Raw genomic sequence first — 57671 nt, forward strand, 5'->3', positions numbered from 1 at the left:
GAGGCTGACCCGGAAGGCTTCACCAAGAAGGCCCAGGCATCGATGGCCAAGCACGTCCAGGCCATGGTCGAATTCCAGGACGCCGGCGCCGAGGTGTTCGACTACGGAAACTCCATCCGCGACGAGGCCCGCAAGGGCGGCTACAGCCGTGCATTCGAGTTCCCCGGCTTCGTCCCGGCCTACATCCGCCCGCTGTTCTGCGAGGGCCTGGGCCCGTTCCGCTGGGTGGCGCTCTCCGGCGACCCTGAGGACATCGCTGTCACCGACACCGCCATCAAGGAGTTGTTCCCGGAGAACCAGCATCTGCACCGCTGGATCGACGCCGCCGCCGAGCGAGTCGAATTCGAAGGACTTCCGGCTCGCATTTGCTGGCTGGGCTACGGCGAACGCGCCAAGGCAGGTCTGCTCTTCAACCAGCTGGTCAAGGAAGGCAAGGTCAAGGCCCCCATCGTGATCGGCCGCGACCACCTGGACTCCGGCTCCGTCGCCTCCCCGTACCGGGAGACCGAAGCCATGGCCGACGGCTCCGACGCCATCGCCGACTGGCCCCTGCTCAATGCCCTCCTCAACACCGCCTCCGGCGCCACCTGGGTTTCCATCCACCACGGCGGGGGAGTAGGCATCGGCCGCTCCATCCACGCCGGCCAGGTCTCCGTTGCCGACGGCACCGATCTCGCCGCGCAGAAGCTTGAGCGGCTCCTCACCAACGATCCCGGCATGGGCGTGATCCGGCATGTCGACGCCGGCTATGACCGCGCCGTCGACGTCGCCAAGGAACGCGGCGTCCGAATCCCCATGCAGGAACAGCGCTGAGGTATCCGCTGATCGAGCTTGTCGAGATCAAGGTTTCGACAAGCTCACGGCAGGCTCAACCGGAGAACAGGCTCAACCGGCGAATAGGCTCAACCACCAGAAGTAGGAACACTCCAATGACACTTACCACCCACGAACCGCTCACTGTTACTCTCGGTGCCAGCGGTGCCACGCCCGAGGACCTCGTCGCCGTCGCACGCCATGACGCCAAGGTGACCATCTCCCAGGACGCCTTGGACACCGTCGCAAAGGTCCGCGCACACATCGACGAACTGGCCCACAGCGACGTGCCCGCGTACGGCATCTCCACTGGCTTCGGCGCGCTGGCCAACCGCCACATTCCCGGCGAGCTGCGCACCCAGCTGCAGAAGTCGCTGATCCGCAGCCACGCCGCAGGCATGGGCCCCGCGGTGGAACGCGAAGTGGTCCGCGGCATCATGTTCCTGCGCGCCAAGACCCTCGCCTCGGGCCGCACCGGCGTCAGGCCCGTGGTCCTGCAGACCATGGTGGATGTGCTCAACGCCGGCATCACGCCGGTGGTCCGGGAGTTCGGTTCGCTGGGCTGCTCGGGCGACCTCGCACCGCTGTCCCACTGCGCCCTGGTCCTCATGGGCGAAGGCGAGGCGGCCGGACCCGACGGCGAACTGTACGGCGGCGCCGGCCAAAGGACGGTCGCTGAATTGCTCGCCGCGCACGGCATCGAACCGGTGACCCTTGCCGAGAAGGAAGGGCTGGCGCTGGTCAACGGCACCGAGGGCATGCTGGGCATGCTCCTGATGGCCATCGCTGACCTGCGGCAACTGCTGACGACGGCGGACATCACCGCCGCGCTCAGCGTCGAGGCGCTGCTCGGCACCGACCAGGTGTTCCGGCCCGAGCTGCACGCCGCACTCCGGCCGCACCCCGGTCAGGCGGCCAGTGCCGACAATATGCTCCGTGTGCTGTCCGACTCGGCGATCGTGGCCTCGCACCGCGTGGGCGATTCCCGCGTCCAGGATGCCTACTCCCTGCGCTGCGCACCCCAGGTTGCGGGCGCCGTCCGGGACACGGTCGACCACGCCGAACTGGTGGCTTCCCGTGAACTCGCTGCCGCCATCGACAACCCCGTGGTCCTGCCCGACGGCCGGGTCAGCTCCAACGGCAACTTCCACGGCGCCCCGGTGGCGTACGTGCTCGACTACCTGGCCATCGCCGTCGCGGACCTCAGCTCCATCGCCGAACGGCGGACGGACCGCATGCTGGACCCGGCCCGCTCCCATGGCCTGCCGGCGTTCCTGGCCGCCGATCCAGGTGTGGACTCGGGCCTCATGATTGCCCAGTACACGCAGGCCGGGCTGGTCTCGGACAACAAGCGGCTCGCGGTGCCCGCCTCCGTCGACTCCATCCCCAGCTCTGCCATGCAGGAGGACCACGTGTCCATGGGATGGCACGCTGCCCGCAAGCTACGGAAAGCCGTGGAGAACCTGCGCCGCGTTCTCGCGATCGAACTCGTGACGTCGGCCCGGGCAATTGACATGCGCATCCAGCTCTCCGGCGGTGAGCTGGCGCCTGGCCCCGCAGGGGCAGCCGTCCTCGAAGCGCTGCGCACCGTCGTCGGCGGTCCGGGCACGGACAGGTTCCTCTCACCCGAGCTCGAAGCGGCCGACCGGCTGGTCGCCTCCGGTGCGGTGCGGGCGGCAGCCGAATCCGCCGTCGGAAACCTTGCCTAAAGGTGAATGATGTGCACCGCCGGCAGACATTTGCCGGCGGTGCCGAAATACTCTGCAACGCGCCACACACAGGGCGAAGAGTGTAGTAGAACTGAAGGTGTAGTGAAAGTCACATCAAAGAGGCTGTGGCGGAAGAAGAACATCCACAAAGGGGTAGAAGTTCAAATGAAAGCACGCGGGACAGTCCTGTCCAGGCGCATTGCACACGCAGCTACGGTTTCCAACTGGGGATCGCTGCACGTGGGCGAGCGGGTCGAGATCATCAAGCATGCTCATGTCATTGCGGCAGGCGAGGTGGAGGAAGTCTCACGGAGCGGAAACGTGTTGTGGCTTATCTGCGGCGGAGCGGCGGAATCGCAGCTCTTCATGAAGTCTGACGGCGTGCAGGTGCGCCGGATGTAATCCGGCGGGCTGAGCTCGCGCGGTAGGACGCGCAACGGAAAATTGAAAGCCCCCGACCTTGGATCATTCGGCCGTTCGGCCAGAACGAGTCCAGGGTCGGGGGCTTTTTTTCGCGTGTTACGCTGCGATGTCCTCGTGTGTTTCACCGAAGGGGACAGACTCGTCGAGGGCCACCGTGTAACGGCCTGGCTCAAGGCGTGTGACCTTGATGCCGCAGTTGCCTTCCTGGGCAGCCGTTTCGATCAGCGTCTCCACCGCGCTTTCCAGGCCGTCGTGGACCTGGTCGGCACTGGTGAACGCCAGGTCGATGGACCGGGCATCCGCGGAGCGTGCGTCGCTCGTAGGAGCGGTTGGGCGCTCCATAGTTGCTGTGCTCATGTACTGACTTTCTGTGGTTCTTGCCGGGGGGCAATAGACCATCCTACCGGTAATCGGCTCAAAGGTAAGATGACTGTCATTTGACAAGCATCTTGACGGTAGTTGTCTCGTCAACCATTCTTTCGACGCCGGGCCGGTACAGAGACCCTTCGCGTCCGCCGAAAGCCCACCAGCGGCGCTCCGACCGCTAGTGTTGGTCAGGTCTGAGAGGCCGACGGCGCAGGAGGCGACCGTGTTTGAAGGTGCCAGCATCATGTTCGCCGCGGCGGGCGTAGCCGTCTTTGTTGCCGCCATCCTGCCCAAGGCGCTGCGCAATGCTCCGATCTCCATGCCCATGGTGTTCCTGGGCGCCGGCGCGGCCGCCTTCGGCCTCCTTCCCAACCTTCCGGACCCGAACCCGGTCCAGCACCCCGAGCTGACGCTGCATCTGACCGAGATCTGCGTGATCATCTCGCTGATGGGAGCCGGGCTGGCGCTCGACCGTTCGGTCGGGCGGCGGACCTGGGCAACCACCTGGCGGATGCTCGGTATTGCCATGCCCCTGTGCATGCTAGGCCTGACGCTCCTGGGACTCTGGCTGCTGGGCCTGGGACTCGCTGCCGCGCTCCTCGTGGCCGCCGCATTGGCACCCACGGATCCGGTCCTGGCTTCCGAAGTGCAGGTGGGCGAGCCGGCCGACGAGGAGGAGGGCACCGACCAGGAGGACGAGGTCAGGTTCGCGCTGACCTCGGAGGCTGGACTGAATGACGGGCTGGCCTTTCCCTTTGTGTACCTCGCCATCGCCATGAGCCTCGTGGGGACGGCGCCGTCGGCCTGGTTCCCGGAGTGGTTCGGCGTGGACGTACTGTGGCGCATCGGAATGGGCGTGCTGCTGGGCTACGGCACGGGCAAGGCGCTGGCCCGGCTTTTCTTCTCCGCCCGGCACGACAGCATCCGGCTGTCCAACCACTCCGAGGGTTTCGTAGCGCTGGCCGCCACCTTCCTGGCGTACGGGGTGACCGAAATGATCGAGGGCTACGGCTTCATCGCGGTGTTCGTCTGTGCGGTGACTATCAGGGCTGCGGAACGCACCCACGGCTACCACCGCATTCTTCACTCCTACGTGGAACAACTCGAGCGGCTGATGACAGTGGTCATCCTGGTCCTTCTGGGCGGAGCGATCGCGCGGGGCCTGCTGGCCGACGTCGGTTGGGCCGATGTGGGCGTGGCGCTGGCCTTCCTGGTCCTGGTCCGTCCGCTGTCCGGCTGGCTGGCGCTGGCCCGCGGCAAGACCGGTCCCCGGGAACGGATCGCCATTTCGTTCTTCGGCATCCGGGGCATCGGGTCGCTGTATTACCTTGCCTACGCGCTGGGCCAAGGTGGCTTCGGGGACCAGGAGGAGTACCTCTGGAGCATCGTTGGACTCGTCGTGGCTATGTCCGTGGTGCTGCACGGCGCCACCACGGCGCCGGTCATGAAGCGCCTGGACCGGCTCCGCGAACGCAGGGCAGCCGAGAAATTCGGCGACGAGGGAAAGGCGCCGCACACGCCGGTCTGACGCTGCGGAGCACGGACCATGGCGGGAGCGGCGAATATTCTGCTTTCCGTGCGATCGTGTGGTGAGCTTGGATCATGGCAGGCAAAAAGTTGGTATCCCGTATGGCTCTCGGCCTGGCAAAGTTGCTGGGGTTCGTGATTGTCAGCTGCCTCTGCGGGGTCCTCGCGGCCAGTTTCCTGGTGCCCGGAGCTGCCCTCGCCGGCACCTCGGTCAGCAGGTCGATTTCCTACTTCAACAGCCTGCCCACCGAACTCGCGGTGCCCGCACCGTCGCAGACCACCCGCATGCTGACGGCGGACGGCAAGCTCATCGCCACGTTCTATTCCGAGAACCGCGTCCGCGTGCCCCTGAAGCAGATGTCCCCGTTCATCCGGAAGGCCGCCATCGCCATCGAGGACAGCCGCTTTTATGAACACAGCGGCGTCGACACTCAGGGCATCCTGCGCGCGCTGACCAGCAACCTGACCCGCGGCGACCGGCAGGGCGCCTCCACCCTCACCCAGCAGTACGTCACCAACATTGTGAACGAGTCCCTGATTTCCGAGGGCCGTGAGGATCAGGTGGTCCTCAGCGGGCAGAAGACCATGGGGGACAAGCTGCGCGAGATGCGGCTCGCCATGGCACTGGAAAAGAAGTTCACCAAGGACCAGATCCTCGAGGGCTACCTGAACATCGTCTTCTTCAACCGCAGCGCCTACGGCATTGAGGCGGCGTCCCAGTATTTCTTCAGCGTTCCGGCCAGCAAGCTGACCCTGCCCCAGTCGGCGCTGCTCGCGGGCCTAGTCAACAGCCCCAGCTTCTACGATCCCGTCACCAACCCCAAGAACTCGCTGACACGCCGCAACCAGGTCCTCGGCGAAATGCTCAAGCAGAAGATGATCTCCAAGAAGGAGCATGACGCCGCTGTGGCCTCCGGTGTCGGTTTGAAGGTGAGGCCCTCGCTGCAGGGTTGCGCTGCTGCCACCATGGCCCCGTACTTCTGTGACTATGTGACCCGGCTCTTCCTCAACAACCCGGCCTACGGTGCGGACACTGAGGCGCGCGAAAAGCGGCTCTTCCGCGGCGGGCTGACCATCACCACCACCCTGGACAGCCGGCTGCAGGCCAAGGCCCAGGCACAGGTGAACGCCACGGCCGGCGCCAATCCGGACAGGTGGGGCGCCTCGCTGGTCACGGTCCAGCCGGGCACCGGCCGGGTCCTGGCGATGGCGCAGAACACGGTGTACTTGCCCGGGCCCGGAAAGTTCGACACCCAGCTGAACTTCAACGTGGACGCCAAGGACGCGAACGGCAACGATCTCAACGGCGCCGGCGGGTTCCAGCCAGGCTCCACCATGAAGCCCTTCACCTTCGCCGAGTGGCTGCACCAGGGCAAGACCATGACCACGGTGGTGGACGCCTCGAAGCGCGAGTACCCGCTGGGCTTCCGCTGGCGGTCCTCCTGCGGCAAGGTGGCGGGAGGCTACAGCACGAAGCAGCGCAGGGCAGGACTCGAAGCGGCTGACGACCTGCAGAACGCCTCGGAGGGCTACTACCGCAAGATGCCGGCCGACTACGGGCTCTACAACTCCATCAACACGGCCACCTTCGCCGAGGCCGCGCAGCTGGACTTCTGCGGGATCCAGAAGATGGTCAACGCCGTCGGGCTCCGCAGCGGGCTGGACGGGACGCCGGTGAACATGCACCAGCTGGGTAACCTCCTGGGCGGCACCGGGGTAGCGCCCTTGACCATGGCCAACGCCTTTGCCACCTTCGCCGCCGACGGCCGGTACTGCGTGCCGGTGGCCCTGGCCGGGGTGGCGGACATGGCGGGCAAGAAGCTTCCGGCGGAGGCCCAGCAATGCAGCGAAACCGTGGACAAGAACGTGGTCCGCGGCGTGAACAAGGCGCTCCAGGACATGCTCAACAAGGGCTCCGGCATTTACATCAACCCCAAGGTGCAGAAGAGTGTGCCGGTGGCGGCCAAAACGGGCACCAACAACAGTAACGGCGCCACCTGGGTGCTGGGCTACACCACCGGCATGGCGACGGCCTCGTTCTTCGGGGACGCCCTGGAGGGCCAGCAGCGACCTGGCCGGAATCTCACTGTCAACGGCAAGCACTACGACCGCATTGACGGCTACATGATCGCGGGCCCGCAGTGGGCGAACTACATGCTCCAGGTGGCGCGGCTCTATCCTGCGGCCGCCTTCCCCAAGCCGCCGGCATCGATCGTCAGCAAGCCGGCGGCCAAGCCCAAGGCGCCCGCCCGGCCAGCCCCGAAGCCAAAGGGCTAGCAGCTGCTTAGCCCAGCAGGATGCTGACCAGCCGCGCGGCTACCCGGGCCGTCCGGTTGTCGATGTCGAAGGCCGGGTTCAGCTCGGCCACGTCCGCGTGCAGCAGCTTGCCGCTGGCCGCCACCTGACGGCAGACGGCACTGATCACCGGCAGCGGAACGCCGTACGCCGCCGGGGCGCTGACTCCGGGAGCCACCGCCGCCGGCAGCACGTCAAGGTCGATGGTCAGGTACAGGACATCAATCCCGCTGAGGAAATCCGCCACAAAGGCCTCCGCGGCCCCGGCGGTGCAGTCCTCATCCAGCAGATACTTCACCCCCAGCTCCTCGGCGGTGCTGAACAGCGCCCGCGTGTTGTTGGGTTCGGAAATTCCGACGACGGCGTACTTCAGTTTGCGCCCTGCGGCCGCTTCCGCATGGGCCATCTGGAGGAACGGCGTGCCCGAACTGGGGGCGGCCTCGTCCCGGAGGTCGAAGTGGGCGTCAAGGTTGAGCACGCCCAGCCGCTGGCCATCGCGGACCGCCCGGGACCCTGCCACGCCGAGGTAGCTCGCGTACGCGGTTTCGTGGCCGCCGCCCAGCAGCAAGGTGAGGTGGCCGCCGTCGAGCAGCGCGGACACGGCAAGGCCTGCGCGGGCCTGTCCGGCCTCCAGCTCGCCGTGGCGGACCACCACGTCGCCGGCGTCGGTGGCGGCCCGCTCCGAGTGGTAGGCCAGGGGGCCCAGCGCACTGCGGATGGCCGCAGGGGCGGCCGCGGCTCCGGTCCTGCCCTTGTTCCGGCGCACGCCCTCATCGCTGCAGAAGCCGAGGATCACGGCAGGGCGGCCGGGGGTGACGGGAGCCTGCGGGGCGGCAGCGTTTTCCGTAGCCGGTGTCACGGCCTGCCACCACCGCCGGTGGGCTTCGCCGTCGCCGTCGTAACGGCCTGTCCAGGGGCGGGGTTCAGCGTCAACGGAGAGCGCGGGAAAGTCCATGCTTCAAGCTCACCGCACAGACACAGCGAAAGCCAGCAGCGCCGCCGTCGTGATGTCTGAAATACCGGAACCCGCTTAAGCGCGAAATGGCACTTGGCGGCAGTGTCACTGAGGAACACTGCCGCCAAATGCCATCTCGGGGCGGGGAAGCGGAAGCTACTACATGCCGAGTCCTTGTTCGATCGGGCCAATGGCGAAGAACAGGACGAAAGCTGCCGCGACGGCCCACATCAGCGGGTGCACTTCGCGGGCGCGGCCCTGGAAGGTGCGGATGAGGACGTAGGAGATGAAGCCGGCGCCCAGGCCGTTGGCGATCGAATAGGTGAACGGCATCAGCGTGAACGTGAGGAAGGCGGGCAGGGCGATGCCCCAGTCCTGCCAGTGGATCTTGCCGACCTGGGCCACCATCATGAAGCCGACCACCACCAACGCCGGGGCCACGGCCTCGAACGGCACCAGGTTGATCAACGGGGTGAAGAACATGGCCACCAGGAACAGCAGGCCGGTCACGATCGAGGCCAGGCCCGTCCGCGCGCCCTCGCCGATGCCCGCGCCGGACTCGACGTAGATCTGGTTGGAGGACACGGAGGCTCCGCCGCCAACGATGGCGCCCAGGGCGTCCACCTGCAGCACGCGGTCAACGTTGGGGATGTTGCCGTCCTTGTCCACCGTTCCAGCCTCGTTAGCCAGGCCCACCATGGTGCCCATCGCGTCGAAGAAGATGCTGAGCAGGATCACGAAGGCGAGCAGCGCCGCGGCCACAACGCCCAGATGTCCGAAGGCGCCGATAGGGTTGGCCTTGCCGATCAGGGAGAGGTCGGGAGCCGCCCATTCAGTGAACTTGGGGGCAACCAGGGACCAGCCCTGCGGGTTGAAGTTCTTGCCGTCGAAGCTGGGGCCTATGTGCAGCGTGAACTCAAGGATGACGGCCAGGATGGTGGAGGCGACGATGCCGATCAGGATGGCACCCTTGACGTTGCGCACCAGCAGGGCGATGGTCAGGATCAGGCCGAAGACGAACACCAGGGTTGGCCACCCCAGGAGCTTGCCGTCGAAGCCGAGGCCCACCGGAACCGTGGTCCCGGCCGCGTCCGGAACGCGCCGGACGAATCCGGCGTTGACCAGGCCGATGAGGGCGATGAACAGGCCGATACCAACCACGATTGCGGTCTTGAGCCCGTCCGGAACGGCCCGGAACACGGCGGTCCGGAATCCGGTAAGGACCAGGATCATCATGGTGACGCCGGAGAGGACCACCAGCCCCATCATGTCTGGCCAGGTCAGCCCCGGGTTGGTGGCCACCGTGACGGCCACGAAGGCGTTGACGCCCAGGCCCGTGGCCATGGCAAACGGGTGCTTGGCCCACGCGCCCATGAGGATGGTCAGGATGCCGGCAACAAAGGCGGTGACCGCAGCAACGGCCTGGAAACCGAGTGTGGCGCCGGAGGAGTCCGCAACGGACAGGATCAGGGGGTTCAGCACCACGATGTAGCTCATGGCGAAGAAGGTGGCAAAACCGCCCCGGATCTCGCGGGAGAGGTTGGACCCCCGTTCGGATATCTTGAAGTACCGGTCCAGTGCAGAGCCCTGCTTGAGCATTAGTCCTCCGGTGAGAGTGTGGGGGTTACTTGAATCCTAGTAGGTTGCCGGATGCCGTCCCGGCAAATTCGCCTAGTCTGTAAGGAAGTCAACACTAGGAGTAGTCCGCCCATGCGTTTCACCCGCCAGCTGCTGTCCGCCCTCCTTGGTGCGCTCACGCTCGTCGCCCTGCTCCTTACGGCGGGTCCCGCTTCCGCGCACGACGCCGCCGAATCCAGCAGCCCGGCCGACGGCGCCACCGTGGCGACAGCGCCCGCCAAAGTCTCGATAACCTTCAACAACACGCCGCTGGGGCTCGGTTCCCAGGTCAAGGTGACGGATGCCGCCGGAACCGACTGGGCCGACGGCAAGGTGGAGATCGTGGACAACGTCGCTACGCAGAACTTGCGGGAAGGTGCGCCTGCCGGAAAGTACGCGGTCGTGTGGCGGGTGGTGAGCTCGGACTCCCATCCGATTGAGGGGACGTTCTCCTTTACTGCCGCGGCGGCTGTGGCGGGGGCAACGGCGGCGCCGGTTCCGACCGTCGGTACGCCGCAGCCGGGGGCGACCCAGGCAACGGGGACAGCCCCGGATTCCTCGGAACCTTTCCCATGGAGCATCGTGGTCTTCGCAGCCGTGGCCCTCGGCCTGCTCATCACCCTGGGTGTGCTGGCCCGCCGGCGGCTCGGCGTCAGTGACGAGCCCGACGGCGACGGGAACTAACGACCGCTTCAGGCAGCCGTGACTTCAGAGTGCCGCGTCTTCAGAGTGCCCCGGCGGGCAGCGCCGGGAAACTTCCGGTCAGCACCGACGGCACGCTGTCCGGATAGACCTTCGCCGAGATGGCCTGGCCCACCACCTTGGCCTGGCGCAGGACTTCCTTCGGCGTGGGCGTGATGAGCTCGCCGACGCCCACCAGGTAAATGCCGATGGCGCGCATGGCCGCTACGAGGTTGGTGCCAATGGAGATGCCGAGGTCCTTGAGCATGCGCCGCAGCTGGCTGTGGGCACAGCGCGTGAGCACGATGTGGTCGGCCAGCAGCACGCCGTTCGGGGTGTGTACGGCCCAGCGGTGGAGTGAGGCTTCCGCCCCCGGACCCATCTTGTCGAGCAACACGGCAGACGTGTCGCTACGGATGTCCAGCTGGTGGCTCGACGCGTAGTTGCGCAGGTGCCGGAGGATTTCGTTCCGCTCCTGGAGCGAGGCCGCCTCGGCATCGTCGCACCGCTGCGGCGCGGATTTCTGGAACGACTGGCCGCCCCCCGGGGATTCCAGCCTGCTGACGATGATTGAATCGACGCCCCGACGCCGGAGTTCCGTGGCGATTGCCAAACCGGGAAGTCCGGTGCCGATGACCACAGTGGTGGTCCGTTCTGCGCCGCTGAGACCAGGCATGCGTGACACTACAACTTCCTCCTCGAGAATTTCGAAGCGCAGGGCATCATTGCCCGTGCGCCGTCCACTGCCCCAGCAAGCAGACACCAGCCATCCCCGGATGTGCGGTGGAGCACAATCCGGATCGATAGTGCCTCGACATTACAGAATTTTTCGGTCGGTGGATACCCCACCCGAAACATTGGTTGCAGGGCTTTGCGCGGCGTTACCAGCGCACCCCGAGCAGTGCCGATAGGGCACCCGGAGCCGTGCCAGAAGAGCACCCGGAACGGGCAGGAAACAGCCTTCCGAAAGGACCCGAAAAGCCGCGTGGGCCCGCTTGCTAAGAGATCGCGGACCGAGAATAGTTGGACTTAAGCGCAGGCTGTACGTAACCGGGAACCGGACGGCCTGCCGGTGCCGGCTAGACAGGCTGCTTCTGGCAGAATAGCCGCATCATCAGGCAGTATCGCGAGGAGGCGGACCAAATGGACGCACACGAATTGCATCCCGACCCGGCACGGGATGGCGGTGCCCGGCACGCGAGACCCGAAGGAATCGTGGTCGGCGTCGATGGTTCGGACCATGGCCAGTGCGCCCTCGTGTGGGCTGCCCGTGAAGCCGAACGCCGCCGTAGTCCGCTCCATATTGTCACCGCCTACTCGGTGCCCATTTTTGCCGCCTCCGGACTCGACGGCGGCTATGCCACCGTGGACGACTCGGTGATCCGCGAGGGCGCCGAGGCCATCCTGCAGCACGCAGTGGACAAGGTGGCCGGCTACAACATCAACGTCAGCTCCTCGGTCGAGAACGGGGACGCTTCGGGCGTACTCCTCGACCTGTCCGAAACCGCCGAGCTGCTGGTCTTCGGCACACGCGGTCGGGGTGGCTTTGTAGGACGGCTCCTCGGCTCCGTGAGCAGCGCGCTTCCCGCCCACGCCAAGTGCCCTACGGTGACAGTTCCGCTGATCTGTTCCGACCGCTTGGGCGAGACCACCCAGGACAAACACATCCGGGCGGAACAGGCCAAGGCCGGCCACGGCCCCGTGGAAAAAGCTGTCGTGGTGGGGGTGGACGGGTCCGAGCAGGCCCGCGTCGCCGTCCTGGAAGCCGCGGAGGAGGCCGAACGGCTGGGTGCGCCGCTGCGCGTGATCTGCGCCGTGCCGCAATACAGCGGATCCCTTGCCTGGGTTCCGGCCCCGCTGGACAGGGAAGCGCTGTTCGCCGATATCCAGGTCCAGCTGAAGGCCGGAGTGGCCTGGCTGCAGAGCCACTTCCCTCGGCTGGCCATCGAGACCCGGCTGCTGGATGGGTCGCCCGTGGATGTGCTGGTGGAGGCCAGCCGGCATGTTGAGCTGATAGTCGTGGGTACCCGCGGCCGAGGCGGCTTCACCGGCATGCTCCTGGGATCGACGTCGGACGGCGTCCTGCACCATGCCAAGAGCCCAGTGATGGTGGTGCCGGACCGGGAGGACCCCCGGCTCGCCGACCGCGCCAGCTTCGGACCCATGCTTGGCGCCTCTTAGCGCATGAACGGCCTGGTGCTCGGTCTCGGGGACCTCAGCGCCTCCATGCTGCCGGAGGTTGGCGGCAAGGCTGCCAACCTCGGCGAGCTGATCACGGCCGGCCTCCCGGTGCCGGACGGGTTCTGCCTCACCACCGAGGCCTACATCCAGGCCGTGGAGCCACTGGGCCTCGCAGACGTGCACCGTGCCCTCCAGGACACCCCGGCCGATGATCTCGAAGCCCTCGCCAGCCTGGCTGCCATGGCCCGCAGCCTGATCACCTCGGCAGAATTGCCGACGGCGATCGCCGGGGAGGTGCTTACGGCCTACCGGACGCTGGACGGCGTTCCGGTCGCAGTGAGGTCCTCGGCCACGGCCGAGGACCTTCCCTTCGCCAGCTTTGCCGGCCAGCAGGACACGTACCTGAACGTCATTGACGCCGTGGCGCTGCTGGACGCCGTCCGGAAGTGCTGGGCCTCGCTGTGGACAGACCGGGCGGTGGCATACCGCGCCAGCCGGAACATTGACCCGGTAACGGTGGCCCTCGCCGTCGTCGTCCAGCGGATGGTGGACGCCGACGCGGCGGGCGTGATGTTCACCGCGAATCCGGTCACCGGCAGGCGCCGGGAGGCTGTGATTGACGCCAGTCCCGGGCTTGGCGAGGCAGTGGTGTCGGGCGCCGTCAATCCGGACCATTTCGTGGTGGACACCGCATCCGGTGCCATCCGGCAGCGCCGGCTGGGGGACAAACGGACGGCTGTCCGGCCGCTGCCCGCGGGAGGCACCGAATTCGTCGAGCAGACGGCAGGCGACCAGGGTGTGCAGAACCAGCCCTGCCTGACCGACGCGCAGATCCGGGAGCTCACGGCGCTGGGGAGCAAGGCGGAGGCCCACTTCGGCGCCCCGCAGGACACCGAGTGGGCGCTCGACGGCGACGGAAAGGTTTGGCTGACCCAGTCGAGGCCCATCACCACGCTTTACCCGCTGCCGGAGAAGGTCCCGGAGCGGCCCGGCCCGGGGGAGGACCTGCGTGTCTACCTGTGCTTCAGCCTCGCCCAGGGCCTGACCCGGCCGCTGACCCCGATGGGACTTGCCGCCCTTCGGCGGATCGGTTCATCAGTTGCTGCCGCGGCCGGCTTCGAGGTTCCGGATCCCCGCAGCGGGCCGCCGCCGAATGTCGAAGCCGGACAGCGCATCTTTATCGACCTGACCGCCGCCGCCCGGAGCACCGTGGGCCGCCGGATTATTCCCAAGGTCTTTGACGTCATGGAGGCACGCTCCGCAAAAGTCCTGCGCAGCGTGTTCGATGACCCGCGCCTGTCCATCACCCGCCGCACCCCCTGGGACCTCCTCAAGCACGTGGTCCCCTTAGCTGCCCGGGCGCGCGTGCCGGAAGCAGCGATCCGGGCGCTGGTCCGTCCCGAGGTGGCCCTCAAACGCCTGAACCGCTTCACCACGGAGTTCAACGCGACGCTGGAACTGCCCCAGGGTGCTTCCCCGCGCGCGCGGCTTGACCATGCCGAGGGGATACTGTCGCGGCTCTTCCCCAACCTGCCGGCCGTGCTCCCGCTTGCCGGCCTGGGCTTCGCCATGCTCGGCCTCGCCGGGAAACTCCTGGGTGCCGGCAAACTCTTTGGTGCTGGCGAGGGCGGTGCCGGCGAGGGCGGTGCCGGCAAGCTCATGGGGGCCGGCAAGGACGGCGGCCCCCGGGGAAGCAGAAACACAGACCTGCAGCCTGTCCTCCGCGGCCTGCCCAACAATGTGACCACCGAGATGGACCTCGAGCTGTGGCGGGTTGCCACGGCGATCAAGGCCGACGCGGCATCGTTGGCCGTGCTGACGGCTCATCCGCCCGCGGTGCTGGCGCAGCGCTTCGTCGCGGGCGGGTTGCCGGCCGCGGCCCAGACGGGCGTGGCAGGGTTCCTGGCGAGGTACGGGCACCGGGCTGTCGCCGAGATCGACGTCGGCATGCCCCGCTGGCGGGACGACCCCACCCATATTCTTGGCGTCCTGGCCAACTACCTCCGGCTGGAGGACGCGGAACGGGCCCCCGACCGCCAGTTCAGCAAGGCAGCAGCCGAAGCGGATGCACAAATTGAGCGGCTGGTGGCCGAGGCCCGTTCGAGGGGACGCCTTCGCGCCGTGGCCGTCCGGGCGGCGTTGCGGCGGGCGCGGCTCTTCGCCGGGCTGCGCGAACTTCCCAAGTTCCAGATCGTCCTGGCGCTGGCGGAAGTCCGGAAGCAGCTGGCCGAAGTCGGCGCCGTCCTGGCGGAACAGGGACGGCTCGCCCTGGCAGAGGACATTTTTTTCCTGGACTTCGCCGAAACAAACCAGGCGCTGGATGGTGCGGACATGCAGGATCTCGTGGCGCAGCGGCAGGGGGCCTATTACCTGGAACTGGAGCGGCGCCACATTCCGCGGATGCTGCTGTCGGACGGAACGGAACCGGAAACGCTGCTTACCGCCTTCGGAACCGCCGCCGGGGCACTGTCCGGGAGCCCGGCGTCGGCGGGAACGGTGACAGCGCCCGCACGTGTGATCCTCGAACCCGTGGGCGCCCACCTGGAACCGGGGGAAGTCCTTGTGGCGCCGTCCACCGATCCAGGCTGGACCCCGCTGTTCCTCACGGCAGGTGGCCTGGTGATGGAGATGGGCGGCCCCAACTCCCACGGCGCTGTGGTGGCCCGGGAGTATGGCATCCCCGCCGTGGTTGGCGTGGCTGACGCCACCTCGCTGCTCAGGACGGGCCAGGAAGTGACGGTCGACGGCGGCGCCGGCACCGTGCTGCCCGGCGCCTGAGGGCAGCGGCTGCTGCCGGCGGTGGCTGCTCAGGCCCGTGGCTACTGCCGGTCCTGTGCCGGCTTCCCGCGCCGGATGTGCCGGACCACGAGCCAGACAACGCAGATGGCCAGGGCGGCGTAGACGGCGTAGTTGAGGTAGCGGGAGTACTGCTCCACCATCGCGTACTGCCGGCCCAGCAGTACGCCGAAGCCGATCAGCGCGCTGTTCCAGACGGCGGTGCCGGCAATGGTGAAAATGCTGAAGGTGCCCAGGTGCATCCTCTCGGCGCCCGCCGGCAACGAAATGAGGCTCCTCACGCCGGGCAGCAGCCGGCCGAAGAAAATCGCCGACCTGCCGTGGCGGCGGAACCAGACGTCCGCGCGCTCGAAGTCCTCCCGGTCCACCAGAGGCAGCTTGGACAGCCAGCGGATCGAACGCTCCAGTCCCACCTTCGCGCCGAGGAAATACAGCGCAAGGGCGCCAAGATACGCCCCCAATGTGCTGGTTACAAAGACCAAGGCCAGGTTGAGGGACCCCTGCCGGGTCAGGAACCCGGCCAGCGGAAGAATCACTTCGCTGGGAATCGGCGGGAACACCGTCTCGAGGAAGGTGAAGAGGCCCACACCCCATTCCCCGAGCGAATCGATCGCCTGGGCGGCGAAGCCCACGATGCCTGTCAGTTCGTCGGCGGGACTGGATGTGGCACCGGGAATGCGCATTGGCTACGGCTCCTGGACTGGAAAACGGCGTCCCACCCAGTCTGGCCCACCCGCCGGTACAGGGAAAGCGGACAGCCCGGCCGGGGGCTGCCACATAGGAGGCCGAGGCGTACCCTGAGGGTATGAGCTGCGACGTCGGAGCGGAGTCGACATGACTGCCATCTGGCTGCGGTGGACACCCGCCGTGGCCGTACCTGCTGTGATAGCTGCCGGAGTCCTGGCGGGGTCCTTGCCCGCGAGCGCCCGGGATCCGTTGCCAGAGAAGACACCTGCCCAGGTGCTGGCGATGATCGGACAACACCAGACCAAGTCCTTCTCCGGCACGGTGGAGCAATCCTCCGAACTCGGCCTGCCCGATGTCCCCCAGGTAGGACCCACCTCGGGTGCAGGGACGGGTTCCCTCGCCGAGCTGCTGACCGGCCCACACAGCGCCCGCGTCTACATCGACGGACCAACCAAGGCCCGCATCCAAGTGATGGACCGGATGGCCGAACGCGACGCCGTCCGGCAGGGCAATGAGCTGTGGCTGTACAACTCCAAGGACAACACGGCCACGCACGTCACGCTTCCCGCCGCTGCCTCGAAGGAATCCCGCAGCCATGACATGCCGGCGGGTGTGGCAACGCCGGAGGAACTGGCCGCGAAGATGCTTGACAAGCTGGACGGCAGCACCGACGTGGCGGTGGCCGAAGATACCGAGGTGGCAGGCAGGGCGGCATACAACCTGGTCCTCACGCCGCGGTCGGCCGTGACCCTGGTGGGCTCCGTGGCCGTGGCCGTGGATGGTGAGAACGGCATGCCGCTGAGCGTGGAGGTACGGGCCCGCGGTCAGCAGGAGCCTGCGTTCCGGACGGCGTTCTCCAGCCTGACGCTGGGCGCTCCTGACGCAGCCCTGTTCAACTTCTCGCCGCCGCCGGGTGCCTCGGTGAAGGAACTTGCGGTGCCGGCAAAGCCCAACGGCACGAAGGGCCAGGCCGACAAGAACCGGACCGGCAAGGATCTGGCCGACAGGAACACCGACAATAAGGACCTGCACGGGCACACCCCCGCCGTCACGGGCTCCGGCTGGGAACGGATCGTCGGCATCCCGGCCCCCGTCCGCTGCCGCCCCATCCGCTTCCCGTGAGTCCGGAAAGCAATCAGTCGACAGGCTGCTCAATGATCCCCTGCTTCGCCAGGCGACCATGACTGTCCAGGGCGGGCGGGCCATCTCCACATCACTGGTCAATGTTCTGCTGACCGACGACGGCCGGACGTTCGTTGGTTCCGTGCCCCTGGAGCGGCTCCAGGCCGCCGCAGCCGCGAGGTGACAGCCGCTGGCCGCGCTCTTGCGCTAGAGACACAGGGGCTGAGCAAGCGGTTCGGCCACCAGCTGGCGGTCAACAGCATAGATCTGGCCGTGCCCAGGGGTTCTGTCTTCGGCTTCCTCGGGCCCAACGGATCCGGCAAGACCACCACCATCCGCATGATGCTCGGCCTCGCCGCGCCGACCGCGGGCGAGGTCAGGGTCCTCGGGATGGACATGCCGCGGCAGCTGGATGAGGTCCTGCCCAGGGTCGGTGCGCTGGTGGAGGGGCCGGCTTTCTACCCTTTCCTCTCGGGTGCGGCGAATCTGCACCGCTTTGATGCAGCGGATCGGCACGCTGCGCCGTCCACCCGCCGCGCGCGGGTGGACGAAGCACTGGAACGGGTGGGGCTTTCCCATGCCGCCCGCAAGAAGGTGCGGGCCTACTCTCTCGGCATGAAGCAGCGGCTGGGAATCGCCAACGCGCTGCTGGCACGCCGCGAACTGCTGGTCCTGGACGAACCGACCAACGGGCTGGATCCCCAGGGCACGCGGGAGGTGCGGAACCTGGTCCGGTCCCTCGCCGCTGACGGCGCCACCGTGTTCGTCTCCAGCCACCTGTTGGCCGAAGTGGAGCAGATCTGCACCCATGCGGCCATCATGAGCGCCGGCAGGCTGGTGGCCCAGGGGCCCCTGGCCGAACTCCGCGAGTCGGGCACCGCGCAGCTCCGCCTCGTGACGCCCGACGCCGGTACGGCCTCGAGCGTTTTGGTGCGGTTCGGGCTGTCCCCCATTGTGGGTCATCCAGACGGAGTGGATGCCGTCATTACGTCCAGCCTGCCTATTGGGGCGGGGTCTGACCGTACAGCAAAGCTCTCCGGTGGCGCAGGGTTTGACGGCACGGCGGGACTCCCAGCCGCCAACGGAGGCGTGGCACCGGAGACGATCGTCGCTGCCCTCGTGGCGGACGGCGTGCGGGTCCGCGGGTTCACGGTGGAGCGTGGCAGCCTGGAAGACCGCTTTGTGGCTTTGACGGGGGAGGGCTTCGATGTCGCACAGTGATCGGCCGCCAGTGCAGGAACCTGTTGCGCAGGAGCCGGCGGCGGGGGAACCGGAAGCTCAGGCGCCCGCAGGGCAGGAACCGGATGGACATGGGCCGGCGGCGCGGGAACCGGCAGTGCAGCGGCTCGCCGTGCAAAACAGCCCGGCGCCGGGTACCAGGCGCCGGCCGTCCAGCGGTTCTCTGCTCGCCTCGGAGCTGAAGCAGCTGTTCCGCCGCCGCAGGACCCAGGCCATGCTCCTGGCGCTGGCCGCCATCCCGGTGGTGATCGCCGTCGTCGTCCACGTTTCCTCGGCTGTTCCTCCGGGGAGGGGGCCGGCGTTCCTGGACCGGATCAGCCAGAACGGCCTGTTCGTGGCCGTCACCGCGATGCTGGTTTCCGTTCCGCTGTTCCTCCCGCTGACCATTGGCGTGGTCGCGGGGGACACCATTGCCGGGGAAGCCGGACTGGGCACGCTGCGGTACCTGCTGGTGGCTCCGGCCGGCCGGGTGCGCCTGCTGCTGGTCAAGTATGCCGGGGCCGCTGTGTTTTGTCTTTCCGCCCCACTGGCTGTGGCGCTCGCCGGCGCGGGCATCGGCTGGGTACTCTTCCCGGTGGGACCGGTGGCATTGCTCTCGGGCGACCTTGTGGAACCGGACGAGGCGCTTGTCAGGATGCTGCTAATCGCCGCTTATCAGGCCGTGTCGCTGCTCGGTTTATCGGCCATCGGGCTGTTTCTGTCCACGCTGACCGACGTGCCTGTCGGCGCCATGGCCGCAACAATCGTCCTGTCCGTCGTTTCCCAGGTGCTCGACCAACTGCCCCAGCTGGAGTGGCTACACCCGTGGTTGTTCACGCACAACTGGTTCGGCTTCGCAGACCTGCTTCGCCAACCCATCGGCTGGGATTCGTTCGCTGACAATGCGCTCCTGCAGGCGGGCTACATCGCAGTGTTCGGCGCGCTCGCGTACGGCAGGTTCGTGAGCAAGGACGTACTGTCCTAGGCGATTCCGCTATCGGGGTCCTTGTGGCGGGGTGCTAGTGGCGGGCCGAGCTAGTACCGTGCAGCGACCGGGTGGAGCTGCATGCCGGCCATCATGCTCAGATCCGTCACGGTGATGCCCGCGGACGGGTTCAGCGCCTGGACCACCCTGCCGCCGCCCAGGTAGATCGCCACATGGTAGAAACCGGGCGCCGATCCCCAGACCAGCAGATCACCGGGCTGCGCCTGGGACAGGGGCACGTGGACGGGCGCCTGGGCGAACTGCTCCGCAGCCGTGCGCGGAAGTTGCTTCCCGATGGCCGCGAACGCGTTCTGGACCAGGCCCGAACAGTCGAAGCCGTACGCGCCAGTGCCGCCATATTGATAGAAGTACGGGGACCCCACCTTGCCCATGGCCACCGAGATGGCAGCCATGTTGGAACCGCCGGGAGACGGGGCAGGCTGGACCGGGGCGGGTGCCGGCTGTGCTGGCGCACGTGCGGGGGCTGGTGCCGGCGGTACTGGCGCAGGCTGTGCTGGCGCGGGAGCCGGGCGGGCCGGAGCAGGCGCCGGGCGGACCGGCGCGGGAGCTGGCGGAGCCGGAGCCGCCTGTGGAGGAGCGGCCGGAGCTGCCTGTGAAGGAGCGGTTTGGGCAGGCGTCCGGGATGGCGCGGAAGCGGACTCCTCCGCCGAGGCAGCACTCGCGCTGCCTGCCGCCGCAGCGTTCGCTGCCGCTGCTTTGTCTGTGGCCGCCTGGGCCGCGGCGGCACCTTCAGCTGCCGCAGTTACGGCGGCGAGACGGGCCTGCTGGCGTTGGCGCTCCAGGCCGTCCACGCGGGCGGACTCGAGCGCTGCCGTAGTGTTCCGCAACGAGGCAAGCTGCCCCACGAGGACAGTCCGCTGCGCCTTGGCGTCCGCCACCGCCTTTACCTGGGCTGCATTGGCATGGTCTGCCTCTGCCTTGAGCGTCTCGGCGGTTTTCGCGGCGTCATCTGCCGCGCGGCGGGCGTCGGCGGCGGCAGCCGTGAGCGATTCGGCGGCCGCGGCGGTGGTTTCTGCGGCGGTGAAGGCCCTGCTCCGGCCGGCGGTAAGTGCCTGCAGCGTTGCCGCTTTGGCGAGGACATCGCCAGTGCCCGTGACCAGGCCGCTCAGCTCCGGATTAAGGCCACCGTTCCGGTACAGGTCCCCGGCCAGCTGCCCCACGGCCTTACGGCTCTTGGACTGTTCCTTGTCCGCGGCGGAAGCCCTGGCCGTGGCCACCGCGGCCGCGTCCGATCTCGTGTCCAGCTCCACGAGGGCATTGCTGTAAGCGTTGTTGGCTTCGAGCGTCCGTGCGAATGTGACCTCCTGGGCCGTGGCGGCGTCGGCCAAGATGCCCTCAATGTCGGCGACCTTTGCCGCCGTCGCACTTTCACTGGACTTGGCGGCAGCGATGTCCGCGGGGGAGGGAACTTCCGGCGACGCCGGTACCGTCAGGGCTGTTGCCAGAAGACCTGCGGTGGGCGACATCTTCGTAATGGCCCGGTCAGCGGTCGCAGGTGCCGCGAGGGTTCCGCAGAGGACGACGGCGGTGCAGAAGACTGCCGCTGTGCGGCCGGGGCCGGTCAAACTCATTCATAACCTCGCAAGTCAGGGCGGGGCGAACGAGTCGGGAGGCAGCACGGAAGTGCTCCTCTGAAGATGCCCAGCCCTCTGAGGTTAGGGCCAGGTTGCCACTTTGGCAACACTAGTCACATCAATAACATAAACAACATCAGTGTCATGTGGATGGAGATGCTGGGCGCGTGTCGCGCCACCCGGAGGCAACGAAACCGGACCATGACGCCGTCAGGCGTGCTGACGCGATTCGTGCTCGTAGTGGCTGGCCGGTTCCAGTTGGAAGGTGCAGTGCTCGGTATCGAAATGCGAGCCCAGGCAGGTCGTGAGTTTGTCCAGGACCTGGTCCGCACCCTTCGCACTCAGCATCTCGTCCTGCACCACCACGTGGGCGGAAAACACCGGCACGCCGGACGTGATCGTCCAGATGTGGATGTCGTGGACGGCAACCACGCCCGCCACGGAGAGGATGTGTTCGCGGATCATGCTGACTTCCACACCCTTTGGGGTGGCCTCCAGCAGGACATCGACCACCTCGCGGAGCAGGTGCCAGGCTCTCGGCAGGATCATCAGCGCGATGATTACGGATGCGATGGTGTCCGCCGCCAGGTAACCGGTGAATTTGATGACCAGCGCAGCGGCGATGACGGCGAACGAGCCGAGGAGATCGCCCAGCACCTCCAGGTAGGCGCCGCGGACGTTCAGGCTTTCCTGCTGGGCCTTTCGCAGGATCAGCAGCGAGACGAAGTTGGCGGCCGCACCCAGGATTGCGGCGGACAGCATGATGTCGGTGTGCACCTCGGGCGCGGAGCCAATGCGGCGGGTGGCTTCGGTGAAGATGACAGCCGCTACCACCACCAGGATCAGGGCGTTGGCGAGGGCAGCCAGGACTTCCGCGCGCTGGTAGCCATACGTCCGTAGATCGCTGGCCGGCAGTGCAGCGATCCATGCAGCCATCAGGGCGATGAAGACGCCGGCTGCGTCGGAGAGCATGTGGCCCGCATCGGCCAGCAGGGCAAGGGAGCCGGAGAGCAGGGAGCCGATCACCTGGATGAGCATCACGGACAGGGTGATGGCCAGAACCGCAATCAGCCTGCCGCGATGCCTACCCGTTGCCGTGAGGCCGTGGTTGTGGTCGTGTCCCATGCCTACAAGGCTAGTCCCACCCGAGTTCGTGAAGCCGCTGGTCGTCGATTCCGAAGTGGTGCGCAATCTCGTGGATCACCGTCACCGCCACCTCCTCCACCACGTCCTCGCGCGAGGAGCAGATGTCCAGGATGGGCTGGCGGTAGATGGTGATGCGGTCCGGAAGCGATCCGGCATCCCACCAGGAATCACGCTCGGTCAGCGGAACGCCCTCGTACAGTCCCAGGAGCACCGTGTCCGGGTCCTCGCCGGGCTGGGGGACGTAATCGTCGTCGATGAACACGGCCACGTTGTCCATGGCCCGCGCCACCTCGGCGGGAAGTTGGTCCAGGGCGTCGCTGACGGCGGCTTCGAAGTCGGCTTCGGACATGTCGAAGCCGGAGGGGTCGCCGGCTCCGTCCGGCACTATCGGGAGGCCGGGCGGCAGGTTAGCGGGCATACCCAAACTTTAGCGGGATCTCCGCCGGGTCAGCCCCACGCCGAGGAGGCAGATGGCGCCGCCGACGAGTCCCCAGACCGTCGGGATTTCGCTGAGCACCAGCCATGAGATCAGCACCGTCGTGCCCGGCACCAGGTACGTGGTTGCAGCCAGTTTGCCGGCATCGATCAGCGAAAGGGCGTAGGCCCACGTGGTGAAGGCGATCGCAGTGGGGAAGATGCCCAGGTAGACCAGGCCAAGGGTGGCTGGCAACGGCGCCGCCTGCAGCTCCTGCCCCAGCTGGCCTGCGAAAGGCAGGCAGCAGACCAAGCCCACGATGATCCCGAACCACGTGGCCTGCCCCGCCGGAAACTTCCGCAGCACGGGCTTCTGGATGATGACGCTCACTGCGGCGAGTGCAGCAGCGAGGAGGCAAAGCAGCACGCCTGCCACGTCCGCCGTCGAACGCGTCCCCGATCCCAGCGCAATGACTCCCACGCCCCCGAACGCCACCAGGCTGCCGATAATCAGCCAGCGCGGAAAACCCTCTTTGAGGATGATGCCCGCCATCACGGCCACCAGGATCGGGTTCACGTTGATGAGCAGCGCGCTGGTTCCGGCGTCGAGCGCATGCTCCGCGGCGTTGAGTGCCACGTTGTACCCGGCGAACCACATGACGCCATAGGCGAGAATCGGCCACCACTCCCGGCCCCGCGGCAGCGCCCGGAGTTTGGGAAGCACCACCGCGCCAAGCACGACGGCGGCAATCGCCAACCGCCCCAGCGTCAGTGCTCCGGGGGAGAAGCTTGGGCCAACGGCGCGGATGCCCACGAAGGCGGACGCCCAAAGCACCACCGTCACCACGACGGCGGCGACGCCGAGCGCGTTCATGGAGGGTGCGGGTTTCTGGGGAGCGGGCCCTTCCGGCACCGATCCTCCAGAGGAGGGGCCGTCGGGGGAGCGGGGCTGAAGTGGGCTGGTGCCGGCGGTGGATGCCATGGTGCCAATCTAGCTCCGTTCTCCACGCGGCGGCTGGCGGAAATCGGCCATGTCTCGCCAAGAAACTGCCAATGTGGCGGGCTTCGATTTGCGTGCCGTTTGCGTGTCCACCGGGCCGATTTTGGATATTCCGGGGAGAGGCTCTATAGTTTTACAGGTCCAGTTCGGAGGAACGCGAAAGGACAAGAACGAAAGGCTTCGGCCCTTTATTTTTGCCCTTGTTCAACCAAATTGAGTCCAGGCCCCCATCGTCTAGCGGCCTAGGACACCGCCCTTTCACGGCGGCGGCACGGGTTCGAATCCCGTTGGGGGTACGCAGGGAAGTGGTCAAAGCAGGCAAGAAAGTCTGGTAGGCTGGAGTCCTTGAAAAAACGCAGTAGCAATACTGCGGACAGCAAGAAATAGCAAGGCCCTGTAGCGCAGTTGGTTAGCGCGCCGCCCTGTCACGGCGGAGGTCGCGGGTTCAAGTCCCGTCAGGGTCGCTTTGATTGCCGGAAGAGATTCCGGCATTCATGGTGACATGTCACCTAGGCTCTGTAGCTCAGTTGGTAGAGCGTTCGACTGAAAATCGAAAGGTCACCGGATCGACGCCGGTCGGAGCCACGTTTCGGCAAGCTCAACGCAAGCAGCTAAAACCCCGCTGTTCCCTTAGGAACAGCGGGGTTTTTTCGTTCCCCGGTTTCCCTGCACCGGCCAAGTAGGAGGGAACACCGACCGCCAGAGCAATTAACCCTAACCACAACGCTGTCATCGCGAATTTCCTGCGTTCGCCCCGACATCTCCATTCCCCCATTCGGAGGATCTTACGGCACTAACTCGTCGTACCTGTGAGCGGTAGCCCACGCATCGCTTCTACGTCGCGTTAGAGGAACGCTAACGGAATGGTGCGTCCTCGCCCTCCCGTGGGGCTCATCGTATCCGTCATAGACGCTTCGGAACCTCACAGCGTCCCGCGCGAGTGCCGTCTGTCGAACCATTCATCCTTGAGGGGGAACTTTTTCATCCTAGGGTTGGGACCAGCTCTGAATCGGGCACAGGCAGTGCTGGGACCCGATTAGGGTGAATGCATGTTCAAGACGATCGAGTATCTGAAGTCCCTTGCAGCACCGGCGACGGCCATGCTGCTTCTGGGGACGCTTCTCATCCTCGAACAGCGCCATTTCGACCGGAACAGCGTATTGCTGTTGGCCCTGATAACCGGCATTGCTGTGGCCGAGGTACTGCCGGTGGCTGCCCTGGGGCTGGCTGCTGTCACTTTGGTCCTTCAGAGCTTCGCCGTCCTGCCGTCCGTCGCCCTGTCGGGCGTGCTGAGCTATGCAGCAGTTCCTGTTGTTATCTTCTTCGCCGTTCTTGGCTGGAAGTCCGGGGCGCGATGGATCCCGCCGGCTGCTGCCGTTTTGTTCGCCGGTGTCACGACCGTCAGCTGGTTTACGGATCAGGCTTGGATCAATTTCATCTTCGGCAACCAGATTTACGGCCGGGAAGTTCTACGCACCCTCATGTACGCTTTTCTCATCTTCGGCGCGTTCGTGGCGTTGAACCTTGCTGCGTGGGCCGCTGGCCTAGCGGTGAATAACGTGTCGAGAAGCCGGAGGGCTCAGCTTGCTGCCGAGCTCAGGCTGCGCGAAACGGCGACAGAGCTCGCCGTGGAACAAGAGCGCAACAGGATCTCCGGGGAGCTGCATGATGTTCTCGCGCATTCGTTGACGGTCATCGTGGCGCAGGCCGAAGGAATACGCTTCATCCACCGTGCGGAACCTGAATCCGTTGAGGAAGCCTCCGCAGTCATCGCTGAGTCTGCCAGGACGGCGCTGATCGAAACGCGCCAACTGATTGAAGGCTTTGCTTTCGACAGGACAAACAAACCCGCCAATCGGGTCGAGGACCTGGCCACTCTCGCTGATCGTTTGAGCTCCAGCGGAATGCCGGTGCAGATTACAACGACGGGCTCCCCTCGAGACTTGACGGTTGCCCAGCACCTGACGGTCTACCGGCTGGTGCAGGAAAGCCTGACGAACGCGTTCAAACACGCAGACCGGGCAAAGGGCGCAAGGGTGGGCCTGGCTTGGACCGCGACTTCACTCGAAGTCTCTGTCCGCTCGTCACTTCTCCGAGGCCCCGTCCCTTTCCAGGAAGAGGTGCAGTCGACCGGACGTGGAATCGCAGGAATGAAGTCCAGGGCAGCAGCCGCGGGAGGTTGGGTCGAAACGCTCCGCAGTGAGGAAATCTTCGAAGTCATGGCATTCCTCCCGTTGACCCGCGCTGATGGGCAAAGGGGACCAGCGGCCACGACGGCCCCACTCCCGCTCCTGACGGGATCACGACCATGACCGAAGGACCGATCCGAATAGCCCTCGTGGATGACCAACCGCTCTTCAGTGCCGGGCTCAAAATGATTCTCCGCAGTCAACCGGACATGGACCTCGTCGGAGAGGCCATCAATGGGGACGCGGCGGTGAAGCTGGCCGAAGAGACACTCCCGGACGTTCTCCTCATGGACATCCGGATGCCCGTCATGGATGGCATTACCGCCACCAAGGCAATCCTGGGATCTCCGGCCCTGGCGTCCATCAAAATCATCGTGCTGACCACGATCCAGCACGATGAGGCCGTCGTCCGCGCCATCCAAGCCGGCGCTGCTGGATTTCTCACTAAGGACACCACCCCTGAATTCCTGCTGGCCGCCATCCGGACCGTGCATGCGGGCCACTCCGTTATAGCGCCGGCCCTAACGAATGAGCTCTTGCGTGACTACACCACACCGGCCGCCGGTAATGATGAGGTCCTCGTGGACCTGTCCAGCCGGGAACGTGACGTTTTCCTCCTGGCCGCTAAAGGGTTGGCAAACAGTGACATAGCCGCGTCCCTGGTGCTGAGCGAGGCCACCGTGAAGTCACACGTGGGCAGCATCCTGGCAAAACTCAGGCTTAAGAACCGGATCCAGCTGGTTGCCTTCGCTTACGAAAATGCTCTGTTGAGCTAGGAGCCAGCCTGGCCCTATGCCCCTTTACAGGCCTTCCCCGACGGGCAGGCCTTCCCACCGCTCTGCCCCTGAACAGCTTGAGGAGTTCGCCATGAAAAAGAAGACCATCGCCGCCGGCGGACTGATCCTGGGCATCGGAGTTGCACTGGCAGCCGCGGCGATCCCGGCAACACCGGTCACCCCATCAGCGGAGCCGGTCGCAGGAATTATCCGCCAGGCTGAGGCTTACGCCCATGCTGATCCGGTGGCCGAACAGGGCATGCAGGAGGCCGTTCGGCAGTGCATGGCTAAGGCCGGCTTCGACTACACGCCACCCAAGTGGGCCTCGCCCCTGGACCTGAACGGATTCATCGGATTCAAACGACTCTCAGTTGAAACAGCAAAAACAAGCGGCTACGCGAGCACGGAACCGCAAGGCCCGCACGAGCCCACACCAGGGTCTGCCGACGGGCAATTATTCGCCGACCCAGCATTCAACGACGCTCTCACCGGCCCCGCCGGCACCCAACTGAAAACGACAGCGGACGGGTTGGGAACATCCGCGGGAGGATGCCGCGGCCAAGCCATGACGCGAATCTACGGCAGTGCAGAGAATTACATGCTCGCCACCCTCGGCGCATCCAACTCACTCTTGATTGCCACCAATTCCGCTTCCAGCGATCCCGGCGTGGACAGAACGATCAAGGACTGGAAAGCATGCATGAACGAAACACCCCACTCCTCCTACGCGAACCCGCAGCAGGCATCCGACGCTGGAAAGGCCGCAGGGGGCCAGGAAGAGTTCAGGATCGCCGTAGCCGACGCCGTCTGCCGGGACAAGACCGGATTCCACGCCACACTCGACAGCATCCTGGACAAATACCTGACCACCCGCATGCAGCAACTCGCGCCTGAGATCGAGAGAGTCAAAGAAATCCGACGCATTGCGGCATCAAACGCAGGACCAATCCTTGCCACAACGACTAATTAACGCTGCGTCAAGAATGCGCGTTTTAGGGGGAACAAAACATGAGGGCTTCGCGGCATGGGATCAGGCCCGGATGGGTGCTGCTCGGGATCTTTTCCGTGTTCATGGTTCCGATCCTTCTGTTCTTTGGGATCTGGGTCGGAGGTCTCGACGACGAGGAATCCTGCCATCTAACTCATCATCAGACCTATGACCGGGAGTACAGGATGGCGCACCCCGAACATGCGGGCAGGAACATCTTCCCGTTGAGCAACAAATGCAACGCCGACTACGACATGGTCCCCTTCTGGATGAACCCAGCGATCGTCGGATTCGCACTCCTCACTGTGGGCGCCTTCATAGTGCCACCACTGAGAAACCGCTCGGCTCGCAACCAGGACGGCCTTGAATCACGCCGTCTCCGTGGTCCTGAGTCACGTTGACGGTCACCCACCCGGAGTGTAGTCATTTACAACTATGCCGAGAGGACCGTTTGCGGCACTGCAAACCTCACCCAGCAGCTATAAGCGGGCACCGTCTATGAACACGGCGACAACATTTCACTCGCCATCGGTCCTCACGAGCCGCCGGCAAGTGAAGTTAGGTTGCATCTCGGCGATTACCTCCCTGCTCTTAGGGGTGACAGTCCATACGTCCGCTACCTGGGCTCTCGACGCAGGTGTGAAGCGTCTGGTTTATTTTGGGCTGCCGGATTGGGGCCTCATTCTTTGTGCGCATCTCATCAGCGGTGCGACAGCGGTAACAGCAATGCTTTTTTTAGTACCACCGGGCATCAGGCGAATATCCCGGCCTTGGCTTCGCCGGCTGACAGCGGTTCTGGTGGGCCTGGCAGCCACCGCAGCGGCCTTGCCATGGCCCATATACTTCGTCGGCATCGGTATAAACGCCCTTACGGACTACACACTGGTCACGGCTGAAAACGGTGAAAAAGTACTCGTTCAAAAGCCGGGCTACGACCCGGCAGATTACGCCGTGTACCGACAGGAATCCTTCTTCGTCTACCAGAGGAGCACGGACGGGACGTCAGTCTCGGACATCTTCGAAACCGATGACTGTACTCTCACCGGTCACAGCGCGGGTCTCCTACTCACCTGCGGAGCAGACACCATTCCGGTTCCGCCCCTTAGTGAATAGATTCGGAAGCTACGCGGATCGTGTCGCAGGAGGTTTCCGCTCCAACGCGTCTCGAAACCCTAGGGATATGGGACGTCTCAGTCCACTTCGCTTAGGGTGGTCGAAACTTAGCTGATGATGTCCTTTTAGGCGTGCCCGGATAAAACGAGGTTGATAATTTACGGAGTGGTCCGGCGATAGACGGGATCAGTTCATGGTAGACAGAGCAGACCATGAGCTTTGGGGGATTGTGATGGAACCGGTTGTATTTATTGATCCGTTCACGGTTGCGGAACCGGCTTCGGTGGCGCCTGTCCCGAAACCAGCACCGGTCGCTGTTCCTCCCGGACCAGCGGCGACTCTTCTCTTTTCTTCCCAGGGTCGTGAACGTGAAGTGCAACGACTCATTCACGACCTCGCTATCCTAGCGACCCGGCAGCAGCACCGCCCGTCGGGTAGGGCGGCGGGTTCATAGTGAGATGGATGATCCCCGGACGATAGGTCTTCTCGTGGCGTTCTTAGGCACGTTCACGGTAGCGGCGTTGATGTTCTTGCTTTATGTCATTGCTCTTTGCGTGTTGCTCGCTCTGGCGGGAACAAGCCAACTGGTCACCTGGGTCTTCAGCGCCAGCAAGCCCGCGCATGAAGCAGGAAGGGCAGAGGGCCCGCTGGCCGTCATGCAAGAGGGGCGACACTACCGCTCCGCGGGAGCTGGAAGCAGCAGGATCAGATAAACGCTCCGCATCCATTTACCGTCACCGTGTGGGTCGGCGAAAGCACCCAGTGGAACGTTGTGCGGAAAGCCCCGTTGTCGGCGGTCTGACGAGAGCAGCAGCGACGCCCTCCCGGCGTTTCGTCACCCCGTTACCTGCAAGAGGGCTGATTCTCCGGGGAACCGTGCGCGATCAGGGGCCGGTTAGAAAGTCATACCCGGGCAAAACGGCGCAGAGGATCAGACCGCCATGGCGGTCTGAAATGTTTTCGGCCGCAGGGTGCGGAACGGGAGGTCAGGGGCGCCGGTGAGGGCTTTCCGCAGGCGCGGAAGATGGAGTTCGATGTCCCGGGCGACCGCTGTGGCAGCCGCCCAATCAGCCAGAGCCAAGGCCAGCTCAAGCTCAGTGCACAGCAGGTTCATTCTTAGCGCCCCGACCAACCAGGATTTCGTCTTCAGGTTCCGGGAGGCATCCAGCGCCAGGTCCCCGTCCCGGGCGCCAACTGCGCGCACGATCGGTTCAACGAACCGGGGGAGGCGGGACGTGTAGTCAGCGGCGATAGTTTCGGCCGCTTCCGGTGAGGCTTGGCCCACGAGTTTTTGGAGGTGCTGCACATCCAGTGTCGGTTTGGCTCCCTCACCCACTTGATTGCCCCTGCGCACAGCACAACTCCTTCCCCACATTGGGTGTGCACCCTGGCCCGGCGCGGGCCGTGTCATTTCAACTTGTAAATCCCATGGCCCGCTTCCTTGCAGGCCATGGCCAGAGTGCATGCCCGGCATCAAGAACGGCACAGCAAACGCGCAGGACGGGATCAAGAAACGGCGGTCCCGCAACATCTGGGCGGCCTACCTTCCCGGAGCAGTGGCTCTAAAGCCGGCCCATGCCGTCCTTAGCTCCAGGGGCCGGATCATCTTCCCGCTGCCACCCTTGGGAATTACAGGTGCTGTCCGAGACACAGCCGGTTTAACCCCCTCGTTGCAGGGTCAAATCATTCACCCGCCGGACCTTGAGGGCCTGCGGAGACAGTCGCACGACCAACCGGCAACCCGGCATCCTACCCGCCTTCGGCTCTGCACACCATGGATGTTGTTAGTGACAAGAGCATATTCATCCGGATGTCAGGTTAGGTTCTTAGAACCACGGGAATGAGCGTCAGGAAAAGGCGATTTATACCCTACTCTGACAACTTTCATGGGCTTAACTGACGTCAGGTTGGGGTGTAACCCGACCTGACAACGGTGCAGGTGGCGTCACGTAAGCCGGGTTGCGTGAGAAAGAAACGAGATGGTGTGGGCCCACGGTCCCCCACGACGTACCGGCTCTGCCGGTCCGGTTAGAGTGCGGCGTTGTTCAGGGCGTACGGCGGGCGGAGGAGCCCAGGGGTGAGGCCCTCGGCCGGGTCGTTGCCCAACTGGATCACTTTGTTGTATTGGTTCACGTGGACTACCCGGGGCTCGTAAGCCTTGGCTTCCTCGGTGGTCATCGCCGTGTAGGCAATCAGAATGACAATGTCATTTTCGTGCACCAAGTGGGCTGCCGGGCCATTGATGCCAACCACGCCCGAGCCGCGCTCACCGGCGATGGTGTACGTCTCCAGCCTGGCGCCGTTGGTCACGTCCACGATGGCCACGAGCTCACCGGGAAGAATGTCAGCAGCATCAAGCAGGTCCAAGTCAACAGTGACTGAACCTACGTAATGCAGGTCAGCGTGCGTGACGGTGGCCCGGTGAACTTTGGACTTAAACATTGTTCGATTCATAGGAAGCTCCAGTGTTAGGGCTTTGTGCCGAGCAGCCGGTCCCACCAGCTCCCGCACGGATCCCGCACGAAGGCAGCCTCTTGCAAGAACTCGCTCCCAAGTTCTAGTGGCCGATCTCGGACGACGCCGGCAGGAAATGCGTGAAAACCTGATATCCGTCCTGACGGGAAATCATTTGTCTTAGTAAGTTTCCTTCCGCTGAAATCCAGAGAAGGGAATCGTCCGGCATGACGGCCTCCACCGTTCCTTTCCGGACCAATCTCCCGCTTCTCCAAACTTCTACCCGTTGCCCGAGAGCACGTTGCCAATCTGGTTGCAGATGAAGGTCCATCGTTTGCTCCTATGTGCACGCTGATGAGATTTGGAAGAGCAGCAAGGGGTTGTTGGGCCAGCCGGCGGTGAGGTGTCACATGCGTTGCGATAGTTGATGATCCGGGTGATCATCCGACACCTCACCGCAGAAATTGGGGCAGTCGCCTGCCGGTTATAGGGAGCGCTGGTCTGGGCCGTTGTATGCGCTGAGGGGCCGGATCAGGGAGTTGGATGCCAGCTGTTCCATGATATGGGCGGTCCAGCCGGTGATGCGGCTGGCCACGAAGATCGGGGTGAAGGTTTGAGTGTAGAAGCCCATGAGGTGGTACGTGGGTCCGGCCGGATAGTCCAGGTTGGGTTTGATGGCCTTGGCCTCGTCCATGGCGGCTTCGAGCCCGTTGTACAGGCCCAGCAGCTCAGGCCGGCCGTAATGGGCGATCATCTTGTCCAGGGCCGCCTTCATCGTGGGAACCCGCGAGTCGCCGTGCTTGTACACGCGGTGGCCGAAGCCCATAATCTTCTTCTTCTGCGCCAGGGCGTCTTCCATCCAGGCCTTAGCCCGTGCTGCGGCGTCCTCCATGGACTCGTCGTTGCGGATACCGATCTCCTCGAACGTGTGCATCACGGCTTCATTAGCGCCGCCGTGCAGGGGTCCTTTCAGGGCTCCGATGGCAGCTGTCACGGCCGAGTGCAGGTCCGAAAGGGTGGAGGTGACCACGCGGGCGGTGAAGGTCGAGGCGTTGAAGGAATGCTCCGCGTACAGGATCATCGAGACGTTGAAAGCCTCGACGACCTCATCCACCGGGTCTTCGCCGAAGGTCATCCACAGGAAGTTGGCCGAATAGCCCAGATCGTCGCGGGGCTCCACAACGTCCTGGCCGCGCCGGCGGCGCTGGTCATAGGCCACGACTGCCGGCATCGCCGCCCACAGGTCGATGGCTTTTTTCATATTGACTCCGGGCGAAGAGTGCTCCGCCAGCGGGTGCCGTGCCCCCAGCACCGATACCGCCGTGCGGCAAACGTCCATCGGGTGGGCGTCGGTAGGCAAGGCGTCGATAATCGCCATGAGTGCCGGGTCCAGCGCCCGGCCCGCCCTCTCGCGCGCGGTGAACGCGGAAAGCTGCTCCTCGGTGGGCAGCTCCCCGTTCCAGAGCAGGTAGGCAACCTCTTCGAAGCTGCACCTGGCGGCGAGCTCCTGGACCGGGTAACCGCGGTACAGCAGCGAGTTGGTTTCCGCGTTGACCTTGGAGACGGCGGTGTAGTCCACCACGACGCCGGCCAGGCCTTTCTTGATCTCTGTGTCAGCCATGCTGAACTCCTTCGTTGCAGTCCTTGTACTAGCGGTTGTTAGGGATCTGGAAGTTGAAGACGCCGGAATCGAATTTGTTGTAGGCCTCGTAGTCCACGAGGTCATACAGCCGTGCACGGGTCAGCATTTCCGGCACGCGCACCTGCTGGGTTCCCAGACTCCTAAGCGTGTCCAAAACCCGTTCAGCGGCGCCCATGGCACTGCGGAGCAGCGTGACAGGGTAAATCACCATGTTCACTCCAACGTTCTGCAGTTGCTCCGTGGTGAAGAGGTCGCTTTTGCCGAACTCGGTCATGTTGGCCAGGATGGGCACGTCAACGGCGTCCCGGATGGCACGGAACTCGTGCAGGTCTCGCATGGCCTCGGGGAAGATGGCGTCAGCCCCGGCGTCAACCAGTGCCTTGGCGCGGTCCTTGGCCGCCTGGAGGCCGTCGACTGCGCGGATATCGGTGCGAGCCATGATGAGGAAGTTCGGGTCACGGCGTGCGTCCGCGGCGGCGCGGATCCGCTTGGTGGCGGTGTCCAGGTCCACGACGTTCTTGCCGTCCAGGTGGCCGCAGCGCTTGGGATTGAACTGGTCCTCGATGTGGCAGCCCGCGAGCCCGGCGTTTTCCAGTTCCTGCACGCTGCGGGCCACGTTCATGGGCTCACCGAAGCCGGTGTCGGCATCGACGATGCAGGGAAGATCGGTCATCCGGGCGATCTGTCCTGCCCGGGTGGCCACCTCGGTGAGCGTGGTGAGACCGATGTCCGGCAGGCCAAGGTCATTGGCCAGGACGGCGCCGGAGATGTAGACCCCGGTGAAGCCCTTCTCCTCGATCAGCCGGGCGGAGAGCGGGTTGAACGCCCCGGGAAACTGCTGGATGGTCCCGGAGGCGAGCAGTTCCCGCAGCTTGACGCGCTTCTGCTCGGGGGGTGTTTTGGAGTACAACATTAGAAGAGCCCATTCGGTGCTGCCGAGAGGTCGATGACGCCGGGCGCCGCTGTGATGTTCAGCTGGTCCAACTCCCCGGCGGCGAGCTCGGGGAGGCGTTCGACGGCGGCGAGGAACCGTTCGATTTCATCCTCCTCCACCAGCCCGGCGGCCAGCGTGCGGAACTTGTTCACGTACTGCTCACGCGTGAATGGGCGGGCGCCGAGGGGGTGGGCGTCGGCGACGGCGATCTGGTCCCGGATGACGGTGCCGTCGGTGAGCGTGATCTCCACGGAACCGCCGAAGGCCTTCTCGGAGATGTCGAGGGAGTGGTAGCGGCGGGTCCACTCCGGGTCCTCCACTGTGGAGACCTTCTGCCACAGCTCCACCGTGTCCGGGCGGGCGGCGCGTTCGGGGGAGTAGGAATCCACGTGGTGCCACGCCCCGTCCTGCAGCGCCACAGTGAAGATGTACGGGATGGAGTGATCCAGCGTTTCCCGGGAGGCAGTGGGGTCATATTTCTGCGGATCGTTGGCACCGGAACCGATCACGTAGTGCGTGTGATGGCTCGTCCGGATCAGTACGGACTTCACATTGTCCGGGTCCTTCAGCTCGGGGTATTCACCGTTCAGTTTGCGGGCGAGGTCGATCCAGGCCTGGGCCTGGTACTCGGCGGAGTGTTCCTTGGTGTAGGTGTCCAGGACGGCCCGCTTGGCCTCGCCGGCTTCGGGCAGCGGAACCTCGTAGGAGGCGTCCGGGCCGTCCAGCAGCCAGGCGATGAACCCGTCTTCGCCTTCGTAGATCGGGACGGGGGAGGTCTGTCCGCGCATGGCACGGTCCACGGCTTCCACGGCCATCTTCCCTGCGAACGCCGGCGCGTGGGCCTTCCAGGTGGAGATCTCGCCCTTGCGGGACTGGCGGGTTGCTGTGGTGGTGTGCAGCGCTTGGCCCACGGACTGGAAAATCGACTCGACATCCAAGCCGAGCAGCGTTCCGATGCCGGCGGCGGCGGACGGGCCGAGGTGCGCCACGTGGTCGATCTTGTGCTTGTGCAGGCAGATCGCCTTCACCAGGTTCACCTGGATCTCGTAGCCGGTTGCGATGCCGCGGATCACGTCGGCGCCGCTGGAGCCGACGTGCTGGGCGACGGCCAGGATCGGGGGGATGTTGTCGCCGGGGTGCGAGTAGTCCGCGGCGAGGAAGGTGTCGTGGTAATCCAGCTCCCGGACGGCAACGCCGTTGGCCCACGCTGCCCACTCGGGGGAGACGCGTTCGCCGATGCCGAAGACCTTGGCCCCCTTGCCGCCGCTGGACGGACCGTGGGTGAGGGCCTGTGCCCGGGCAGCGACGATCGGGGCCCGGTTCAGCGAAGCGACGGCCACCGAGGCGTTGTCGATGATCCGGTTGATGACCATATCCACGACTTCGGCGGTGACCGCTACCGAGTCGGCGGCGACCACGGCAATCTTGTGGGCCAACTGGTCCTCGCGCGGCAGGTTTTCTTCGCTTTTGTAAACACGGACGTGATTGTTCTTGACCATGGTGCTCCTTAATGTGGCCTGTGGGTGGCCTTGAGATGGGTAAGACTGCGGTGCAGATGAAGCGTGGTAGCTGCCTCAGCAAGCCGAGAATTCCCATCGGCGATGGCTTCGGCAATAGCTGCGTGCTCCCCGGCGGCGGCAGTGAGACGGTCAGCGTCTTCGGCGGCCATTCTGCGGACTCGGACAAGGTGGACGCGCATGCTCCGCATGCTCTGGGCAAGGTAGGAGTTGGAGATGGCTGCGTCGATAGCCTCATCCAACCGGCTCACCAACGCGTAATACGAATAGCGAGCCGGGTCCTGGGCGGAGAGCAGCGCGGGAGCCGCGAGCAGTTCGGCGTGGAGCTGGGTGAAGATACGCGATTCACCTCGCCGGGCGGCCAGCGCGACAGCCCTAACCTCCAGCGTTTCACGGAGCTCGAACAGTTCAGCAACATCGCCCAGTGAAATATCCGTGACGACGACGCCTCGCCCGCCTGCCGCCGTGGTTAGTCCTTCCACGGTGAGCCGATTCAGCGCCTCCCGAAGAGGCGTACGGGAGACCCCGAGGCGTTCGGATTGTTCGACCTCGGCAAGGACTGTTCCCGGCCGCAGCCGCCACTCCAGGATGTCCTCGCGGAGGGCCGTGTAAGCACGATCACTGGCGCGCACAGACCCTCCTGCCTTTGGAAACGTTGGTTTGTATACACAGAGCATGACATATGCCTCAGAATCTGGCAATACCCCCTAAAACGCGGCTCTTTGTATACATATGCTGGTTCAGGTCACGGGGGCGCGGCGCCGATCAGCTTCTTGGCAGGGTGCAGTCAAGGGGCGTAGACTCTCGAGTTCGCGGAGGACCAATGCGACCGACCCTCGGCTCAGTTTCTTTGGCCATGGACGCAGACTCGTGACACTTAGCCTGTGGCCGTTGATTGAAACTGTCGGCAAGGCGGCAGAGCTCGAGCTGTTCCGTGGATAGGCGCCTGTTCAGTTCAGCACCTGCGAAACTGATGGCCCCTATACGCGAATTGTGCCCCTTCGAGACCCGCACGAATCCGTGAGCGGAACCGTGGAGGTGCAACCCGTTGAAGGAGCTGGGCAGGCGGACATTGTGGTAGGGCTGCGGGGCCAAAAGAACAGATTCCGCCCGTGAGGATCTGAATTCCCCAGTAGTCCGCCGTACGGAGAATGGAGCGTCACCGTGGGCGCTGTTGGGCGGTTGCCCATGCCCGCCGGAAAGTTCCCCGTGAATCGCCAGCCAAAAACCTGGGTGCGCTTGCGTCTGCGATGTAACGTACCTTCAGCCGCAGCTGTGACAAACTATCTGACTGCCTGTTGAAGATCTAAGTGTTCGACGACGACGTTCCAGTGCTGCTGAAGAATGCAGGTACATTATCGAGGGCAGGCGACGTAGTCTCCGTAGACCAACCAGCCATGAGTCTTCTTCGAAGGGAGATCCGCCAGCTAGGCGGCCTTCTTAAGGAGACTGCTGCCATACGGATCCCACTGATTCAGAGATCAAATCCTCCACGACTAGCACGGGACCCTTCGTAAGAGCACTCGCCTTTTCAGCCCAGGAGGGCAGTACGCACCCGTTCTGACCATGGCTGCGGATGCTCGCTGCCGTCTGGCATGTTGACGACGGTAAATGTTCCGTGGGCAACAACACTTCCGTGTCTCCCTTCCGACAAGCTCGTGACCTCAAAGAAGAACGTCATGGACGTCCGTCCCACTGAGGCTACGCCAACCGAGACGGAGACGTGCTCATCGAAGCTCATCGGGGCGACATAGTTGATTAGATGCTGGACCCGCGGTGCACAGGGAAAGACGTCTATCAGGCCATGCTTCTTCCAAAGTCCTGCTTCACAAGCCTCAACCCAGCGCATGATTACGGAGTTATGGTGACGACCGGTGGCGTCAGTGTCCGCTAAATCCAGTGTGCGTATGACAGTATTTGAGGCGGCTCCTGGGTGACCGTCAGCGCCGTGCTGCTGGCCAGGCCTGCCGTCAACGCGTCTAGGAAATGTTGTAGGTGCGGTCGTCATGATGCGCTCACTTGTCATAGTAGGTGTCTCGTTCATGGAAAGCGTCGCGCGTTCCGTGCGCTTTGCGCTCTTTCAGGAAATTAAACTCGTCCTCCTCGAATCGCAGATTGGTACCGAGAGTGTGTCCAACATACCCGCGCGCAAACTGCTCGGAACCTCCCAGGCTCTCCAGGGCCATTTGCCACATGGCCTTGCCCGTCACCAGCGCGTCGCGCGGGTGCTGGGCGACTCGGCTGGCCCAGTCCGCGGCAGTTGCTTCGAGCTCAGCCTCCGGGACGCTTCTGTTCGCCAGCCCAAGGGCGTGGGCTTCTTTCCCGTCGAAGGTATCGCCTAAGAGCAGGATCTCCCGCGCACGCTTGGGCCCGTAGAGCAGGATTTGGGTGTTGAGGTGCCAAGTGTTTCCTGCCAGGCCGAAACGCTGTTCGGCGTGGCTGAAGCGTGCATTTTCCGAGCAAATCACCAAGTCGACCATCTCAGCCAAGTACATTCCAGCTCCTGTGCAAACTCCGTGGATCTGCGCAATCACCGGTTTGAGCGAGAAATGGAATGCTTTATACCCCTCCCCGAGCCGCCGGTCACGGATTAGGCGGCTCCGTTGGCTGGGCCTGCGTGGTTTCGAACCATCGGCCTGAACCTCCAGCCCATAGGAGCGTAAGGCGTCGTTATAGTCATGGCCCGCACAGAAGCTTTTACCGTTACCCCGGAGGATTATGACACGGATCTCATCGTCAGCCTCAGCCTCATGGAGGAGGTCCACCAGGTCGTCCAAGTCCGAAAACCGCAGGGCGTTATGCTTCTCCGGCCGATTCAGGACGAGATGCCCGACAGGGCCTCGTTTTTCCAGGTACACAGCATCGTCGCTCATCGCAGCTTCCTTTCGGGTCGGCCCATTTTGATTCATAATACATTACCGTAGACGAGCTTCATAAGGTTGTAGCATGTTTTCTTCCGCCATTCTAAAAGGTCCGTGCACATGATCAGGCCTCCGTTGACAATCAGGGGTACGCCGCACGTGCTATCGCCACCCATAAGCGGTGGAAGTGGGTCCTCCACAGCGGCTAACCCAAACTCCTGCTGGTGACGAACAGCGGCCGGGCCCCGGGTGGCCGGCCGGCAGACAGTTCCTTGCCTCATCTACTGCAGTTGCCAGCCCTCTAGTAACGCCCAACGGTTCCGGTCGTCCCTTGTAGCTGATCATCTATTCAGCCGGGCGTTGTTCACACATGTCCAAGGGAGCCGCCGCGCCTGTTGTCGAGCGATGGTCGAAAGGTGAGTGTTTCGTGGACGGCGGATTTCAGTGGTCGTTGCAACGGCCGTGAATCTGCCGGTGGTGAAGCCGGTCTGATCGGGTGCTCCAGGGGGCTCTTCCAGCCCAAGATCTCGCGGGGCCTTCGATTGAGGTTCAGCGGCGACCATGGCGAGGTGTTCTGGCTGTGGACGCACCAAGTCTGTTCCTTTCGGGAAGTACTGGCGGACACAGTGTTCTCGTGCGTTCGAGGCGCGCTGTCATGGTCTGGCGGGATCGCAAAAGTGGACAAGGATTAGAGTTCGCTGGGTGAAGTCTGATGGGGGGCCATTTCAGTGCCTTGATCCCGTGTGGGGGGCGGCGCAGATCGGCCCGGCGGGTGCTCATCATTTTCGCCAACCGGCCCCGGAGGTTCTCTGTTCCGCCACGAGACAGCAGGATCCACGGCGAGTTCCAGGCTTCCACGCTCGTGTAGGGCCTGCAAGACGGTCTTAGGCACGACGTGCATTTCCGGCTCTTCCTGTACTCGGCACTGCGCTGAGCCGTTCGCGGACGGTAGATGCCGGCCCGTGAGTGTCGCTGGTGTCGGTGAGCCGTCACCGACACACACTGGGGACTGCTTTGACCTAGGCTAGCTGCGGCAACCACCAGCTGTGTTGAAACGCCCTCCCAACCTTCACTGGCTTAGGCTGCGGAGTTGCCTTACCATGCCGTCGAACTCGGGCCAGACGCGGTAACGCGTCCGGACCGCGCGGCCTCGGATGAGAGAGCAGGATCGTAATGGTCCGTCTTGGTTTAGGGGTCAAGGACCTTGAAGTCAGCCCAGCCAAGAGATGGTCCCCTCACCGGCGAAGACGATAACTCGGATATCAACATTGGCGTGCGGCCTGGTGCAAACGCGACGGCTCCTCGTGCACTCGCCCGACCCACGAGTCCCGTCCGGGACGGGAGGGGCCAAGGGCTGCGGTGTCGGCGTCAGTGTGGCGTAGTGGGGCACTTTCAGGCTCATTACTGGCCCTGGTCTCGTGCGCTGGGAGAAGTAGCAAACGTTCCTTCTGCGGAAAAGAGCAGCCGGTCGAGGGAGTCCCTCGCGCGGATACGAGCCACGATAATCCGGCGGCCCTGTCGCTCGACAAAAGCACAGATGGTCATCGTCTCACCGGATACGTGGACAGGCCGGTGGTAAGAGACGGCCAGATCGAGATGCTTCGCTTCTAACGACGTTGTCTCCGCGATAACGTGTCTCAGGCTGACATCCGCCAGGGCAAACTGGACACCACCGTGCATGATGTCAAAGGAGTTTGCCAGGCGTCGATCCGGAGCGACGCCAAGCACCAGGGCTGTGGGCCTCTTTTCTAGAACTCGAAGCCCCAAGAGGTGCTCAAGGGCCTCGGTTGTCGGCTGCGGCAATTCATCTTTAGGCGAGCCCGCGTGCGCGCCGGAGACGATCATGAACCGTCCGACACAGTGCGCCAGGATGGTTCCGTCACTGCCGACGAGTGTCGATGCGGCCAGGGCGGAATCATCGCTCAAGTCAATGACCCGACCGTGTGCGGTGACTCGCTCCCCGGCACGTGGCAAACGCCCTCCGAAGTCCAGCCGCAGATTCACTGTGCGGCAGCTCTGATCCTCCGTGAGGTGCGTCAGAACAGAGCGCCCTGCTGTGAGGTCGGCAAGAGGACCGATCCAACCCCACGGCCGGTTAGCGTCGCCAGCGGAGTGGATTTGCTGTTCGACCCGCAGACTTCCAGGTACCGCGTCAGTCACTGTAATGCCGAACAAGGCTTCGGTGGGGGCAGGGGCAAGCCTGCTGACCTCCAGGGCGCGCTGGAGCGCCTCCTCGTCGGAGGCGCTCCGGGCCGACATGGCCGTCGTTGTTGCCCTGGCCCAGGAAGCGTTGTGCTGTATTTGGTGAGTCTTCATGGGCTCACTTCAGAACGGTGCTCTTGGTGAGGGAGCCAAGGATGAGCGCGGCCTCACGCGCCATGTTCGGCACAAACTCGGCCACGGAAATCAGCTCATGAATCCCACTGGCGACCTGTCCTGTGAGGACCAGCCCGTTATCAATGTCGCCCTCAATCTGCGCCTTGCGCATCAGCTCGATCTTCTCGATGGAGGACGGCTGACGCGTCGGGTCAGCTTCGAGAAGTATCCCGGAGGCAGCATTGCGCAGGATACGTGCAGGACTATAGACGCCCTTGATCAGGACATCATCACCTTCCCGGGCGTTCAGCAGCGCCTTCGAATAGTTCGGGTGCCAGTCGGGATTATCGGTGCTGGCAGCAAAGCGTGTACCCAGTGCGACTGCGTCGGCCCCCAGCGCCAGAGCAGCGGCCAGCCCACGTCCGTCCCGTACTCCACCAGTAAGGACGACGGGCACCGAAACGTCGTCCGCGATGTTGGGGACGAGAACAAAGGTATGCATGCCACTCGACGGGGTATGTCCACCCATCTCCAGCCCCGCCGCGATAACGACGTCGACTCCAGCTTCAACGGCCTTTACTGCATGTCGGGAGGAGCCGACCTTGTGCTGGTGGATCAAACCCTCATCGTGCAATTCCCGGCTCAAGTCATAGGGGAAACCAGCGGAGGTGGTGACCACCCGGAGGGTGCTGGCGACGTGAGAGTCATCGCGCCGGGCGGCTAGGACAGCGTCGAGGTAGAGACGTGAGTACGTCGAAATTTCGCCGTTCTTCTTGTGGCCGACCGGTATGTTGACGGCGAAGGGGCGCGAGGTGAGTGCCGCGCATGCCTCGACCGCAGCACGGAACTCTTGCGCGGCCAAGTTCAGGTCGCCGGCAGTTCCGGGAACGCTGACTGTGCCAAGGCCACCGGCATTGGACACGGCGGCCGCTAGCTGTGTCGTGTTGAATGGCCCCATTCCCTCTTGGACGATAGGATGCTCGATCCCAACAAGCTCTGTATAGCGGTTCCTGATTGCCGGTCCGTGCGGGTCCAGCGAAGCGTGGTCCATGGAGGTTCTCCTTAAATGGTTGCCTGTTGGGCGTACTTTGAACGGGCACCAGCCGAAGCCGAAGCAACGGGCTCATTGGCGGGTTCCGTGATCCAAGGCAGGCCCTCAATGGCGTAGAGGTTGCCGTCAACGATGATGTTGCGGAAGAACTTTCGGTGGACGAGCTGCTTGTCTTCAACTACCTCATCGACACGTTTGACAGGGGCAACAGGGATGGCATGCTGCTGCGCCAGCACCATGATTTCGGCCCTGGTGCGTTCACGCAGCCACGGTTCGACGAGGCGGTCAACTTCCTCCGGGTACTCCATCGCGATGCCGTGCAGATTCTGATACCGCGATTCCTGCGACCAGGCCGGGTTGCCCATCATGGCGAGGATGTTGTCCCAGTCCCGCGGCGTACGCGCGATCATTGCGACATATCCATCCGCACAGGGGAACAGTCCAAAGGGATAGCGACCGCCGGATCCCGGAGCACGAGGCCCGTCTCGGAGCAGCGGAACATCGTAGTATTCCGAGACGGCACCATAGATCCGCAGATAACTCGCCAAGACGTCCGCGCCGACGATGCGCACAGCCGGCGTCTTGCCAGTGATCCGACGTCGCAGCAGGGCGGCCATCGTCGCGCCGGCACCGTGGATACCCAGCTGGAGACAGCCTAGATGGTAAGGGATACCCAGAGGCTCCCGGTCAGGGGCGCCGGTCATATGGAGCAGCCCGCTGCCGGCCTGCATGGCCAGCTCACCGCAGGAACCGAAGGTGTGCCCGGAACCGGCATGAAGAGGGACCAGCTCGCAAACCACCAGCTGCGGGTGCATCTTCCGCAGGACGTCTAGGGGTTGGCCGAAGGTTGAGGCTTGGAGTTCCATGGGCACGTCAGTGATGACGACGTCGGCTGTGGTGATGACCTCGGAGAGCGCCTCGACCGAAAGCGATGCGGATTTGTCTGCGTCAAAATAAATCCGGGCAGCCTCCGGCAAGGTACCGGGCGCGACATCGATTTTGGTTACTGCGGCTCCGGCATCAGCCAGCAGCTTCCCGGCGAATGCAGCTCCCCGCGTGAATCCCACTTCGACAACAGATATTCCTTGCAGCATGATCTTCCTAACTTTGGCTCGGCGCCTTGGAGTCGGTGGAATGGGTTTCAGACCCTAGGTCAGTACGCCGTTGGCGGCCAGCCGGTCGATCTCATCGTCTGCGATGCCGAGCGTTCCCGCCAGGACCTCTCGGGTGTGCTCCCCGAGCAGGGGCGACCCTCCGCTGAGCCGGGCTATGGAGCCATCGAGCTGCCAAGGCAAGCTACTGACCAGCATGGGACCAATCAACGGATGCGACACGGTTTGCGCCAAGCGGGAGCTCTCGCCAAGCACGGGCTGCTGCGCCCCCCCGGACGGGGCGACGACTGCGGCCTCGATGCCGCGATCAAGGCACCATTGATGCAGTTCCTCCGAACCGAGCGAATCCGCGGCCCGCGTGACAGCGTCAAGTTCTTCGGGCAAGAGTCCAGTGACGCCCACCCAGTTGTCCGGACCACACTTAATCATGTGCCACGGTCCAGGACTCATCCCTGAGTTTCCACATGGGCCAGGCACGCGGCCGGTGCTCTGCCATTCGACCGTGGCTTCCCCTGTGAGGATGGCCGCCGCTTCGGTCTGGGACAGGTCCAGATGGCGTCCGCGCCCAGTATGCTCCCGCTCCCAGAGCGCACTCAGGATTCCGAACCCTCCGACGAAAGAGGCATTCATGTCAGCCAGAGCCGACGCCATGGTCCCCTGAACGGCGCCGTCCTCGTACCCAATGAGCCCCTCCACCCCGGCCAGCGAAGTCATCACGGGGGCGTAGGCTCGTTGGTCCCGGTATGGTCCCTCCTGGCCGTAGCAGGAGGCGGAGAGGACGATCAGGCGTGGATAAGTGGCACGGATCTCTTCTATTGACAGTCCGAGCCGTTCCAGCCAACCCGGGACAAAGTTTTGGACGAACACATCGGCAGTACCGAGAAGCTTCATCAGGAGCCGCGGGCCCTCTTCTGTCTTGAGGTTCAGGGTGATGCTCTTCTTGCCGGCATTGGCCTCATGAAGGAGCCCGAAGGTTTCTTCCGACGGCACGTCACTGGCTTCGGACTTGCGCTTCAGTCTGGTGCGGTTCACGTCCGGCTTCGCCTTTGACTCCACACGAATGACTTCGGCGCCGAGATCGGCCAGTATCCGGGCATTCAGGGGTGAGGACACCCCAATGGTCACCTCGACGACCCGGATACCGGAGAGCCAGTCCATGGGTTGAATGGGTGGTTCCGCCAGCTGGTCAGTTACGCGCTCCATTGCCGAACTCCTTACCTTGCAGAATCCTTGATGGAGATACTCTACATGTTTCTTGCGCAAATACACCAGGGTGTCTAATAAACTCGGCGGGACTCAGGCCGCCGGGACTTGGCTGGTCCTCCTTGACATGATGCGAATCACGCGACAAGCTCGTAGACGCACGACACGACGATGTAGAACGAACATGTCAAGGCCTCGCATGCGGCCTTGGGAGATTATTCCCCCAGTCAGTCGGGTAACCCGGTTGCGATATCACAAGGACGTGAAGAATGGGATCAGTTCCTCAAAAGAAGCGGATGTTACGGAACAGCTTGCTCCGGTGCACGAGTGCTCTACTAATCGGAGCGGCAACCTTGCTTACAGCAACGGGTTGCGGCGGCGGGAATTCGAGCGCGGCCGGAAGCAGTCTTCCCAAGGTCACGGTCGGAACCACTAACTCCAGCAGTGACGCACCGCTTTTTATCGCTCAGGAGCGTGGTTATTTCGAGGCGGAAGGCATCAGCGTCGAACTGCTTCCCTTCCGGTCGGCTGCAGAGATGGTGGCCCCGTTGGGATCCGGCGGCCTGGATGTCGGTGGTGGCAGCCCCTCGGCGGGACTGTTCAATGCGCTGGCACGCGACGTGAAGATCCGGATCGTTGCGGATAAGTCCCATGCATCCGCGGATGACAGCTACCTTTCCTTGCTGGTGCGCAAGGATCTGGTCGACTCCGGAAAGTTCAAAGGCTACGCGGATCTCAAGGGCCTGACCGTGGCGGACTACTCCGAGAGCGGCACGACGTCGGCCGCTCTGAACCAGATGCTCAAGGCAGGCGGCCTCACCATGGGCGACATCAAACGCACAATTCTAGCCGGTCCCGAACATATATCGGCCCTTGAGAACCGTGCAGTCGATGCAAGCATCACGACGGAACCTACAGTCAGTCAGGCAGTTGAGTCGGGGGCCGCCGTCCGCTTTGCCGGTACGCACAAAGTTTACCCGAATCAGCAAATTGGCGTCATGATCTACGGGGAGCAATTCGCCGCCAAAGAGCCTGAGGCTGCTGCTGCCTTCATGCGTGCATTCCTGCACGGCGCCCGTGACTACAACGACGCGCTCAAGGGCGGCAAGCTCGTGGGAGAAGGGGCCAAGGAGATCATCTCCATCCTGGCCAAGGCAACCTCCGCCAAGCCGGAAACCCTGGCCGCGACCACTTCGCATGGCGTTGACCCTGACGGCGCACTCAATATTGCGGGGATGCAAAGTGATCTGGAGTTCTGGAAGCAAGGCGGCTACATAGAGGACAAGGACATCACCGTGGCCTCAGCCGTGGACACCTCGTTTGCCGCAGCAGCAAGCAAGGCTCTCGGTCCCTACAAGGAGAAGAAGTGACAAACCTCGTGAATGAATCCATTGAGTCGGTGACAGGAGCACCAAAGGCGATGTTGTCCACCCCCGGCCTCGGAACGAATTCCAGGGACGCGAAAATCCGGATCCAGGATCTGACCAAGACCTTCGACTCACGGGGGAAGACCATACAGGCGATCGACACCCTCAACCTGGATATAGCGGCTGGTTCCTTCTTTGTCATCGTGGGGCCGAGCGGCTGCGGAAAGACCACACTGTTGCGGATGCTCGCCGGGCTCGAGAAACCGTCATCAGGCCGGATCGAGATCGACCAGGACCAGACTGACCGCCCCACCAACTCAATGATCTTTCAGGGCGACTCCATCTTTCCCTGGATGACCGTGTGGCGCAATGCTGCCTACGGTCTGCAGATGCGTGGAGTACCGAAGGAGCAGATCAGGGACACGGTGGGCTACTACCTCGATAAGACCGGGCTGACACCCTTCGCGAACTCCTATCCCCACCAGCTCTCAGGGGGCATGCGGCAGCGGGTCTCCATTGCCCGCGCATTTTCCAACGACCCCGAGATCCTACTCATGGACGAACCCTTCTCAGCACTCGACGAACAGAACAAAACGCTCCTCCAGGGTGAGCTGCTGAAGATCTGGGACGAAACCAAGAAAACCGTTGTGTTCATAACCCACAGCGTCGATGAAGCAGTCACCCTCGGTGACCGCGTCATGATCATGTCCTCCAGGCCAGGGCAGGTAAAGGACTTGATCGATATTCCCTTTGAGCGACCCCGTGACGTGCTGCATCTTCGCAAGGAACCTGAGTACGGAGAGATCGTCTACCGCATCTGGGGATCCCTGCGAGCCGAAGTGGACGCGGCTGCCCGCCTGCAATCAGGAAATGGAAGGGGCAAGAAATGAGCCTGGACACGCGTACCACCAGCACCACCATCGTCCTGGCGCCCGGACGGAAGGGCGGAGGCTCATTCCTGGACACCAAATGGGGTGAACGCCTGATCGCAGTCTTCGTGCCGATCGCCCTCCTCGGGGTATGGGAAGTACTTTCGCGTACCGGTCTCCTCGACGATAGGTTCTTTCCTCCACCCACAGGAATCGTCTCCCGAGTTCGGCTCCATGCTCGCTTCAGGTGAATTACTCGAACATACTTGGATCAGTCTCCAGAGAATGTTCAGCGCTGCCCTGCTCGGCGGCATTCCCGCCCTGGGTATTGGGCTCGCTATGGGTCTGTACAAGAAATTCCGCCTTGCGATGGAACCGATTGTCGCCGCCACCTACCCCATCCCCAAAAGCGCGATCTTTCCCTTGCTGATGCTCATCTTCGGCTTGGGAGAAGAATCAAAGATCGCGGTCGTGGCAATCGGCGTTTTCTATCCCATAGTCGTGAATACCGCCGCCGGCGTCCTGCAAATTGACAAGGTCTACCGCGACGTCGGCCATAACTTCCGCGCCAGTAAACTGCAGACGTTCCGTACCATCGCACTGCCAGGGGCAATGCCCATGATCATGACCGGCATTAACTTGGCCGTCGGCATGGCCCTGATGCTCCTTGCGGTCGCCGAGATGCTGGGCGCCAAGAGCGGGCTAGGCTATTTGATCTGGAATTCCTGGCAGACCTTCAACGTGGAACCGATGTACGTGGGACTAATCACCATCGCGATACTCGGCGTATTGGCGTCCTTCGTGATCAAGGAGATAGAACGCCTGATTGTCCCCTGGCGGAACCACTAGTACTCGCATCACTGACAACTACACTCAGTTTCACAGGAAGAGCACAAGATGATCGCAGAATGGACCGGCACTCGTTGGGGCCGTGAGGTGGTGGAAGGTGTGGTCGCTGGCCACCCCTGCCTCCAATACGCCAAGCGCAGCCAGCAGCTGGGCGAGTTCCTCATCGACGCCGGACGATGGGGGGATCGGGAATTTATGGTCCAAGGAGAGCGAAGGCTGACCTACAGGCAATTCCTTGGGGCTGTTGACGCCGTACGGAACGCATTGGCCGAGCGGGGAATGACCCACGACTCGAGAATCGCCCTCCTAGCCTTCAACTCGGTCGAGTGGGTGGTGACTTTTTGGGCTACGCAGGTTCTGGGAGCGACAGTCGTTTTGGGAAATGCATGGTGGAGCGACAACGAGTCCACAACTGCGTTTTCCGGTGCCGGCGTCGATCTGGTTGTCACGCACCGCGATCTTGATCTTCCCACCATGGCCATAACAGACGTGCGCCGCGTCATTGATGCAAGTACCCCCGCTTCGGTTATCCGGCTGGATGACATTGACGAAGAGGCATTGGCCATGATCATGTTCAGCTCTGGCACTACCGGGCTCCCCAAGGGGGTGAAAGTTCCACATCGGTCTCTCATCGCGAATATCCACAACGTCCTCATCCTGACCGGCCGGCTGCCGAGTGAACTACCTGACGACCATCCCGGAACGGTCAGTCTCCTGACCGTTCCACTCTTCCACCTCGCTGGACTCCAGATCTCCCTAACTACGCTGCTCTCCGGAGGACGGCTTGTGTTCCTCGAGGGTAAGTTCGACCCTGCACAGGTACTGGAGTTAATACAGCGGGAGCGAGTGCGCACCTGGGGCGGCGTCCCCACAATGGTAGGGCGGGTGTTGGACCACCCCCATTTCGGGCAGTACGACACTTCAAGCGTAAAATCAGTGCCGATGGGCGGTTCGGCAATATCCCAGGAGTTGCGCAACAAAGTAGCGTCAGGCTTCAGCGGCGTGCGCCAACGGGTCGGCAGCCTATACGGGATGACGGAAACAGGCGTTCTGGCCGCCGGTTCGGGACAGGATGTGGCCGGGCGGCGCGGATGTGTGGGCAAGGTTCTTCCCGCTGTGCAAATTCGCATCAAGGGCAGCAACGAAGACGGCAGCGGCGAGATACAGGCACTTACCCCCGCTGTAACCGGAGGATACCTGGACTCGGACGAGCCCATCGGCGATGCCGAGGGTTGGGTGTCGACCGGGGATCTGGGTTACCTCGACGAGGAAGGCTATCTTTTCGTCACCGGACGCTCGAAGGACGTCATTATTCGGGGCGGAGAGAACATTGCTAGCGTGCACGTCGAGGAAAGCCTGGAGTCGCATCCCGAGGTGCTCGAAGTAGCTGTCGTGGGTCTGCCCCATGCTGACCTGGGAGAAGAAGTAGGCGCCGCAGTGGTGCTCCGCACGGGATCGACGGCGACCACTGAAGATCTACGGATCCATGCGGCCAGTACTTTGGGGCGGTTCGAAATTCCGTCACGCTGGTGGCTACGCACCGAGAAGCTGCCGACCAACGCCACGGGCAAAGTACTGCGACGTCAGGTGGCCCAGGAATGGGCTCTGCGGACGTCCGAGTGAGGGGCACGGAAACCTCCCACCTGCCATTGGCAGGAATCCGAATTGTCGACCTTTCCCAGATCGGCGCTGGACCATACGGAACATCCATGCTGGGCGACCTTGGCGCGGACGTGATCAAGATCGAACCACTCGAGGGCGAGAGTTTCCGCCACATCGACAATCTCTTTGGTGAGGGCGACAGCGCCTACTTCTACGGGGTGAACCGCAGTAAACGCTCGCTGGCCCTTGACCTACACTCCGAGGGCGGCCGTCGGGTCCTGGAACGGCTGCTGGCCGATGCAGACGTTATGGTCGTAGCCTTCCGGCCCGATGCCGTGCGCCGGCTCGGCATCAGATATGAAGACGTGGCCGGACTCAATGACCAATTGATCTACTGCTCGATCACCGCATTCGGCGAAGACGGCCCCCGGGCGCATCAGCCCGGCATGGACATTTTGGCGCAAGGAATGGGCGGAATTATGGGTCTCACCGGGGAAGCGGGCGGGGCTCCGGTCAAGGTCGGAGTTCCCATTGCCGATTTCGCCGGTTCTTTCCTGCTGGGCTTTGCCGTCAGCGCGGCCCTCCGTGGCCGTGACCTGAACGGCGTGGGTCAGAAAGTCACCATCAATCTACTCGACGGCCAGGTAGCGAACCTCGCCAATATTCTCACCCACTATGACCGGACCAAAATTCCGGTCCGGCCTCACGGGGGCGGCCACGCCCAGCTGGTGCCCTACCAGCCCTTTCGAGGCTCGGACGGTCGCTACTTCATTGTTGCCTGTTTGAACGACAGGTTCTGGCAGCGTCTGGGGGCGGCGGTGGAACGCCACGATCTGGTTGCTGACAACCGATTCCGGACAAATCCTGACCGTGTCAGGAACCGATCTGAACTCATCCGGATGCTAGAGAAAATCTTTGCGACCCTCCCCGCGTCTGAGTGGCTCGAACTGCTGGACGAGAAGGGGGTGCCGTGCGGTCCCATCCATCGGCTCGAGGACGTCTTCAATGATCCCCAGGTTCAGCACAATGAATCAATCATCTGGCTGGAACACCCGGAGCACGGCTCGTATCCCGTCCCCAACCTGCCTATTCGATTTGAGCAGACGCCCGGCCGTCCGCGGGGCTACGCGCCGCGGCTGGGAGAGCACTCTCTGGAGATTCTCGCCGAAGCTGGATTTACGGATGAGGAAGCCGTCGAGCTCATCCGGTCTGGCGACGTCAGGTCCTTCAGTGTCACAGCCCCGCCAGTGGTGCCCTGATCCATGGGGGCCGCGGATACGAATCAGGGCGCGTCACGCAGTACGCTCATCCTCACTACCGCAGCAACGGGGGTGGTTGTGGTGTCGGTGATGCCGGCCTTCCTGGTCGGTGCGTCCTCCGTCCTCCTCGCACCGGAGCTGGGGGTAGACGAGGCAGGTATTGGGCTCACAATGGGCACCTTCTACCTCGCTTCCGCCTTTAGTGCCGTATTCGGAGGTCGGCTTGTTGACCGGCTGGGCCCGGGTAGATCCTTGCTGATTATCCCGCTGGTTGCTGCTCCCGTCTTGGTCATGATCGGGCTCCTGGTCCGTGAGCTCTGGACGCTGCTGGCCTTCCTCGCCTTGGGCGGCATGATAAACGGGATGGCTCAACCAGCGTCCAACCTGGCCCTGTCCTACGGCAATCGAAATCGCCAGGGCCTCATGTTCGGCGCGAAGCAGGCAGCCATCCCGTTGGCCACCCTGCTTGCTGGTGCCTCAATCCCCGTGGTCGGTGTCACTCTCGGCTGGCGCTGGTCATTCATCGCTGCCGGCCTACTTGCTATGCCGAGCTGCCTCTTGCCTTATCAAAACCTGTTCCCCAAGCATCGTGTAGTCCCGCGGGGAGAACGACGAAAGATCGCACGCCTCGGCTTCGTCACCGTCATGGCCGTTGCCATGGGCCTCGGAACCTCTGCAGCCACCACACTGGCTGTATTCCTCATCCCCACCGCAGTCGATTCGGGCCTCGCACTGGATCAGGCCGCCGTGCTTGCCCTCGTCGGCAGTTTTGCATGTATCGCGACCCGGCTGGCCAGCGGCTGGTACTCCGACCAGGGGGAAAGTCGCCGGCTCCTGGTCATTGTCGCGGTAATGCTGGCCGCCGGCGCTGCAGGCTTTGCGATGCTTGCCTCCAGCCAGCTCACCGGGGTGCTGGCCGGCGCGTTCATCGCATGCTCCTTCGGGTGGGGATGGACAGGGGTCATGATGCTGGCCTGCGTTCGTTACTCACCCAACGCAGCCGCCTCGGTCACCGGAATTCTGCAGGCAGGCGGAGCCACGGGGGCCGCTGCTGGTCCTATTATCTTCGGATTGCTCGCGGCGCAGTGGTCGTATCGCGAAGCTTGGGCGGCAGCTGCTTGCGGAAGTATCTTGGCGAGCGTCCTAGTGCTGCTAACGGCTACCAGGTCCGGCACCCAATCCTCGGGCCGGGGAGGCCTCGCACAGGAGCGTAGGGCCTCCTAGTTTCGGTTTCCGGCCTCGTTGTTTAGGGAGACCCAGTACGACTGCGCACGGTCATGCCAAGCATCGTGGCATTTGTCGAATACTATCCTCGCGCGGCTGCTTGGCCAGTGGCTGTCGAGCAGCTCTGCCGGCAGCTCTGGATCGAGGAAGGGAAACTGCCGCCACCTGTGGACGAGTTCTGTTTGGGCCGCAAAGGACTGAATAGGCGTCAGGGCGATCCGATGCTCAAAGTCGGACAGGAACTTCTGATATGCGGTCCTGACCTCATCCAGCCGCCAGGCTGCATGAACCATGTTGTTGGTCTCACCGATTCCTGAGGCTGGGCCGATCCAGGAGAGGGTGGTGCTCTCCAAGCCCAAATCGCTCACGATCTTTCGGACCTGATCGACTCGTCCGGCTCCCGGCACCACCCAAAGCCCGGGCGCGGGCGATCCCATGCCGGCCCAGGTGAGTTGGGTCCGTAGCTGGTGGCGCAGCTTCCGCTGCGTATCAGGTACCGTCACGGCGACTACCAGCCACTGGCCATCCCACTCCACTGGACGATTCGAAAACTGATAGATACGTTCAGTACCCTCCGATAGGAGCTGGTGGCCCAGTTCTGTCAGTCGCCATAGTGTACGACGGCCGATCCGTTCGGACTTGATAAACCCGGCGGAGGCGGTGCGCGCCAGCGCCTGACGCGCTGCCTTGTCCTCGACCCCAAGCGTCTGGAGGGTCTCAGTGATCGTGGCGGTCCAGACGCTCCCGCCATGGGGCAAAACGAACTCGCCAAGCAATGTCAGGAGAAGGGATCGCGCGCTGAGCGACCGGGACCGTTGAACGGCCAGTTCGGAAGTTGCACCGGGATCGTCGGGGTCCATGACCAGAGTCTACGACGTCACAGATAGTTCTACAAATACCTATGGCGGGGTCTGGGATAAGTAGCGGGAATGCGCCAGGCGCTATTGCGTTTGCTCAGCATTCTCTGCTTTTTATCCATATATTTCTGGAGGCCACACAGTCATGAGAACCACGGACGTATTTTTTACGTGATTGCTGGAAGCTTCCAGCGGACTTGCTCGTACCTATGCCAGGTCTCGTCAGCAGGGTCAGAGTGATCGTTTGGTGTACAGGCTCGATCACGAAGGCGCGTGCGCCTCGTTCCGCCCCGTCAGAGCCAACGCGTCAGCCGCAGTTGACTGCTCAGCCTTGTGCCATCCTCCCAGCTGCTTCGGCCGTGGCTTCCGTCTTGGGACCGGAAAGCACTCATATAAGGAGTCGTCGAGATGGCGTTCATCCAGTTGCCTGCACGCGGTCGTTTCCTGTCGGCCCAGGCGTGATCACTGGTGTGTTTCCGATGACGAACCAGGTCGGGGATGGGGCTGTTGCGTGCGGCACGGCGGCGTCAGGCCGTAGCGTGGTCCTGGCGCTCGAGCAGGCGGGATACGGCGTAGCCGATGACCACGCCCCAGAACGCGGCATGGATGTTGAAGAGGTTCAGGCCGGAGATCGTGACGACGAAAGTCACCAGTGCTCCGAGGGTGAAGTTCGTGGCGAAGGCGGTAACGAAGGCTTGTTGGAGGGCCCGCAGCATGGCGATGCCCCCCAGGGCCAGAACGAAGGCTTCTGGGGTGGCGAGCATGAAGCGGGTGAGCGTGGGGGCCAGCAGAGCGCAGACCAGCGACAGCAGTCCGTAGACCACTCCGGCGGTGTAATGGCGCTGTTTCTGCCCGGAGGCGGTCAGCAGGGCGTTGGTGGGGCCCGTTACGCAGGCCGAGACGCCGCCGAGGGCGGCGTTGAGCAGGGAGAACACGCCGGAGCACATCGCGAATACATTGACAGGCGGGCGGTGGCCTGCAGCCCGGAGCACCGCCGCACCCTGCCCGTTCTGCACCACCAGGACTGTGAGTGCCAGGGGGATGACGAGTTCCAGTTGGGCGGCCCAGGTGAACTCGGGGGCGGTGAACATGGGCGTGGCGAGGACCGGTCCGCCCTCCTCAACGATGAACCGGCCGCTGAGTACGACGGCGATGACGCCCACCGCCAGGGTGCCGAGTACCGGAGGGAGGTACTTGCCCAGGGCGGGTACAGCGGTGAGCACGAGGAACGCCACGACCATCGGCGCCGCCACTGCGGGGTCAGCCCGGGTGGAGGAGACGATGTCCGTCCCAAACCGGAGGAACACGGCCGCAACCATGGCCATGACGATCGGCAAGGGAATCGTGGCCATGATCGGGCGCACTACTCCGGTAGCACCGAGGGCGAGGATCAGCACTCCGGCAGAGAAAAACGCCCCGACCACCTCCGGGAAAGACAGGTGCTGCAGGGACGGCCCCAGAAGGACCGTCCCCGGAATGGACCAGGCAAAGCCCAGCGGCTGGCGATAGATCATTGACATGAGCAAGGTCGCCGCGCCGGCCGAGAGGAATATGGCGAAGACCCAAGACGCGAGCTGGGCCTGCGTCAGTCCGCCGAGCGACCCGACGGTCAGAGTGACCGCGATCGGCCCGGAGGCGGAAAACGCCAACCCGACGACCCCGTTCGAGGCGTAGTGCAGGCCGATATCCCGTAGAAAGTCGCGTACCCCAGCCGGGCCGACCCCGGGCCTCTCGAAGAGCGGTTGTCCTCCGGGGACGGGATCCGGTCCTGCCTTATTAGTCTTGGACTCGGCCTTCGAAGGGTGGTGCATGGTTGCTCCTGAGGCAATGACGGGTGTGGAAGGATGGCCAATCATAATTGGGCTGAGAAGACTTAACTGGTGCGCACGCGACCAACTCCTGGGGATCGCAAGGGGTACAAAACCGCCCGCTGAAATCCATTAGCGGATGGAGTTGGGATGTTTGGCTAGCGGTGTCACCTTGATCTTCATGTAGGGGTACATCGGGAAGCCACTGAGGATCTGGTGCAGCTCGTCGTTGGATCCGACGTCGAACACCGAATAGTTTGCGTACTCGCCGACCACTCGCCAGATTGAGGCAAGACGGCCTTCCTCTTGCAGCCCCTGGGAGTACTCCTTCTCCAGCCCCTGCATGCGGGTGACGTCCTCGGGGGAGAGATGCGATGGGAATTGCACGTCCATCCGGGCCAAAAACAACACTATTTTCTCCTTGGTGGTTGGGGGCTAGGACAGGCGGTACTTCGCGAGCTTGTCGTCGTCGATTTCGGCTCCGACACCTGGCAGATCGCGCACCGTAATCGTGCCGTTGATTATGCGGAGCGGGTCGGCCAGCAGATCATCGGCCATGTCGAGGAAGTTGGACAGTTCCCCAGCCCGGCGGCTGCTGGCCTCGTGGGCGGCACCGAAGGCGATGGTCGCCAGCGAGCCGACCTGCGTGTCGATCTGGTTGCCCATGGTCACATCCACGCCGAGCCCGGTGCACAGGCCCAGGATCTCGGTGGCCTCGGTGAAGCCAGAGCGGGCGGTCTTGATGCAGATGGCGTTGCAGCCACCGGCGAGCAGTTCCCGTGACGCATCGCCGGCCGTGGGGACGGATTCGTCGCCCACTACCGGGATTGGGGATTTGTCGACCAGGCGGCGCCGACTCATTGCTTCCTTTGCGTCACATGGCTCCTCGAGCAGGGTCAACCCGTATCCCTCGGTCCGCCGCAGCACCTCAAGGGCTTCGTTTGCAGTCCAGCCACGGTTCGCGTCCATGTAGATCTCCACATCCTTACCCAGCCCCTCGCGCAGCACACGGCATGCCTCCACGTCCAGTGACAGCGGCCGGCGGCCCACCTTGAGCTTGAACGTGGTGATGCCGTATTCCTCTCCAAAGCGCAAGGCTTCGTCGAGGAGTTCCTGGGCGGGCCGGAAGCCGAGCATGTGGCTGACCCGCATCCGGTCCGTGTACCCTCCGAGCAACTTGTGGACTGGCGTGCTGAGTGTCTTGCCGATCGCGTCCCAGACTGCAATGTCGACGGCACCCTTCGCGACCTGATTGTGAATGGTGCGGCGCAATACCGCATGGATCTGCTCGCGGTCCAATATCTCGACGCCGATCAGCTGCGGGGCAAAAGTCTTCTCTATGATCGTTCCGATCGACTCCTGCGTCTCCCCGTAGGTATACGGGCGGGGAGGTGCGTCTGCAACTCCCACGACCCCGTCGTCCGTATACACACGCACCAGCACATGGTCAGCATTGGCTACCTCGCCGCTGGCGAATTTCAGGGGATGCGTGTAAGGGATGGAGTAGGGGATAGCTTCGATCCGTTCGATCTTCAACGGCGCGGTTCCTTTCGGGGTCAGGTGGAGCGAGCGTGTCGAGGACAAAGATGAAGAAGGGGTCAGCGGCGGGCACGACCCGTACGTGCGGGGGAGTATGCAACGCCCCCGGCACCGCGAGGTTACGGCCCCGGTCTCCGCAGCCCACTGGCTCAAAACCTCGGATTTAAGACGTGTCGAAAGACGCGATTTTCCCCGGGAGCTAGGCTCCCTGAAATTTCGCGGATTTTCCTCGACATTGACACGCTAGCCGCAGGATCGGAGACCGGGGGATCCGCGGGTAAGCCACCGCCGCGCCGGAGTTACGGCCGCCGGGCGGCCGCATTGGCCACAGTTAGGCGTCCTCCTAGCCGCCCCGGACGATCCTTACTTTAGCTGGCCCTCCTTGGCGAGAACGTAGTCGTAAACGGCCTCCTCGCCGGCAGCGCCATCGGTGCGCGGCTTGGGGTCGAGCATCAGCTCCGGCTTGACTGCCGAAGCGATGTCATCGGCGTTATGCGGGTCGCCGGGGAAGTAAAGCTGCTGAGTCACCGGCTGGTATCCCGGCGCAGAAACCTTGATGTGGATGTGGGCCGGACGCCAGGCATGCCAGCCTGCTGCACTAATCAGCTGACCACAGGCTCCGTCGGTAGGGATCTGATAGGGTGCCGGGCGCATGGTATGGACCACGAACTGGCCATCCTTGTCAGCCTTCACGGTGGCGCGGAAGAGCCACTCCGGGAGCCCGGGCGCGTATTGGGAGTAGAACCCGGCCGCGTCCGCATGCCAAATTTCCAGCTGTGCGCTCTGGATCGGGTTGCCGTCCGTGTCGGTGAAGCGGCCGCTGAAGCGCAGAGGAGTACCCTCTTCGCCCTCACGCATTTCCACGGTGGCCGGGGACTCGAGCACCGGCGAGTTCGGTACGTAGTAGGGGCCTTCGATGGTGCCTTTGGTGCCCGGGCGGTCCTGGGAGTTGACATCTTCCACTGTGTGTTCGAGCCACACGTCGAGGAACAGGGGCCACTCGCCATCGGTGCCGACTTTGATCAGCCACGCTTTGAGTGCGTTGTACTCCTCGTAGGTGACTTCGTGCTCTACGACGATGTCGTTGGCGGCCTTGATCAGGGCTCCGGCGAGCAGGCTCACACGCTCCTTCGGTACGCCCAGGCCGGCGAGCTTGCCCGAGGCGGCGAAGCGCTCGGTGGCCTTTGAGCCGGCCTCTACGGCAGTGCCCTCGTTCTCTTTGCGGGTGTCCGCCTGAATCTCAATCATGGTGTTCTCCACTCATCCTCGTATCCAAGACAGGAAGGGCTCCCGTCCTGCCTTGACGCGCCGGGCGCAGGCTGGGCCCGCTGGACCATCGGCCTCCGTGACGTCCATCTCAGGTTAGATAGAGGGATAAGGACTAAACAAGTATCGATTGTCAAGGTATTCGGTAACTGGAAGGACATAAAAACACCCTAGGCCAAGCCTAGGGTTTTGCCTGATGTGAGAGCTATCACGCTGCACCAGAATGGCTCACATACCTTTCCCCAACGGGCAGAAGCCTAGTTCCCCAAGGACGTCGCCCGCCCGCCCCCATTCTCTCCGAAAAAGGAGTACGTGATGACCGAAAACCTGACCCGTGTCCGTGAGGTCCTTGCCGACGCCGTGATCGACGATCGTGAGAACGGCGTCATCCGGGCAAAGCGCGCGATCTTCACGGACGAAGAGATCTTCGAACTGGAGATGAAGCACATCTTCGAGGGCAACTGGGTCTACCTCGCCCACGAGTCCCAGATCCCCAACGTGGGCGACTACTTCACCACCTACATCGGGCGGACTCCCGTCGTCATCACCCGGGATAAGGACGAGAAGATCAACTGCATCGTCAATGCCTGCTCGCACCGAGGCGCGATGCTCTGCCGACGCAAGACCGACAACAGGACCACGTTCACCTGCCCTTTCCACGGCTGGACCTTCAAGAACTCCGGGGAACTGCTGAAGGTCAAGGACTCCCGCAACGCCGGATACCCGGAGACCTTCAACAAAGAGGGCTCGCACGACCTCACCAAGGTGGCCCGCTTCGACTCCTACCGCGGCTTCCTTTTCGGCTCCTTGAACGCTGACGTCCTCCCACTCGAGGAACACCTGGGAGACGCCACCAAGGTCATCGATTCGATTGTGGACCAGTCCCCGGAGGGACTAGAGGTCCTGCGCGGATCGTCCACCTACACCTACGACGGCAACTGGAAGGTCCAGGCGGAAAACGGCGCCGACGGCTACCACGTCACCGCCGTGCACTGGAACTACGCCGCAACCACCGCCCGCCGAAGCGCCGGTGACTCCGCCAACACGACCAAGGCCATGGACGCCGGCAAATGGGGGAAGGTCAAGGGCGGCTTCTATTCCTACGACCACGGGCACCTGCTGCTGTGGCAGGAATGGACCAACCCCGAGGACCGTCCGCTGTGGGACCGCCGCGACGAGCTCGTCCAGAAGTACGGCGAGGAGATGGCCAACTTCATGATCAACATCTCCCGCAACCTCTGCCTGTACCCCAACGTCTACATCATGGACCAGTTCTCCTCGCAGATCCGCCACTTCCGCCCTATTTCAGCGGACCAGACCGAAGTCACGATCTACTGCATAGCAC

General features: G+C 63.7%; 51 protein-coding genes and 3 tRNA genes (2 of these 54 running past the window's edge). 28 read left to right on the top strand and 26 right to left on the bottom strand.

Going from position 1 to position 57671, the window contains the following annotated elements; all coding sequences use genetic code 11:
* The 3 genes from hutU to QFZ33_RS03175 form a co-directional block, all read left to right on the top strand.
* Positions 1-813, top strand: partial view of a urocanate hydratase gene (gene hutU / locus QFZ33_RS03165; protein ID WP_307024769.1) — the end only. The gene continues 885 nt to the left of window position 1, outside the view; only the last 813 of its 1698 coding nucleotides appear in the window; its start codon lies off the left edge, out of view; the stop codon is at positions 811-813.
* 116 nt (positions 814-929) lie between these two features.
* Positions 930-2522, top strand: a complete 1593-nt coding sequence (gene hutH, locus QFZ33_RS03170) for a histidine ammonia-lyase (protein WP_307024770.1) — start codon at positions 930-932, stop codon at positions 2520-2522.
* Between the two features lie 165 nt (positions 2523-2687).
* Positions 2688-2924 (top strand): hypothetical protein, encoded by a 237-nt coding sequence (locus QFZ33_RS03175; RefSeq protein WP_307024772.1) that lies wholly within the window; start codon positions 2688-2690, stop codon positions 2922-2924.
* 117 nt (positions 2925-3041) lie between these two features.
* Here QFZ33_RS03175 and QFZ33_RS03180 read toward each other — a convergent pair whose 3' ends face one another.
* Positions 3042-3302, bottom strand: a complete 261-nt coding sequence (locus QFZ33_RS03180; RefSeq protein ID WP_307024774.1) for a hypothetical protein — start codon at positions 3300-3302, stop codon at positions 3042-3044.
* A 232-nt stretch (positions 3303-3534) separates the two neighbouring features.
* Here QFZ33_RS03180 and QFZ33_RS03185 point away from each other — a divergent pair, with 232 nt between their 5' ends.
* Both QFZ33_RS03185 and QFZ33_RS03190 read left to right on the top strand, forming a co-directional pair.
* Complete coding sequence (locus QFZ33_RS03185) at positions 3535-4839, top strand: cation:proton antiporter (protein ID WP_307024776.1); 1305 nt, start codon at positions 3535-3537, stop codon at positions 4837-4839.
* A 101-nt stretch (positions 4840-4940) separates the two neighbouring features.
* A complete protein-coding gene (locus QFZ33_RS03190; RefSeq protein WP_307024778.1) occupies positions 4941-7115 on the top strand; it encodes a transglycosylase domain-containing protein in 2175 nt (724 codons plus the stop codon).
* 7 nt (positions 7116-7122) lie between these two features.
* Here QFZ33_RS03190 and hutG read toward each other — a convergent pair whose 3' ends face one another.
* Both hutG and QFZ33_RS03200 read right to left on the bottom strand, forming a co-directional pair.
* Positions 7123-8088 (bottom strand): formimidoylglutamase, encoded by a 966-nt coding sequence (gene hutG / locus QFZ33_RS03195; RefSeq protein ID WP_307024779.1) that lies wholly within the window; start codon positions 8086-8088, stop codon positions 7123-7125.
* Between the two features lie 159 nt (positions 8089-8247).
* On the bottom strand, positions 8248-9687 hold the full coding sequence (locus QFZ33_RS03200; protein WP_307024781.1) for an NCS2 family permease: 1440 nt from the start codon (positions 9685-9687) through the stop codon (positions 8248-8250).
* 111 nt (positions 9688-9798) lie between these two features.
* On the opposite strand from QFZ33_RS03200, the gene QFZ33_RS03205 reads away from it, so the two are divergent.
* On the top strand, positions 9799-10389 hold the full coding sequence (locus QFZ33_RS03205; protein ID WP_307024784.1) for a copper resistance CopC family protein: 591 nt from the start codon (positions 9799-9801) through the stop codon (positions 10387-10389).
* Between the two features lie 40 nt (positions 10390-10429).
* Here QFZ33_RS03205 and QFZ33_RS03210 read toward each other — a convergent pair whose 3' ends face one another.
* Positions 10430-11062, bottom strand: a complete 633-nt coding sequence (locus QFZ33_RS03210) for an FAD-dependent monooxygenase (RefSeq protein WP_307031643.1) — start codon at positions 11060-11062, stop codon at positions 10430-10432.
* A gap of 467 nt (positions 11063-11529) precedes the next feature.
* Here QFZ33_RS03210 and QFZ33_RS03215 point away from each other — a divergent pair, with 467 nt between their 5' ends.
* Positions 11530-12567, top strand: coding sequence for a universal stress protein (locus QFZ33_RS03215; RefSeq protein WP_307024786.1), 1038 nt, complete (start codon positions 11530-11532; stop codon positions 12565-12567).
* A gap of 3 nt (positions 12568-12570) precedes the next feature.
* On the top strand, positions 12571-15345 hold the full coding sequence (locus QFZ33_RS03220) for a PEP/pyruvate-binding domain-containing protein (protein WP_307024788.1): 2775 nt from the start codon (positions 12571-12573) through the stop codon (positions 15343-15345).
* Positions 15346-15386: 41 nt separating this feature from the next.
* Here QFZ33_RS03220 and QFZ33_RS03225 read toward each other — a convergent pair whose 3' ends face one another.
* The gene (locus QFZ33_RS03225) at positions 15387-16046 is read right to left on the bottom strand and encodes a DedA family protein (protein WP_307024790.1); all 660 of its coding nucleotides are present in this window, start codon (positions 16044-16046) and stop codon (positions 15387-15389) included.
* 151 nt (positions 16047-16197) lie between these two features.
* On the opposite strand from QFZ33_RS03225, the gene QFZ33_RS03230 reads away from it, so the two are divergent.
* Genes QFZ33_RS03230 through QFZ33_RS03245 form a run of 4 tightly spaced genes read left to right on the top strand, consistent with a single transcriptional unit; the run spans position 16198 to position 19375 of the window.
* Complete coding sequence (locus tag QFZ33_RS03230) at positions 16198-17172, top strand: LolA family protein (RefSeq protein ID WP_307024791.1); 975 nt, start codon at positions 16198-16200, stop codon at positions 17170-17172.
* 58 nt (positions 17173-17230) lie between these two features.
* The gene (locus tag QFZ33_RS03235; RefSeq protein ID WP_307024793.1) at positions 17231-17356 is read left to right on the top strand and encodes a hypothetical protein; all 126 of its coding nucleotides are present in this window, start codon (positions 17231-17233) and stop codon (positions 17354-17356) included.
* On the top strand, positions 17353-18393 hold the full coding sequence (locus QFZ33_RS03240; RefSeq protein ID WP_307024797.1) for an ABC transporter ATP-binding protein: 1041 nt from the start codon (positions 17353-17355) through the stop codon (positions 18391-18393). The genes QFZ33_RS03235 and QFZ33_RS03240 overlap by 4 nt, the downstream gene beginning before the upstream one ends.
* The gene (locus QFZ33_RS03245) at positions 18380-19375 is read left to right on the top strand and encodes an ABC transporter permease (RefSeq protein WP_373427228.1); all 996 of its coding nucleotides are present in this window, start codon (positions 18380-18382) and stop codon (positions 19373-19375) included. The genes QFZ33_RS03240 and QFZ33_RS03245 overlap by 14 nt, the downstream gene beginning before the upstream one ends.
* Before the next feature lie 50 nt (positions 19376-19425).
* Here QFZ33_RS03245 and QFZ33_RS03250 read toward each other — a convergent pair whose 3' ends face one another.
* From QFZ33_RS03250 to QFZ33_RS03265, 4 genes are all read right to left on the bottom strand, one after another.
* Positions 19426-20967 carry a C40 family peptidase gene (locus QFZ33_RS03250; protein ID WP_307024799.1) on the bottom strand — a complete coding sequence of 514 codons (1542 nt, stop codon included), beginning with the start codon at positions 20965-20967 and terminating at the stop codon, positions 19426-19428.
* A gap of 213 nt (positions 20968-21180) precedes the next feature.
* Complete coding sequence (locus tag QFZ33_RS03255) at positions 21181-22095, bottom strand: cation diffusion facilitator family transporter (RefSeq protein WP_307024801.1); 915 nt, start codon at positions 22093-22095, stop codon at positions 21181-21183.
* A gap of 10 nt (positions 22096-22105) precedes the next feature.
* The gene (locus tag QFZ33_RS03260; protein WP_214846070.1) at positions 22106-22534 is read right to left on the bottom strand and encodes a metallopeptidase family protein; all 429 of its coding nucleotides are present in this window, start codon (positions 22532-22534) and stop codon (positions 22106-22108) included.
* Positions 22535-22543: 9 nt separating this feature from the next.
* Positions 22544-23512, bottom strand: coding sequence for a DMT family transporter (locus tag QFZ33_RS03265; RefSeq protein ID WP_307024803.1), 969 nt, complete (start codon positions 23510-23512; stop codon positions 22544-22546).
* Positions 23513-23753: 241 nt separating this feature from the next.
* Between QFZ33_RS03265 and QFZ33_RS03270 the strand changes: the two genes are divergently transcribed.
* From QFZ33_RS03270 to QFZ33_RS03305, 8 genes are all read left to right on the top strand, one after another.
* Positions 23754-23826: transfer RNA gene (locus tag QFZ33_RS03270), tRNA-Glu, on the top strand.
* A gap of 94 nt (positions 23827-23920) precedes the next feature.
* Positions 23921-23994 (top strand) — tRNA-Asp (locus QFZ33_RS03275).
* A gap of 48 nt (positions 23995-24042) precedes the next feature.
* Positions 24043-24115 (top strand) — tRNA-Phe (locus QFZ33_RS03280).
* A gap of 464 nt (positions 24116-24579) precedes the next feature.
* Complete coding sequence (locus QFZ33_RS03285) at positions 24580-25842, top strand: sensor histidine kinase (RefSeq protein WP_307024804.1); 1263 nt, start codon at positions 24580-24582, stop codon at positions 25840-25842.
* A complete protein-coding gene (locus tag QFZ33_RS03290) occupies positions 25839-26495 on the top strand; it encodes a response regulator (RefSeq protein ID WP_307024807.1) in 657 nt (218 codons plus the stop codon). The genes QFZ33_RS03285 and QFZ33_RS03290 overlap by 4 nt, the downstream gene beginning before the upstream one ends.
* Before the next feature lie 91 nt (positions 26496-26586).
* Complete coding sequence (locus QFZ33_RS03295) at positions 26587-27465, top strand: hypothetical protein (protein WP_307024809.1); 879 nt, start codon at positions 26587-26589, stop codon at positions 27463-27465.
* A 38-nt stretch (positions 27466-27503) separates the two neighbouring features.
* Complete coding sequence (locus tag QFZ33_RS03300) at positions 27504-27884, top strand: hypothetical protein (protein WP_307024811.1); 381 nt, start codon at positions 27504-27506, stop codon at positions 27882-27884.
* 97 nt (positions 27885-27981) lie between these two features.
* Positions 27982-28596 (top strand): hypothetical protein, encoded by a 615-nt coding sequence (locus QFZ33_RS03305; RefSeq protein WP_307024815.1) that lies wholly within the window; start codon positions 27982-27984, stop codon positions 28594-28596.
* Positions 28597-29527: 931 nt separating this feature from the next.
* Here the strand turns inward: QFZ33_RS03305 and QFZ33_RS03310 are convergent.
* The 12 genes from QFZ33_RS03310 to QFZ33_RS03365 form a co-directional block, all read right to left on the bottom strand.
* Positions 29528-29950: a hypothetical protein gene (locus QFZ33_RS03310; protein ID WP_307024817.1), complete on the bottom strand. Its 423-nt coding sequence runs from the start codon at positions 29948-29950 to the stop codon at positions 29528-29530.
* 674 nt (positions 29951-30624) lie between these two features.
* The gene (panD, locus tag QFZ33_RS03315) at positions 30625-31050 is read right to left on the bottom strand and encodes an aspartate 1-decarboxylase (RefSeq protein ID WP_307024820.1); all 426 of its coding nucleotides are present in this window, start codon (positions 31048-31050) and stop codon (positions 30625-30627) included.
* Between the two features lie 484 nt (positions 31051-31534).
* Positions 31535-32671, bottom strand: a complete 1137-nt coding sequence (locus QFZ33_RS03320) for a bifunctional 2-methylcitrate synthase/citrate synthase (protein ID WP_307024822.1) — start codon at positions 32669-32671, stop codon at positions 31535-31537.
* A gap of 28 nt (positions 32672-32699) precedes the next feature.
* Positions 32700-33605 (bottom strand): methylisocitrate lyase, encoded by a 906-nt coding sequence (prpB, locus tag QFZ33_RS03325; protein ID WP_307024824.1) that lies wholly within the window; start codon positions 33603-33605, stop codon positions 32700-32702.
* Positions 33605-35125, bottom strand: a complete 1521-nt coding sequence (locus QFZ33_RS03330; protein WP_307024825.1) for an MmgE/PrpD family protein — start codon at positions 35123-35125, stop codon at positions 33605-33607. The genes prpB and QFZ33_RS03330 overlap by 1 nt, the downstream gene beginning before the upstream one ends.
* An 8-nt stretch (positions 35126-35133) precedes the next feature.
* Positions 35134-35775, bottom strand: coding sequence for a GntR family transcriptional regulator (locus QFZ33_RS03335; protein ID WP_307024827.1), 642 nt, complete (start codon positions 35773-35775; stop codon positions 35134-35136).
* 899 nt (positions 35776-36674) lie between these two features.
* Positions 36675-37187: an acyl-CoA thioesterase gene (locus QFZ33_RS03340; RefSeq protein WP_307024829.1), complete on the bottom strand. Its 513-nt coding sequence runs from the start codon at positions 37185-37187 to the stop codon at positions 36675-36677.
* Positions 37159-38016, bottom strand: coding sequence for an enoyl-CoA hydratase/isomerase family protein (locus tag QFZ33_RS03345; protein WP_307024831.1), 858 nt, complete (start codon positions 38014-38016; stop codon positions 37159-37161). Before QFZ33_RS03345 ends, QFZ33_RS03340 begins: the two co-directional genes overlap by 29 nt.
* 1389 nt (positions 38017-39405) lie before the next feature.
* A complete protein-coding gene (locus QFZ33_RS03350; RefSeq protein ID WP_307024833.1) occupies positions 39406-40320 on the bottom strand; it encodes a PaaI family thioesterase in 915 nt (304 codons plus the stop codon).
* A gap of 4 nt (positions 40321-40324) precedes the next feature.
* Positions 40325-41371, bottom strand: a complete 1047-nt coding sequence (locus tag QFZ33_RS03355; protein WP_307024835.1) for an NAD(P)H-dependent flavin oxidoreductase — start codon at positions 41369-41371, stop codon at positions 40325-40327.
* 11 nt (positions 41372-41382) lie between these two features.
* Positions 41383-42465, bottom strand: coding sequence for a CoA transferase (locus QFZ33_RS03360; protein ID WP_307024837.1), 1083 nt, complete (start codon positions 42463-42465; stop codon positions 41383-41385).
* Between the two features lie 54 nt (positions 42466-42519).
* Positions 42520-43686 carry a CaiB/BaiF CoA transferase family protein gene (locus QFZ33_RS03365; protein ID WP_307024840.1) on the bottom strand — a complete coding sequence of 389 codons (1167 nt, stop codon included), beginning with the start codon at positions 43684-43686 and terminating at the stop codon, positions 42520-42522.
* A gap of 353 nt (positions 43687-44039) precedes the next feature.
* Here QFZ33_RS03365 and QFZ33_RS03370 point away from each other — a divergent pair, with 353 nt between their 5' ends.
* Genes QFZ33_RS03370 through QFZ33_RS03400 form a run of 7 tightly spaced genes read left to right on the top strand, consistent with a single transcriptional unit; the run spans position 44040 to position 50856 of the window.
* On the top strand, positions 44040-45056 hold the full coding sequence (locus tag QFZ33_RS03370) for an ABC transporter substrate-binding protein (RefSeq protein ID WP_307024842.1): 1017 nt from the start codon (positions 44040-44042) through the stop codon (positions 45054-45056).
* Positions 45053-45943: an ABC transporter ATP-binding protein gene (locus tag QFZ33_RS03375; RefSeq protein ID WP_307024844.1), complete on the top strand. Its 891-nt coding sequence runs from the start codon at positions 45053-45055 to the stop codon at positions 45941-45943. Before QFZ33_RS03370 ends, QFZ33_RS03375 begins: the two co-directional genes overlap by 4 nt.
* Entirely contained in the window at positions 45940-46173 is a 234-nt protein-coding gene (locus QFZ33_RS03380) for a hypothetical protein (protein WP_307024846.1), read from the top strand. The genes QFZ33_RS03375 and QFZ33_RS03380 overlap by 4 nt, the downstream gene beginning before the upstream one ends.
* A 34-nt stretch (positions 46174-46207) precedes the next feature.
* Positions 46208-46771, top strand: a complete 564-nt coding sequence (locus tag QFZ33_RS03385) for an ABC transporter permease (protein WP_307024848.1) — start codon at positions 46208-46210, stop codon at positions 46769-46771.
* A 48-nt stretch (positions 46772-46819) separates the two neighbouring features.
* A complete protein-coding gene (locus tag QFZ33_RS03390; RefSeq protein WP_307024850.1) occupies positions 46820-48394 on the top strand; it encodes a class I adenylate-forming enzyme family protein in 1575 nt (524 codons plus the stop codon).
* Positions 48370-49632: a CaiB/BaiF CoA transferase family protein gene (locus QFZ33_RS03395; protein WP_307024852.1), complete on the top strand. Its 1263-nt coding sequence runs from the start codon at positions 48370-48372 to the stop codon at positions 49630-49632. Before QFZ33_RS03390 ends, QFZ33_RS03395 begins: the two co-directional genes overlap by 25 nt.
* Positions 49633-49635: 3 nt before the next feature.
* On the top strand, positions 49636-50856 hold the full coding sequence (locus QFZ33_RS03400) for an MFS transporter (RefSeq protein WP_307024854.1): 1221 nt from the start codon (positions 49636-49638) through the stop codon (positions 50854-50856).
* Here QFZ33_RS03400 and QFZ33_RS03405 read toward each other — a convergent pair.
* From QFZ33_RS03405 to catA, 5 genes are all read right to left on the bottom strand, one after another.
* Positions 50853-51716, bottom strand: a complete 864-nt coding sequence (locus QFZ33_RS03405) for a PaaX family transcriptional regulator (protein ID WP_307024856.1) — start codon at positions 51714-51716, stop codon at positions 50853-50855. The genes QFZ33_RS03400 and QFZ33_RS03405 overlap by 4 nt on opposite strands.
* Before the next feature lie 524 nt (positions 51717-52240).
* On the bottom strand, positions 52241-53524 hold the full coding sequence (locus QFZ33_RS03410) for a benzoate/H(+) symporter BenE family transporter (protein ID WP_307024858.1): 1284 nt from the start codon (positions 53522-53524) through the stop codon (positions 52241-52243).
* Positions 53525-53653: 129 nt separating this feature from the next.
* Positions 53654-53932, bottom strand: a complete 279-nt coding sequence (gene catC / locus QFZ33_RS03415; RefSeq protein WP_307024860.1) for a muconolactone Delta-isomerase — start codon at positions 53930-53932, stop codon at positions 53654-53656.
* A 24-nt stretch (positions 53933-53956) separates the two neighbouring features.
* Complete coding sequence (locus QFZ33_RS03420) at positions 53957-55057, bottom strand: mandelate racemase/muconate lactonizing enzyme family protein (protein ID WP_307024862.1); 1101 nt, start codon at positions 55055-55057, stop codon at positions 53957-53959.
* 366 nt (positions 55058-55423) lie between these two features.
* Positions 55424-56308 (bottom strand): catechol 1,2-dioxygenase, encoded by an 885-nt coding sequence (catA, locus tag QFZ33_RS03425; protein WP_307024864.1) that lies wholly within the window; start codon positions 56306-56308, stop codon positions 55424-55426.
* Between the two features lie 333 nt (positions 56309-56641).
* Here catA and benA point away from each other — a divergent pair, with 333 nt between their 5' ends.
* Positions 56642-57671: the 5' portion of a benzoate 1,2-dioxygenase large subunit gene (gene benA / locus QFZ33_RS03430; protein WP_307024865.1), read on the top strand. The gene runs 353 nt beyond the window's last position; the window shows 1030 of its 1383 coding nt (coding positions 1-1030); it begins with the start codon at positions 56642-56644; its stop codon lies off the right edge, out of view.

The organism is Arthrobacter globiformis (genome assembly GCF_030815865.1).
Taxonomy (GTDB): domain Bacteria; phylum Actinomycetota; class Actinomycetes; order Actinomycetales; family Micrococcaceae; genus Arthrobacter; species Arthrobacter globiformis_B.

Bases quoted from the DNA above. Each gene is read 5' to 3' on its own strand.
- QFZ33_RS03340 (WP_307024829.1), bottom strand. From the start codon at position 37,187: ATGAACGAGACACCTACTATGACAAGTGAGCGCATCATGACGACCGCA.
- QFZ33_RS03295 (WP_307024809.1), top strand. From the start codon at position 26,587: ATGAAAAAGAAGACCATCGCCGCCGGCGGACTGATCCTGGGCATCGGA.
- QFZ33_RS03215 (WP_307024786.1), top strand. From the start codon at position 11,530: ATGGACGCACACGAATTGCATCCCGACCCGGCACGGGATGGCGGTGCC.
- QFZ33_RS03305 (WP_307024815.1), top strand. From the start codon at position 27,982: ATGAACACGGCGACAACATTTCACTCGCCATCGGTCCTCACGAGCCGC.
- QFZ33_RS03290 (WP_307024807.1), top strand. From the start codon at position 25,839: ATGACCGAAGGACCGATCCGAATAGCCCTCGTGGATGACCAACCGCTC.
- QFZ33_RS03390 (WP_307024850.1), top strand. From the start codon at position 46,820: ATGATCGCAGAATGGACCGGCACTCGTTGGGGCCGTGAGGTGGTGGAA.
- QFZ33_RS03365 (WP_307024840.1), bottom strand. From the start codon at position 43,686: ATGGAGCGCGTAACTGACCAGCTGGCGGAACCACCCATTCAACCCATG.
- QFZ33_RS03380 (WP_307024846.1), top strand. From the start codon at position 45,940: ATGAGCCTGGACACGCGTACCACCAGCACCACCATCGTCCTGGCGCCC.
- QFZ33_RS03200 (WP_307024781.1), bottom strand. From the start codon at position 9,687: ATGCTCAAGCAGGGCTCTGCACTGGACCGGTACTTCAAGATATCCGAA.
- QFZ33_RS03330 (WP_307024825.1), bottom strand. From the start codon at position 35,125: ATGGTCAAGAACAATCACGTCCGTGTTTACAAAAGCGAAGAAAACCTG.
- QFZ33_RS03300 (WP_307024811.1), top strand. From the start codon at position 27,504: ATGAGGGCTTCGCGGCATGGGATCAGGCCCGGATGGGTGCTGCTCGGG.
- QFZ33_RS03230 (WP_307024791.1), top strand. From the start codon at position 16,198: ATGACTGCCATCTGGCTGCGGTGGACACCCGCCGTGGCCGTACCTGCT.
- QFZ33_RS03405 (WP_307024856.1), bottom strand. From the start codon at position 51,716: ATGGACCCCGACGATCCCGGTGCAACTTCCGAACTGGCCGTTCAACGG.
- QFZ33_RS03255 (WP_307024801.1), bottom strand. From the start codon at position 22,095: ATGGGACACGACCACAACCACGGCCTCACGGCAACGGGTAGGCATCGC.
- QFZ33_RS03260 (WP_214846070.1), bottom strand. From the start codon at position 22,534: ATGCCCGCTAACCTGCCGCCCGGCCTCCCGATAGTGCCGGACGGAGCC.
- QFZ33_RS03190 (WP_307024778.1), top strand. From the start codon at position 4,941: ATGGCTCTCGGCCTGGCAAAGTTGCTGGGGTTCGTGATTGTCAGCTGC.
- QFZ33_RS03345 (WP_307024831.1), bottom strand. From the start codon at position 38,016: ATGAGCGACGATGCTGTGTACCTGGAAAAACGAGGCCCTGTCGGGCAT.
- QFZ33_RS03385 (WP_307024848.1), top strand. From the start codon at position 46,208: ATGTTCAGCGCTGCCCTGCTCGGCGGCATTCCCGCCCTGGGTATTGGG.
- prpB (WP_307024824.1), bottom strand. From the start codon at position 33,605: ATGTTGTACTCCAAAACACCCCCCGAGCAGAAGCGCGTCAAGCTGCGG.
- QFZ33_RS03350 (WP_307024833.1), bottom strand. From the start codon at position 40,320: ATGAAGACTCACCAAATACAGCACAACGCTTCCTGGGCCAGGGCAACA.
- QFZ33_RS03265 (WP_307024803.1), bottom strand. From the start codon at position 23,512: ATGGCATCCACCGCCGGCACCAGCCCACTTCAGCCCCGCTCCCCCGAC.
- panD (WP_307024820.1), bottom strand. From the start codon at position 31,050: ATGAATCGAACAATGTTTAAGTCCAAAGTTCACCGGGCCACCGTCACG.
- QFZ33_RS03175 (WP_307024772.1), top strand. From the start codon at position 2,688: ATGAAAGCACGCGGGACAGTCCTGTCCAGGCGCATTGCACACGCAGCT.
- QFZ33_RS03360 (WP_307024837.1), bottom strand. From the start codon at position 42,465: ATGCTGCAAGGAATATCTGTTGTCGAAGTGGGATTCACGCGGGGAGCT.
- catA (WP_307024864.1), bottom strand. From the start codon at position 56,308: ATGATTGAGATTCAGGCGGACACCCGCAAAGAGAACGAGGGCACTGCC.
- QFZ33_RS03235 (WP_307024793.1), top strand. From the start codon at position 17,231: ATGACTGTCCAGGGCGGGCGGGCCATCTCCACATCACTGGTCAATGTT.
- QFZ33_RS03355 (WP_307024835.1), bottom strand. From the start codon at position 41,371: ATGGACCACGCTTCGCTGGACCCGCACGGACCGGCAATCAGGAACCGC.
- QFZ33_RS03220 (WP_307024788.1), top strand. From the start codon at position 12,571: ATGAACGGCCTGGTGCTCGGTCTCGGGGACCTCAGCGCCTCCATGCTG.
- QFZ33_RS03400 (WP_307024854.1), top strand. From the start codon at position 49,636: ATGGGGGCCGCGGATACGAATCAGGGCGCGTCACGCAGTACGCTCATC.
- QFZ33_RS03245 (WP_373427228.1), top strand. From the start codon at position 18,380: ATGTCGCACAGTGATCGGCCGCCAGTGCAGGAACCTGTTGCGCAGGAG.
- QFZ33_RS03250 (WP_307024799.1), bottom strand. From the start codon at position 20,967: ATGAGTTTGACCGGCCCCGGCCGCACAGCGGCAGTCTTCTGCACCGCC.
- QFZ33_RS03210 (WP_307031643.1), bottom strand. From the start codon at position 11,062: ATGCCTGGTCTCAGCGGCGCAGAACGGACCACCACTGTGGTCATCGGC.
- hutH (WP_307024770.1), top strand. From the start codon at position 930: ATGACACTTACCACCCACGAACCGCTCACTGTTACTCTCGGTGCCAGC.
- QFZ33_RS03285 (WP_307024804.1), top strand. From the start codon at position 24,580: ATGTTCAAGACGATCGAGTATCTGAAGTCCCTTGCAGCACCGGCGACG.
- QFZ33_RS03320 (WP_307024822.1), bottom strand. From the start codon at position 32,671: ATGGCTGACACAGAGATCAAGAAAGGCCTGGCCGGCGTCGTGGTGGAC.
- QFZ33_RS03180 (WP_307024774.1), bottom strand. From the start codon at position 3,302: ATGAGCACAGCAACTATGGAGCGCCCAACCGCTCCTACGAGCGACGCA.
- QFZ33_RS03395 (WP_307024852.1), top strand. From the start codon at position 48,370: ATGGGCTCTGCGGACGTCCGAGTGAGGGGCACGGAAACCTCCCACCTG.
- QFZ33_RS03225 (WP_307024790.1), bottom strand. From the start codon at position 16,046: ATGCGCATTCCCGGTGCCACATCCAGTCCCGCCGACGAACTGACAGGC.
- QFZ33_RS03205 (WP_307024784.1), top strand. From the start codon at position 9,799: ATGCGTTTCACCCGCCAGCTGCTGTCCGCCCTCCTTGGTGCGCTCACG.
- hutG (WP_307024779.1), bottom strand. From the start codon at position 8,088: ATGGACTTTCCCGCGCTCTCCGTTGACGCTGAACCCCGCCCCTGGACA.
- QFZ33_RS03410 (WP_307024858.1), bottom strand. From the start codon at position 53,524: ATGCACCACCCTTCGAAGGCCGAGTCCAAGACTAATAAGGCAGGACCG.